52 protein-coding genes and 1 pseudogene (1 of these 53 cut by a window edge) are annotated in these 56,566 nt (G+C 74.0%); 24 read left to right on the top strand and 29 right to left on the bottom strand.

The window, feature by feature from the left end; genetic code table 11:
- Nucleotides 1-132: 132 nt before the first annotated feature.
- Both OO47_RS19395 and OO47_RS19400 read right to left on the bottom strand, forming a co-directional pair.
- On the bottom strand, nt 133-936 hold the full coding sequence (locus OO47_RS19395; protein WP_030216993.1) for a purine-nucleoside phosphorylase: 804 nt from the start codon (nt 934-936) through the stop codon (nt 133-135).
- A gap of 169 nt (nt 937-1,105) precedes the next feature.
- A complete protein-coding gene (locus OO47_RS19400; RefSeq protein ID WP_030216997.1) occupies nt 1,106-1,543 on the bottom strand; it encodes a gamma-glutamylcyclotransferase in 438 nt (145 codons plus the stop codon).
- Nucleotides 1,544-1,756: 213 nt separating this feature from the next.
- Between OO47_RS19400 and OO47_RS19405 the strand changes: the two genes are divergently transcribed.
- Together OO47_RS19405 and OO47_RS19410 are read left to right on the top strand one after the other, a co-directional pair.
- Nucleotides 1,757-3,196 carry an NAD(P)H-quinone dehydrogenase gene (locus OO47_RS19405; protein ID WP_030217003.1) on the top strand — a complete coding sequence of 480 codons (1,440 nt, stop codon included), beginning with the start codon at nt 1,757-1,759 and terminating at the stop codon, nt 3,194-3,196.
- A gap of 225 nt (nt 3,197-3,421) precedes the next feature.
- Entirely contained in the window at nt 3,422-4,348 is a 927-nt protein-coding gene (locus OO47_RS19410) for a DeoR/GlpR family DNA-binding transcription regulator (protein WP_030217005.1), read from the top strand.
- Nucleotides 4,349-4,403: 55 nt separating this feature from the next.
- Here OO47_RS19410 and OO47_RS19415 read toward each other — a convergent pair whose 3' ends face one another.
- Together OO47_RS19415 and OO47_RS19420 are read right to left on the bottom strand one after the other, a co-directional pair.
- A complete protein-coding gene (locus OO47_RS19415; protein ID WP_030217007.1) occupies nt 4,404-4,949 on the bottom strand; it encodes a TetR/AcrR family transcriptional regulator in 546 nt (181 codons plus the stop codon).
- An 80-nt stretch (nt 4,950-5,029) separates the two neighbouring features.
- Nucleotides 5,030-6,784, bottom strand: coding sequence for an acetyl/propionyl/methylcrotonyl-CoA carboxylase subunit alpha (locus OO47_RS19420; protein ID WP_030217008.1), 1,755 nt, complete (start codon nt 6,782-6,784; stop codon nt 5,030-5,032).
- A gap of 373 nt (nt 6,785-7,157) precedes the next feature.
- On the opposite strand from OO47_RS19420, the gene OO47_RS19425 reads away from it, so the two are divergent.
- Nucleotides 7,158-7,589 (top strand): hypothetical protein, encoded by a 432-nt coding sequence (locus OO47_RS19425; protein WP_033209656.1) that lies wholly within the window; start codon nt 7,158-7,160, stop codon nt 7,587-7,589.
- Between the two features lie 21 nt (nt 7,590-7,610).
- On the opposite strand, the gene OO47_RS19430 is transcribed toward OO47_RS19425, so the two are convergent.
- The 4 genes from OO47_RS19430 to OO47_RS19440 all read right to left on the bottom strand — a co-directional run bounded on the left by OO47_RS19430 (nt 7,611) and on the right by OO47_RS19440 (nt 10,422).
- Entirely contained in the window at nt 7,611-8,216 is a 606-nt protein-coding gene (locus tag OO47_RS19430; protein ID WP_030217015.1) for a nucleoside triphosphate pyrophosphatase, read from the bottom strand.
- Nucleotides 8,217-8,323: 107 nt separating this feature from the next.
- Nucleotides 8,324-8,452 (bottom strand): morphogenic membrane protein MmpB, encoded by a 129-nt coding sequence (gene mmpB, locus OO47_RS38470; RefSeq protein ID WP_267883700.1) that lies wholly within the window; start codon nt 8,450-8,452, stop codon nt 8,324-8,326.
- Between the two features lie 135 nt (nt 8,453-8,587).
- Nucleotides 8,588-8,800 carry an acyl-CoA carboxylase epsilon subunit gene (locus tag OO47_RS19435; protein WP_030217016.1) on the bottom strand — a complete coding sequence of 71 codons (213 nt, stop codon included), beginning with the start codon at nt 8,798-8,800 and terminating at the stop codon, nt 8,588-8,590.
- 29 nt (nt 8,801-8,829) lie between these two features.
- A complete protein-coding gene (locus OO47_RS19440) occupies nt 8,830-10,422 on the bottom strand; it encodes an acyl-CoA carboxylase subunit beta (protein WP_030217017.1) in 1,593 nt (530 codons plus the stop codon).
- Nucleotides 10,423-10,556: 134 nt separating this feature from the next.
- Between OO47_RS19440 and OO47_RS19445 the strand changes: the two genes are divergently transcribed.
- From OO47_RS19445 to hutH, 5 genes and pseudogenes are all read left to right on the top strand, one after another.
- Nucleotides 10,557-11,411: a biotin--[acetyl-CoA-carboxylase] ligase gene (locus OO47_RS19445; protein WP_030217019.1), complete on the top strand. Its 855-nt coding sequence runs from the start codon at nt 10,557-10,559 to the stop codon at nt 11,409-11,411.
- 171 nt (nt 11,412-11,582) lie between these two features.
- On the top strand, nt 11,583-12,722 hold the full coding sequence (locus tag OO47_RS19450; protein WP_030217021.1) for an adenylate/guanylate cyclase domain-containing protein: 1,140 nt from the start codon (nt 11,583-11,585) through the stop codon (nt 12,720-12,722).
- Nucleotides 12,723-12,791: 69 nt separating this feature from the next.
- A complete protein-coding gene (locus OO47_RS19455; RefSeq protein WP_030217024.1) occupies nt 12,792-13,580 on the top strand; it encodes an enoyl-CoA hydratase/isomerase family protein in 789 nt (262 codons plus the stop codon).
- A gap of 105 nt (nt 13,581-13,685) precedes the next feature.
- Nucleotides 13,686-14,783: pseudogene (locus OO47_RS19460) on the top strand (diguanylate cyclase domain-containing protein); the annotation flags it as partial.
- A 530-nt stretch (nt 14,784-15,313) separates the two neighbouring features.
- Nucleotides 15,314-16,855, top strand: a complete 1,542-nt coding sequence (gene hutH / locus OO47_RS19470) for a histidine ammonia-lyase (protein ID WP_030217034.1) — start codon at nt 15,314-15,316, stop codon at nt 16,853-16,855.
- Between the two features lie 92 nt (nt 16,856-16,947).
- Here hutH and OO47_RS19475 read toward each other — a convergent pair whose 3' ends face one another.
- Nucleotides 16,948-17,220 (bottom strand): LPXTG cell wall anchor domain-containing protein, encoded by a 273-nt coding sequence (locus OO47_RS19475; protein WP_030217036.1) that lies wholly within the window; start codon nt 17,218-17,220, stop codon nt 16,948-16,950.
- 111 nt (nt 17,221-17,331) lie between these two features.
- Between OO47_RS19475 and OO47_RS19480 the strand changes: the two genes are divergently transcribed.
- Together OO47_RS19480 and OO47_RS19485 are read left to right on the top strand one after the other, a co-directional pair.
- Nucleotides 17,332-17,685 carry a hypothetical protein gene (locus tag OO47_RS19480; protein WP_051716160.1) on the top strand — a complete coding sequence of 118 codons (354 nt, stop codon included), beginning with the start codon at nt 17,332-17,334 and terminating at the stop codon, nt 17,683-17,685.
- Between the two features lie 193 nt (nt 17,686-17,878).
- Nucleotides 17,879-19,150, top strand: a complete 1,272-nt coding sequence (locus tag OO47_RS19485; RefSeq protein ID WP_030217042.1) for a L,D-transpeptidase — start codon at nt 17,879-17,881, stop codon at nt 19,148-19,150.
- Between the two features lie 120 nt (nt 19,151-19,270).
- Here the strand turns inward: OO47_RS19485 and OO47_RS19490 are convergent, their stop codons facing one another.
- Nucleotides 19,271-20,134: a helix-turn-helix domain-containing protein gene (locus OO47_RS19490; protein ID WP_030217047.1), complete on the bottom strand. Its 864-nt coding sequence runs from the start codon at nt 20,132-20,134 to the stop codon at nt 19,271-19,273.
- 127 nt (nt 20,135-20,261) lie between these two features.
- Here OO47_RS19490 and OO47_RS19495 point away from each other — a divergent pair, with 127 nt between their 5' ends.
- Both OO47_RS19495 and OO47_RS19500 read left to right on the top strand, forming a co-directional pair.
- Nucleotides 20,262-21,314, top strand: a complete 1,053-nt coding sequence (locus OO47_RS19495; RefSeq protein WP_030217049.1) for an NAD(P)-dependent alcohol dehydrogenase — start codon at nt 20,262-20,264, stop codon at nt 21,312-21,314.
- A gap of 90 nt (nt 21,315-21,404) precedes the next feature.
- Nucleotides 21,405-21,752 carry a DUF1330 domain-containing protein gene (locus tag OO47_RS19500; RefSeq protein WP_030217052.1) on the top strand — a complete coding sequence of 116 codons (348 nt, stop codon included), beginning with the start codon at nt 21,405-21,407 and terminating at the stop codon, nt 21,750-21,752.
- Between the two features lie 28 nt (nt 21,753-21,780).
- Here OO47_RS19500 and msrA read toward each other — a convergent pair whose 3' ends face one another.
- Together msrA and OO47_RS19510 are read right to left on the bottom strand one after the other, a co-directional pair.
- A complete protein-coding gene (gene msrA / locus OO47_RS19505) occupies nt 21,781-22,440 on the bottom strand; it encodes a peptide-methionine (S)-S-oxide reductase MsrA (protein WP_030217054.1) in 660 nt (219 codons plus the stop codon).
- 87 nt (nt 22,441-22,527) lie between these two features.
- On the bottom strand, nt 22,528-23,634 hold the full coding sequence (locus OO47_RS19510) for a hypothetical protein (protein ID WP_030217057.1): 1,107 nt from the start codon (nt 23,632-23,634) through the stop codon (nt 22,528-22,530).
- A gap of 71 nt (nt 23,635-23,705) precedes the next feature.
- Here OO47_RS19510 and OO47_RS19515 point away from each other — a divergent pair, with 71 nt between their 5' ends.
- Nucleotides 23,706-24,860, top strand: coding sequence for a cystathionine gamma-synthase (locus OO47_RS19515; protein ID WP_030217059.1), 1,155 nt, complete (start codon nt 23,706-23,708; stop codon nt 24,858-24,860).
- 59 nt (nt 24,861-24,919) lie between these two features.
- Here OO47_RS19515 and OO47_RS19520 read toward each other — a convergent pair whose 3' ends face one another.
- Entirely contained in the window at nt 24,920-25,111 is a 192-nt protein-coding gene (locus OO47_RS19520) for a DUF1059 domain-containing protein (protein WP_030217063.1), read from the bottom strand.
- A gap of 84 nt (nt 25,112-25,195) precedes the next feature.
- The gene (locus OO47_RS19525) at nt 25,196-25,762 is read right to left on the bottom strand and encodes a MarR family winged helix-turn-helix transcriptional regulator (RefSeq protein WP_051716161.1); all 567 of its coding nucleotides are present in this window, start codon (nt 25,760-25,762) and stop codon (nt 25,196-25,198) included.
- A 149-nt stretch (nt 25,763-25,911) separates the two neighbouring features.
- Here OO47_RS19525 and ilvA point away from each other — a divergent pair, with 149 nt between their 5' ends.
- The 3 genes from ilvA to OO47_RS19540 all read left to right on the top strand — a co-directional run bounded on the left by ilvA (nt 25,912) and on the right by OO47_RS19540 (nt 29,272).
- Nucleotides 25,912-27,141: a threonine ammonia-lyase gene (ilvA, locus tag OO47_RS19530; protein ID WP_030217068.1), complete on the top strand. Its 1,230-nt coding sequence runs from the start codon at nt 25,912-25,914 to the stop codon at nt 27,139-27,141.
- A gap of 170 nt (nt 27,142-27,311) precedes the next feature.
- On the top strand, nt 27,312-28,412 hold the full coding sequence (locus OO47_RS19535; RefSeq protein ID WP_030217072.1) for a daunorubicin resistance protein DrrA family ABC transporter ATP-binding protein: 1,101 nt from the start codon (nt 27,312-27,314) through the stop codon (nt 28,410-28,412).
- Nucleotides 28,413-28,417: 5 nt separating this feature from the next.
- Nucleotides 28,418-29,272 (top strand): ABC transporter permease, encoded by an 855-nt coding sequence (locus tag OO47_RS19540; RefSeq protein ID WP_051716171.1) that lies wholly within the window; start codon nt 28,418-28,420, stop codon nt 29,270-29,272.
- Nucleotides 29,273-29,306: 34 nt separating this feature from the next.
- On the opposite strand, the gene OO47_RS19545 is transcribed toward OO47_RS19540, so the two are convergent.
- The 4 genes from OO47_RS19545 to OO47_RS19560 form a co-directional block, all read right to left on the bottom strand.
- The gene (locus OO47_RS19545; RefSeq protein ID WP_030217078.1) at nt 29,307-31,634 is read right to left on the bottom strand and encodes a serine/threonine-protein kinase; all 2,328 of its coding nucleotides are present in this window, start codon (nt 31,632-31,634) and stop codon (nt 29,307-29,309) included.
- Between the two features lie 5 nt (nt 31,635-31,639).
- Nucleotides 31,640-34,270, bottom strand: a complete 2,631-nt coding sequence (locus OO47_RS19550; protein WP_063831917.1) for a protein kinase domain-containing protein — start codon at nt 34,268-34,270, stop codon at nt 31,640-31,642.
- Between the two features lie 111 nt (nt 34,271-34,381).
- Entirely contained in the window at nt 34,382-34,879 is a 498-nt protein-coding gene (gene greA, locus OO47_RS19555; RefSeq protein WP_030217090.1) for a transcription elongation factor GreA, read from the bottom strand.
- 189 nt (nt 34,880-35,068) lie between these two features.
- Nucleotides 35,069-35,470, bottom strand: a complete 402-nt coding sequence (locus OO47_RS19560) for a DUF4307 domain-containing protein (protein ID WP_030217093.1) — start codon at nt 35,468-35,470, stop codon at nt 35,069-35,071.
- 98 nt (nt 35,471-35,568) lie between these two features.
- Here OO47_RS19560 and mca point away from each other — a divergent pair, with 98 nt between their 5' ends.
- The 4 genes from mca to OO47_RS19580 all read left to right on the top strand — a co-directional run bounded on the left by mca (nt 35,569) and on the right by OO47_RS19580 (nt 41,816).
- Entirely contained in the window at nt 35,569-36,450 is an 882-nt protein-coding gene (gene mca, locus OO47_RS19565; RefSeq protein ID WP_030217096.1) for a mycothiol conjugate amidase Mca, read from the top strand.
- Complete coding sequence (locus tag OO47_RS19570) at nt 36,443-36,679, top strand: hypothetical protein (protein ID WP_033209644.1); 237 nt, start codon at nt 36,443-36,445, stop codon at nt 36,677-36,679. Before mca ends, OO47_RS19570 begins: the two co-directional genes overlap by 8 nt.
- A gap of 729 nt (nt 36,680-37,408) precedes the next feature.
- Entirely contained in the window at nt 37,409-39,652 is a 2,244-nt protein-coding gene (locus tag OO47_RS19575; RefSeq protein WP_030217099.1) for an FG-GAP-like repeat-containing protein, read from the top strand.
- 145 nt (nt 39,653-39,797) lie between these two features.
- Nucleotides 39,798-41,816, top strand: coding sequence for a thioredoxin domain-containing protein (locus OO47_RS19580; protein ID WP_030217101.1), 2,019 nt, complete (start codon nt 39,798-39,800; stop codon nt 41,814-41,816).
- Nucleotides 41,817-41,895: 79 nt separating this feature from the next.
- Here OO47_RS19580 and OO47_RS19585 read toward each other — a convergent pair whose 3' ends face one another.
- Entirely contained in the window at nt 41,896-42,303 is a 408-nt protein-coding gene (locus OO47_RS19585) for a rodlin (protein WP_030217104.1), read from the bottom strand.
- A 296-nt stretch (nt 42,304-42,599) separates the two neighbouring features.
- Here OO47_RS19585 and OO47_RS37310 point away from each other — a divergent pair, with 296 nt between their 5' ends.
- The gene (locus OO47_RS37310; protein WP_167345344.1) at nt 42,600-42,746 is read left to right on the top strand and encodes a hypothetical protein; all 147 of its coding nucleotides are present in this window, start codon (nt 42,600-42,602) and stop codon (nt 42,744-42,746) included.
- 67 nt (nt 42,747-42,813) lie between these two features.
- Here OO47_RS37310 and OO47_RS19595 read toward each other — a convergent pair whose 3' ends face one another.
- Nucleotides 42,814-43,212, bottom strand: coding sequence for a rodlin (locus tag OO47_RS19595; protein ID WP_030217107.1), 399 nt, complete (start codon nt 43,210-43,212; stop codon nt 42,814-42,816).
- Nucleotides 43,213-43,431: 219 nt separating this feature from the next.
- On the opposite strand from OO47_RS19595, the gene OO47_RS19600 reads away from it, so the two are divergent.
- Together OO47_RS19600 and OO47_RS19605 are read left to right on the top strand one after the other, a co-directional pair.
- Nucleotides 43,432-43,842: a rodlin gene (locus OO47_RS19600; protein ID WP_030217111.1), complete on the top strand. Its 411-nt coding sequence runs from the start codon at nt 43,432-43,434 to the stop codon at nt 43,840-43,842.
- Between the two features lie 261 nt (nt 43,843-44,103).
- Complete coding sequence (locus tag OO47_RS19605) at nt 44,104-44,337, top strand: chaplin (RefSeq protein ID WP_030217114.1); 234 nt, start codon at nt 44,104-44,106, stop codon at nt 44,335-44,337.
- A 92-nt stretch (nt 44,338-44,429) separates the two neighbouring features.
- Here OO47_RS19605 and OO47_RS34435 read toward each other — a convergent pair whose 3' ends face one another.
- Together OO47_RS34435 and OO47_RS19615 are read right to left on the bottom strand one after the other, a co-directional pair.
- On the bottom strand, nt 44,430-44,984 hold the full coding sequence (locus OO47_RS34435) for a hypothetical protein (RefSeq protein WP_078489747.1): 555 nt from the start codon (nt 44,982-44,984) through the stop codon (nt 44,430-44,432).
- Nucleotides 44,985-45,187: 203 nt separating this feature from the next.
- Nucleotides 45,188-46,531, bottom strand: a complete 1,344-nt coding sequence (locus OO47_RS19615; protein ID WP_051716162.1) for an ATP-grasp domain-containing protein — start codon at nt 46,529-46,531, stop codon at nt 45,188-45,190.
- 156 nt (nt 46,532-46,687) lie between these two features.
- Between OO47_RS19615 and OO47_RS19620 the strand changes: the two genes are divergently transcribed.
- The gene (locus OO47_RS19620) at nt 46,688-48,181 is read left to right on the top strand and encodes a glycoside hydrolase family 26 protein (protein ID WP_030217122.1); all 1,494 of its coding nucleotides are present in this window, start codon (nt 46,688-46,690) and stop codon (nt 48,179-48,181) included.
- A gap of 7 nt (nt 48,182-48,188) precedes the next feature.
- On the opposite strand, the gene OO47_RS19625 is transcribed toward OO47_RS19620, so the two are convergent.
- From OO47_RS19625 to OO47_RS19655, 7 genes are all read right to left on the bottom strand, one after another.
- Nucleotides 48,189-49,319 carry a GNAT family N-acetyltransferase gene (locus OO47_RS19625; RefSeq protein WP_030217124.1) on the bottom strand — a complete coding sequence of 377 codons (1,131 nt, stop codon included), beginning with the start codon at nt 49,317-49,319 and terminating at the stop codon, nt 48,189-48,191.
- Nucleotides 49,316-49,978 (bottom strand): YveK family protein, encoded by a 663-nt coding sequence (locus OO47_RS19630; RefSeq protein WP_030217126.1) that lies wholly within the window; start codon nt 49,976-49,978, stop codon nt 49,316-49,318. The genes OO47_RS19625 and OO47_RS19630 overlap by 4 nt, the downstream gene beginning before the upstream one ends.
- A gap of 14 nt (nt 49,979-49,992) precedes the next feature.
- Nucleotides 49,993-51,126 carry a glycosyltransferase gene (locus tag OO47_RS19635; RefSeq protein ID WP_030217129.1) on the bottom strand — a complete coding sequence of 378 codons (1,134 nt, stop codon included), beginning with the start codon at nt 51,124-51,126 and terminating at the stop codon, nt 49,993-49,995.
- Nucleotides 51,123-51,854, bottom strand: coding sequence for a polysaccharide deacetylase family protein (locus OO47_RS19640; protein ID WP_051716172.1), 732 nt, complete (start codon nt 51,852-51,854; stop codon nt 51,123-51,125). Before OO47_RS19640 ends, OO47_RS19635 begins: the two co-directional genes overlap by 4 nt.
- Nucleotides 51,823-53,997, bottom strand: a complete 2,175-nt coding sequence (gene murJ, locus OO47_RS19645) for a murein biosynthesis integral membrane protein MurJ (protein WP_234323232.1) — start codon at nt 53,995-53,997, stop codon at nt 51,823-51,825. Before murJ ends, OO47_RS19640 begins: the two co-directional genes overlap by 32 nt.
- Nucleotides 53,998-54,070: 73 nt before the next feature.
- Complete coding sequence (locus OO47_RS19650) at nt 54,071-55,402, bottom strand: O-antigen ligase family protein (protein WP_030217137.1); 1,332 nt, start codon at nt 55,400-55,402, stop codon at nt 54,071-54,073.
- Nucleotides 55,403-55,404: 2 nt separating this feature from the next.
- Nucleotides 55,405-56,566: the 3' portion of a sugar transferase gene (locus tag OO47_RS19655; RefSeq protein ID WP_030217140.1), read on the bottom strand. Its footprint extends 302 nt past the window's final position; the window shows 1,162 of its 1,464 coding nt (coding positions 303-1,464); its start codon lies off the right edge, out of view; it ends in the stop codon at nt 55,405-55,407.

A 56,566-nucleotide genomic window follows, 5' to 3' on the forward strand; every position in this document is an offset into this window, starting at 1 on the left:
CCGGCGGTGTCCGGTGCGTGCGATCGCAAGGCGGAGGGTCGCCCCGATACTGGATGTATCGGGGTGATCCCGACAACGCGGCGAGCGTGCGTGCCGGGCACCGCCGGGCAGGCGGGACTTTCGACACACGCCCTAGATCCGGTCCAGGACCCGCGTCAGCAGTTCGCCCATCCGGGCCGCCGAGTCGCGCCCCGCCTGGAGGACCTCCTCGTGGTTCAGCGGCTCGCCCGAGAGCCCCGCCGCCAGGTTGGTGACGAGCGAGATGCCCAGGACCTCGGCGCCGGCCTCGCGGGCCGCGATGGCCTCCAGGACGGTGGACATGCCGACGAGGTCGCCGCCCATGACGCGGACCATGTTGATCTCGGCCGGGGTCTCGTAGTGCGGGCCGGGGAACTGCACGTACACGCCCTCTTCGAGGGTCTCGTCGACCTCCTTGCACAGCGCGCGCAGCCGCGGCGAGTACAGGTCGGTGAGGTCCACGAAGTTCGCGCCGACGATCGGGGAGGCGGCCGTCAGGTTGATGTGGTCGCTGATCAGGACCGGCTGCCCGGGGCGCATGCCCTCGCGCAGACCGCCGCAGCCGTTGGTCAGGACGACGGTCTTGCAGCCGGCGGCGACGGCGGTGCGCACGCCGTGGGCGACGGAGGCGACGCCCCGGCCCTCGTAGAAGTGGGTGCGGCCCAGGAAGACCAGGGCGCGCTTCGCGCCGATCTTGTACGAGCGGACCTTGCCGCCGTGGCCCTCGACGACCGGCGGCGGGAAGCCGGGGAGTTCGGTCACCGGGAACTCGGCCTCGGGGGCGCCGAGGGCGTCGACGGCGGGCGCCCAGCCCGAGCCCATGACCAGGGCGACGTCGTGGCTCTCGACTCCGGTCAGCTCGCGAAGACGTGCGGCGGCGGCCTCGGCGGCCTCGTACGGGGTGGCAGTTGCGTTCACTGACTTCTCTCGCCTCGGGGAGGGGAGTCCGAGGCGGGCCCCGGACGATTTGCTACGCGAAGAAGCGTAGCCGGAGAATCCCTACGCGCGTAGATGACGGTGCTGACGGACATGCGATCGTTGTCTTGTCGTTTCCGACGAAAGCACGGCCGGGCGGGTCCGCGGCCGCTCAGCAGGGGCGCTTGCGCAGCTCCATCACGTAGTCGTGCGGCGCGCCCGCCGACTCGGCCGCGTCCGCGACCTCGCCCAGGTAGCGGGCCGACGGAAGGCCGCCCTCGTACCCGTTGAGGACGTACGCCCAGGCGGGTTCCTCGCCGTCCAGGGTGTGCACCCGCACCCGCATGCGCCGGTAGACGTCGAGGCCCACGCCCTCCCAGCGGTCCATGGAGTCCTCGTCCATCGGCGCGATGTCGTACAGCGCCACGAAGACCTGGGAGCGGGGGGCCTCCACGATGGTGGCGAGGGCTCCCTCCCACCCCATGTGCTCGCCGCCGAAGGTGAGCCGCCAGCCGTTCAGCCAGCCGGTGCCGCGCAGCGGCGAGTGCGGTGCGCGGCGGCTCATCAGCCGCGCGTCCAGGTTGCCGGCGAAAGCGGCGTAGAGGGACATGGGACCGAGGGTACGGGAGGGGGCGAGGGGGCGGGCGGGTTCCCCGGAGCGCCGCCGGACCGTCCCCGGACCCCTTCGGCGCCCCCGCCGCGTGACCGCGCCGGACGTGCGGGACAATGGGGTACGCACTTGAAGCGTGCGGGACAATGGCGTACGCACTGCAGCCCAGCGGGGGACCCCCCGGCAGAACGAGAGCGCGAGGCGTAGATCCCAGTGACCCGGATCGTGATCATCGGCGGCGGACCCGGCGGATACGAGGCGGCCCTGGTGGGCGCCCAACTCGGCGCGGAGGTGACCGTCGTCGACACCGACGGCCTCGGCGGCGCGTCCGTCCTGACCGACTGCGTCCCCTCCAAGACCCTGATCGCCACCGCCGAGGTGATGACCACCTTCGACTCCTCGTACGAGGAGCTGGGCATCATCGTCGCGGACGACACCCCGCACATCGACCAGGCCGCCCGGGTCGTGGGCGTCGACCTCGGCAAGGTCAACCGGCGGGTGAAGCGCCTCGCGCTCGCCCAGTCGCACGACATCACCGCCTCCGTCACCCGCGCGGGCGCCCGCGTGCTGCGCGGCCGCGGCCGGCTCTCCGGCCGGCAGGCCGTGGACGGCTCCCGCCAGGTGGTCGTGACCGCCGCCGACGGCACCGAGGAGACGCTGACCGCGGACGCCGTGCTGATCGCGACCGGCGGCCACCCGCGCGAGGTGCCCGACGCCAAGCCCGACGGCGAGCGCATCCTGAACTGGACGCAGGTCTACGACCTCAAGGAGCTCCCCGAGGAGCTCATCGTGGTCGGCTCCGGCGTCACCGGCGCCGAGTTCGCCGGCGCCTACCAGGCGCTCGGCTCCCGGGTCACCCTGGTCTCCAGCCGCGACCGGGTCCTGCCCGGCGAGGACCCGGACGCCGCCGCCGTCCTGGAGGACGTCTTCCGGCGCCGCGGCATGAACGTCATGGCCCGCTCCCGCGCCGAGTCCGCCAAGCGGGTCGGCGACCGGGTCGAGGTCACCCTCGCGGACGGCCGGGTCATCTCCGGCACCCACTGCCTGATGGCCGTCGGCGCGATCCCGAACTCGGCCGGCATGGGCCTGGAGGAGGCGGGCGTCCGCCTCAAGGACTCCGGGCACATCTGGACCGACCGGGTCTCGCGCACCTCCGCCCCCGGCGTCTACGCGGCCGGCGACGTCACGGGCGTCTTCGCGCTCGCCTCGGTCGCCGCCATGCAGGGCCGGATCGCGATGTACCACTTCCTGGGCGACGCGGTGACCCCGCTCAACCTGAAGACGGTCTCCTCGAACGTCTTCACCGACCCCGAGATCGCCACCGTCGGCTACACCCAGGCCGACGTGGACGCGGGCAAGATCGACGCCAAGGTCGTCAAGCTGCCGCTCCTTCGCAACCCGCGCGCGAAGATGCAGGGCATCCGGGACGGCTTCGTCAAGATCTTCTGCCGCCCGGGCACCGGCATCGTGGTCGGCGGCTGCGTCGTCGCCCCGCGGGCGAGCGAGCTGATCCATCCGATCTCGATCGCGGTCGACAACAATCTGACCGTCGAACAGATCGCAAATGCTTTCACCGTGTACCCCTCCCTGTCGGGCTCGATCGCGGAAGTGGCACGGCAGTTGCAGACCCGAAAGTCGGCGGGCGACGCCTAGCCGCCGGGCCCGGCCCGGCTCCCGCCTGCGGGAACGGTTCGCCGACTCGGACAACCCCCGGCAAGCCGGGGCATAGAACGATCAATGACGGGGCCTCCCATACCACTTGGGGGCCCCGTCCGTGCGCAACTTCTGCAATTCGCCGCATACTGCTGAAAAGCATCGCGCGGCCACGTTACTGTCAGTTTCGTGTTCGCTGCAGAACGTCGCCAGTTGATCCTCGAAATGGTGCGCGCCAACGGAGCCGTGTCGCTCCGTGAGCTCGCCCGCGTCGTCCAGACCTCGGAGGTGACCGTACGGAGGGACGTACGGGCCCTGGAGGCAGAAGGACTCCTCGACCGCCGGCACGGCGGTGCGGTGTTGCCGGGCGGATTCACGCGAGAATCCGGCTTCCCGCAGAAATCCCATCTCGCGACCGCGGAGAAGACGGCCATCGCCGACGTCGCGGCGAGCCTCGTCGAAGAGGGCGAGGCCATCGTCGTCGGCGCCGGGACGACCACGCAGGAGCTGGCCCGCCGGCTCGCCCGCGTGCCCGGCCTGACCGTGGTCACCAACTCCCTGCTCGTCGCCCAGGCCCTCGCCCACGCCAACCGGGTCGAGGTCGTCATGACCGGCGGCACCCTGCGCGGCTCCAACTACGCGCTCGTGGGCAGCGGGGCCGAGCAGTCGCTCCAGGGGCTCAGGGTCTCCCGGGCCTTCCTCTCCGGGAGCGGCCTGACCGCCGAGCGCGGCCTGTCCACCTCCAACATGCTCTCCGCGAGCGTGGACCGGGCCCTCGTCCAGGCGGCGGCCGAGGTCGTGGTCCTCGCCGACCACACCAAGCTGGGCTCCGACACCATGTTCCAGACGGTGCCCACGGACGTGATCACCCGTCTGGTCACCGACGAGCCCCCCGCGCACGACGAGCGGGCCGCCACCGAGCTCCAGGCCCTCGCGGACCAGGGCGTGCAGATCGCCGTCGCGGGCACGGGCGCCGGCTCGGGACCCGCCGGGGGCGACCAGCTCCCCCCGGGGGCCCGGCCCCGCCGTGACGTGCCCCTCCCGGGCCAGCGCGGCCGGATGGTGGCGGGGCAGTTCCGGGGCCCGGGCGGCGGCCTCGCCGCGGAGACGCTGGAGCGCACGGCCCGGGTCGCGGACCTGCGCCGCCGCTGAGGGACGGCGTCCGGCCCGTCTCCGAGGGGACCCTCCCCCAGGGGTCCCGTGCACCTCAGGCCTTGATCCCCCGCAGCGTCAGCGCGAGCAGACGGTCCGCCAGCTCCGTGTCCTGCGGGCACTGCTCCGCCGCGAGCGCGATCGCGTTGGTCAGCTGCATCAGGTCCCCGATCGACACGTCGGCCCGCACCTGGCCCACCTCCCGGGCCCGCCCGAGCAGCCGCTCGCCCGCCGCGCGCAGCGGGTCGCTGCACCGGGAGAGCGCCGAACTCCGGTCGTACGAGGCGGACATCAGCGCGTGCGCGAGGCCCCGGTATTCGCCCGCGTGGGCGACCAGGGCCCGCAGCCACTCCACGAGCGCCCGGCACGGCGCGTCGGAGCCGGCCAGTTCCCGCGAGCGGTCCAGGAGCTCCGCCAGGGCCTCCTGGAAGACGCCGTTCAACAGGTCGGCGCGGGTGGGGAAGTGGCGGTAGAGGGTGCCGATGCCCACGCCCGCGCGGCGCGCGATCTCCTCCAGGGGCGCGTCGGCGCCCTGGACGGCGAAGGCGGCGCGGGCCTCGGCGAGCAGGCGTGCGTGGTTGCGGCGTGCGTCGGCGCGCATGGCGGTCGGAGGCCCTCCCCTCGGCGAAGGGCCCGCAGGCTGCTGCCTGCGGGCCCTCCGTACCGTACTGGGTGCGGCCATCAGTCCTTGATCTCGCAGATGGCGGCGCCGGAGGTGACCGAGGCGCCGATCGCGGCGTTGAGGCCCTTGACCGTGCCGGAGCGGTGCGCGTTCAGCGGCTGCTCCATCTTCATGGCCTCCAGGACGACGATCAGGTCGCCCTCCTCGACCGCCTGGCCCTCCTCGACCGCGACCTTCACGATCGTGCCCTGCATCGGGGAGGCGAGGGTGTCGCCCGAGGCCGCCGGACCGGACTTCTTCGCCGCGCGGCGCTTCGGCTTGGCGCCGGCCGCCAGACCCGTACGGGCCAGGGACATGCCCAGCGACGAGGGCAGCGAGACCTCGAGGCGCTTGCCGCCGACCTCGACGACGATCGTCTCGCGGCCCGCCTCGTCCTCGTCGGCGTCCGCGCCGGCCGGGGCGAAGGGCTTGATCTCGTTGACGAACTCCGTCTCGATCCAGCGGGTGTGGACCCGGAACGGGTCCGCGGTGAACGCCGGGTCGACCACGACCGCCCGGTGGAACGGGATGGCCGTGGCCATGCCCTCCACCTTGAACTCCGCCAGGGCGCGCGCGGCGCGCTGGAGGGCTTGCTCGCGGGTGGCGCCGGTGATGACCAGCTTCGCGAGGAGCGAGTCCCAGGCCGGGCCGATGACCGAGCCGGACTCCACGCCCGCGTCCAGGCGGACGCCCGGGCCGGTCGGGGGCTGGAAGAGGGTGACGGTGCCGGGGGCCGGGAGGAAGTTGCGGCCCGGGTCCTCGCCGTTGATGCGGAACTCGAAGGAGTGGCCCCGGATCTCCGGGTCGCCGTAGCCCAGCTCCTCGCCGTCGGCGATCCGGAACATCTCGCGGACCAGGTCGATGCCCGTGACCTCCTCGGTCACCGGGTGCTCGACCTGGAGGCGGGTGTTGACCTCCAGGAAGGAGATCGTGCCGTCCAGGCCCACGAGGAACTCGACCGTGCCGGCGCCGACGTAGCCGGCCTCCTTCAGGATCGCCTTCGACGCGGCGTACAGCTGCTTGTTCTGCTCTTCCGTCAGGAAGGGGGCCGGGGCCTCCTCCACCAGCTTCTGGTGGCGGCGCTGGAGCGAGCAGTCGCGGGTGGAGACCACGACCACGTTGCCGTGGGTGTCGGCCAGGCACTGGGTCTCGACGTGGCGCGGCTTGTCCAGGTAGCGCTCCACGAAGCACTCGCCCCGGCCGAAGGCCGCGACGGCCTCGCGGACGGCGGAGTCGTACAGCTCCGGCACCTCTTCGAGGGTGCGGGCGACCTTCAGGCCGCGCCCGCCGCCGCCGAAGGCGGCCTTGATGGCGATCGGCAGGCCGTGCTCCTTCGCGAAGGCCACGACCTCCTCCGCGCCCGAGACCGGGTCGGGGGTGCCGGCCACGAGGGGGGCGCCGGCGCGCTGCGCGATGTGACGGGCCGCCACCTTGTCGCCCAGGTCCCGGATCGCCTGCGGCGGCGGGCCGATCCAGATCAGGCCCGCGTCCAGGACCGCCTGCGCGAACTCGGCGTTCTCCGAGAGGAAGCCGTACCCCGGGTGGACCGCGTCCGCGCCCGAGTCCTTCGCGGCCTGGAGGACCTTGGCGATGTCCAGGTAGCTGGTGGCCGGAGTGTCACCGCCCAGGGCGAACGCCTCGTCGGCCGCACGGACGTGCAGCGCGTCCCGGTCCGGCTCGGCGTACACGGCCACGCTGCCGATACCCGCGTCCCGGCACGCCCGGGCCACACGGACAGCGATTTCGCCACGGTTGGCGATGAGCACCTTGCGCACGATGGCTCCCTCCTTGAAACAAGCTGAGTTTAGGGACTGCCGACACGGCCTTTCGACCCGTCCCCAGTGGTGAGCTTTCCCACACGGAGGGTGACCCCGGGCCTGCTCGGATCGTGAATTCCCTTGTCGCACCACGGTACGCAGGGTTCCTTTACGGCACAGTAGCTCCGGGGTGTGGCGCAGGTCTCTGTTCATGGAGCCAGTCGCCGTTCGGGTTTCTTTGTCGGGTCCCTACGAACGGTTCGGCGTTTCTTTGCGCGGCCTTCCGGCGTGCCCCGGCGTGTGCGAACTCTTGTCCGGGTGTTTACCGGCCAGTAGCCTGCCCGCTGTCGATCGTACTGCTGGTAACAGGCGAATCCAGGGGGTGGCCGAGGTGGCCCGCAGACCGATAGCTCTCGTGACGGCCGCCGTGCTCCTCCTCGAAGCGCCCGGCGTCGTCGCCGTCAACGCCGTCATGGCGCGCTTCGTGGAGGTCCAGTCGATGTCCCTCGACGGCATGGACCCCGACGCGGTGGTCACCGGCACCTGGGCCCTCGGCATCGCCTCCGGGGCGGCCCTCGTCCTCTGCGCCCTCGTCGCCCTCCTCGCGGGCCTCCGCGACCGCCGCCCGGGCCGCCTCGGCCGGGGCCTGCTCATCGGCTGCGCGATCGTGCACGGCGTCCTCGGCGCGGTCGCCGTCGGCCTCCTCGGCTGGCAGGCCTTCGCCTTCCTGATGGCGGTCCTCGGCCTGATCGTCCTCACCCTGGTGGCGTACGGGGAGGAGGCCGGGAAGCCGGCCGCGGAGAAGGCGCCGGCGCCCGCGTAGGCCCTGCCCCTGCCCCGGGCCTCAGGCCCAGAGGTCCGTGATCTCGACGTCCAGCTTGCGCAGCAGCCGCCGCAGCAGCGGCAGGGACAGGCCGATCACATTGCCCGGGTCGCCGTCGATGCCGTCGATGAACGGTGCCGAGCGTCCGTCCAGGGTGAACGCGCCCGCCACGTACAGCGGTTCGCCGCTCGCCACGTACGCCGCCACCTCACGGTCCGTCGGCTCGCCGAAGCGGACCACGGTGGAGGCGGTCGCCGACTCGTAGCGCTTGGCGGCCGTGTCGTACACGCAGTGACCCGTCTGGAGGACACCGACCCTGCCCCGCATCGCCTTCCAGCGGGCCACGGCCTCCTCGGCGTCGGCCGGCTTGCCCAGCGCCTTCCCGTCCAGCTCCAGGACCGAGTCGCAGCCGATGACCAGCGCGCCGGACACCTCGGGCCGCGCGGCCACGTGGGCGGCCTTCGCCTCCGCGAGGGCGAGCGCGAGCTCGGCCGGGGTCGGGGCGTGGACCTTGTCCTCGTCGACGCCGCTCACGATCACCTCGGGGGCGAGTCCGGCCTGCCGGAGCAGACCGAGCCGGGCGGGGGAGGCGGAGGCGAGCACGACACGGCGCGGATCAGCAGTCATGGGGGCAGCGTAGCCAGTACGGAGGACCCGGACCCACCGGACGGCCGGGGCACGCGCGTGCGTGGCCGACCGGGACCCGGCCCGCCGCCGTACGCACGCGCGCGTGGTCAGCGCACGCCGACCACGAACATCAGCACCACCATCGCGACCGCGAGGAGCACGCCCGCGCGGCGGAGCATCGCCTGCATCTCGCGCATGAACTTCGGCGGCTGATTCTTCGGGTCGGACCACAGCATGCCTACGATCCTGCGGCCGGGAGGGCCGCGGCGCCTGAGTACGGGTACTCAACCGGTCCGGTATCCGGAACCGGGTGCACGCGCGCGAAGGGCCGGACCCCCCGCACAAGGGATCCGGCCCTCCGGCCCTGACGTCTACACGGGCCGGTACGACCTCGCCCAGGCCCGCGGACCCGGGCGCTGCCGTACGGCCCGCGCGATACGGGAGGGGTCCGACCACCCCTCCGGTACCGCCGGGCCGCCGCCCTCGGCGGACGCCGCCGCCGTGGCCGCGGCCCGGGCCTGAACCACCGCCAGTGCGGCGGCCAGCTCCTCCGGAGTCGGGTTTCCTCGTACGACCTTGATCATGTCGGCTCCTTGAAGGTCCGGAGGGGCTGCTAGAGCGGGATGTTGCCGTGCTTCTTCGGAGGCAGGGATTCCCGCTTCGTACGGAGCTGACGCAGGCCCTTGACGATCTGCGGGCGCGTGTCGGACGGCAGGACCACGCCGTCGATGTAGCCGCGCTCGGCCGCCGTGTACGGGTTGAGCAGGGTGTCCTCGTACTCCTGGATCAGCCGCGCCCGCGTGGCCTCGACGTCGTCGGCCTCCGCGATCGTGCGCCGGTGCAGGATGTTGACCGCGCCCTGCGCGCCCATGACCGCGATCTGCGCCGTCGGCCACGCCAGGTTCAGGTCCGCGCCCAGGTGCTTGGAGCCCATGACGTCGTACGCGCCGCCGAAGGCCTTCCGGGTGATGACCGTGATCAGCGGGACCGTGGCCTCCGCGTACGCGTAGATCAGCTTCGCGCCGCGCCGGATGATGCCGCCGTACTCCTGGTCCACGCCCGGCAGGAAGCCCGGCACGTCCACGAAGGTCAGGACCGGGATGTTGAAGGCGTCGCAGGTGCGCACGAAGCGCGCGGCCTTCTCGGAGGCGTCGATGTCCAGGCAGCCGGCGAACTGCATCGGCTGGTTGGCGACCACGCCGACCGGGAAGCCCTCGACGCGGCCGAAGCCGGTCAGGATGTTCGGCGCGAACAGCGCCTGCGTCTCCAGGAACTCGCCGTCGTCCAGGACGTGCTCGATGACCTTGTGCATGTCGTACGGCTGGTTCGCCGAGTCCGGGATCAGCACGTCCAGCTCGCGGTCCTCGTCCGACACCTCGGTGTCCGCGGTCTCCGGGAAGGCCGGCGGCTCCGACAGGTTGTTCGAAGGGAGGTAGGAGAGCAGGGACTTCACGTACTCGACGGCGTCCTTCTCGTCCCCCGCCATGTGGTGCGCCACGCCCGAGGTCGCGTTGTGCGTCCGGGCGCCGCCCAGCTCCTCGAAGCCCACGTCCTCACCGGTCACCGTCTTGATGACGTCGGGGCCCGTGATGAACATGTGCGAGGTCCGGTCCACCATCACCGTGAAGTCGGTGATCGCGGGGGAGTACACCGCGCCGCCCGCGCACGGGCCGACGACCAGCGAGATCTGCGGGATCACGCCGGAGGCGTGGGTGTTGCGGCGGAAGATCTCGCCGTACATGCCGAGCGCGCTCACGCCCTCCTGGATGCGGGCGCCGCCGGAGTCGTTGATGCCGACGACCGGGCAGCCGGTCTTCAGCGCGAAGTCCATCACCTTGATGATCTTCTGGCCGTACGTCTCGCCGAGCGCCCCGCCGAAGACCGTGAAGTCCTGCGAGAACACCGCCACCGGGCGCCCGTCGACCGTGCCGTAGCCGGTGACGACGCCGTCGCCGTACGGACGGTTCTTCTCCAGGCCGAAGTTGGTGGAGCGGTGCCGGGCGAACTCGTCCAGCTCGACGAAGGACCCCTCGTCGAGGAGGAGGTCGATCCGCTCGCGCGCGGTCAGCTTCCCCTTCGCGTGCTGCTTCTCCACCGCACGCTCCGAGCCGGCGTGGGTGGCCTCGTCGATACGGCGCTTGAGGTCCGCGATCTTGCCCGCGGTCGTGTGAATGTCGATCTCGTGCTGCTCTGCCGGCTCGGACATCGGGATGCGGCTCCCTGCCTGGTCACGGGGGGTTCGTTGACTGCGAATGGGCTACTGCTGCCCTACTGACCCGTAGCGTATCCACGCCGATACGGTTCGGCACTGCGGTCTTTGCCACACCTACTCTGGCTTGCATGACGTCCTCCCAAGGCTCCGGCGGACGCTGGTCCGACCTCGACCGGCCCCCGCTCAACGAGACGGCCCTGCGCCGCGCGCTCGTCCTCCCCGACGGACTGTGGACCTCGCTCGACGTGGTCCCCACCACGGGTTCCACCAACACCGACCTCGCCGCCCGGGCCGGCGACCTGCCCGAGGGCGCGGTCCTCGTCGCCGAGGAACAGACCTCGGGCCGGGGCCGCCTCGACCGCACCTGGACCGCCCCCGCCCGCTCCGGGATCTTCGTCTCCGTGCTGCTCAAGCCGGACGTGCCCGCCCACCGCTGGGGCTGGCTCCCGCTGCTCACGGGCGTGGCGGCGGCGACCGGCCTCGCGAAGGCCGCCGGCGTCGACATGTCACTCAAATGGCCCAACGACCTCCTCGTTTCCGTCGCCGGCGAGGAGCGCAAGGCCGGCGGCATCCTCGCCGAGCGGGCCGGGACGGACGGCGTCGTCGTCGGCCTCGGCCTCAACGTCACCCTCCGCGAGGACGAACTCCCCGTCCCCGGCGCCGGGTCCCTCCTCCTGGCCGGCGCGGTCTCCACCGACCGCGACACCCTCCTGCGGTCCGTCCTGCGCTCCCTCGCGCAGTGGTACGGGGAGTGGGTGCGGGCGGGCGGCGACCCCGCCGCCTCCGGGCTCCAGGAGGCCTATGCGGCCGGCTGCGCGACCCTGGGCCGCCGGATCAGGGCCGAGCTGCCCGGCGAGCGGACCCTGGAGGGCGAGGCGATCGCCCTGGACGGCGACGGGCGCCTGGTGGTGGCCACGGAGGGCGGCGGCACGGAGGCGGTGGGCGCGGGCGACATCGTCCACGTACGGACGCCGGACGTCTGACGGGCCCGGAGGGGGCGGGGGACCCGTTCCGGAACGGCTCCCTCACCCCTGCGGAGGACGGAGCGGCTCGCCTTCCGGGCGTGAGCCATTCCACACCTGTCGTATCGTGGAGCGCGATCCAGGCGACAGATCGGCAGGGCAAGTGGGCAGGGAACGGGCAGGAGGCGGCCGGTGACCGTCGACGACGAGGACTCGGGCGGAGCGCCCGAGCCTCCCGCGTACCCCACCCCCCATCACGAGGTCGACCACACGGCCGAACCGAGCGACGACCCCCTCGCCATCCGCCTCGAACAGCTCATCCTCGGCGCGGACCGCCGCTACACCCCCTTCCAGGCCGCCCGCACGGCCGGCGTCTCCATGGAGCTGGCCTCCCGCTTCTGGCGCGCCATGGGCTTCGCGGACATCGGGCAGGCCAAGGCGCTCACCGAGGCCGACGTGCTCGCCCTGCGGCGGCTCGCGGGCCTCGTCGAGGCCGGGCTGCTCAGCGAGCCGATGGCCGTGCAGGTCGCCCGCTCCACCGGGCAGACCACCGCCCGGCTCGCCGAGTGGCAGATCGACTCCTTCCTGGAGGGCCTGACCGAGCCGCCCGAGCCCGGCATGACCCGCACCGAGGTCACGTACCCCCTGGTCGAGCTGCTCCTGCCCGAGCTGGAGGAGTTCCTGATCTACGTCTGGCGCCGGCAGCTCGCCGCCGCCACCGGCCGGGTCGTGCAGGCCGCCGACGACGAGGAGATGGTCGACCGGCGGCTCGCCGTCGGCTTCGCGGACCTCGTCGGCTTCACCCGGCTCACCCGCCGCCTGGAGGAGGAGGAGCTGGGCGAGCTGGTCGAGGCCTTCGAGACCACCTGCGCCGACCTCGTCGCCGCGCACGGCGGCCGGCTCATCAAGACCCTCGGGGACGAGGTCCTCTACGCGGCGGACGACGCCGGCATCGCCGCCGAGATCGCGCTGCGCCTGATCGAGACCCTCGGCCACGACGAGACGATGCCCGCACTGCGCGTCGGCATCGCCTTCGGCACCGTGACGACCCGGATGGGCGACGTCTTCGGCACCACCGTGAACCTGGCCAGCCGGCTCACCTCGATAGCCCCGAAGGACGCCGTCCTGGTCGACAGCGCCTTCGCGAAGGAGCTGACCAGGACCGGCGAGGCGCCCGTCTCGGAGGCGGAGGCGGCCGAGGAGGCGGCCCGCGCCGAGAAGGAGGGCCGCACGCCCGCCGCGTACCGCTTCGCGCTCCAGCCGATGTGGCAGCGCCCGGTCCGCGGCCTCGGCGTCATCGAACCCTGGCTCCTGGGCCGCCGTCCGTCCTAGGATCTCCTCCGTGAACGCCGGTTAACAGCCGTTAACGGGCGGAGCCGGCTGGTGGGAGGGTGTGCGGTCATGTCCGAGCAGCGTTTCGGTGAGTTCGTGGTGGTCCGGCGGGAGGGGCACGTCGCCGAGCTGGTCCTCGACCGGCCCAGGGCGATGAACGCCGTCTCCTCCGAGATGGCCCGCTCCCTCGCGGCCGCCTGCGACGCGCTCGCCGCCGACGCCGCCGTCCGCGTCACCGTCCTCACCTCCTCGAACGACCGCGCCTTCTGCGTCGGCGCCGACCTCAAGGAGCGCAACTCCTTCACCGACGCCGAGCTGGTCCGCCAGCGCCCGACCGCCCGCGCCGCCTACACCGGCGTCCTGGAACTGCCCATGCCGACCGTCGCCGCCGTGCACGGCTTCGCCCTCGGCGGCGGCTTCGAGCTGGCGCTCGCCTGCGACGTGATCGTGGCCGACGCGACCGCCGTCGTCGGCCTGCCCGAGGTCTCCGTGGGCGTCATCCCCGGCGGCGGCGGTACGCAGCTCCTTCCGCGCCGGGTGGGCGCGGCCCGCGCCGCCGAGCTGGTCTTCACGGCCCGCCGGGTGGAGGCCGCCGAGGCCCGCGAGCTCGGTCTGGTGGACCTCCTGGCGGAGGACGCGCGCACGGAGGCCCTGGAGCTGGCCGGGCGGATCGCGGCGAACTCGCCGGTGGGCCTGCGCGCCGCGAAGAAGGCCATGCGGCTCGGCCAGGGACTGGACCTGCGGGCGGGCCTGGAGATCGAGGATGCGGCCTGGCGCTCGGTGGCCTTCTCGGGCGACCGGGCCGAGGGCGTGGCGGCCTTCAACGAGAAGCGGAAGCCGGAGTGGCCGGGGGAGTGAGCCGGCTCGCCCGGTACCGGTTCGCCCGGTACCGATCGGCCCGACGGGTCACTTTCCGTGACGTCCCGGAGGGGAAAACGGATCAAACCTCCCTAAGCTGGAGGAATGGGTGAGGACGGGCGGCTGCGGGCCGTAGTGGCGCTGGCGCAGGCGATGGCGGCGGCGCACACTCCACGGGAGTTCTGGCGGGCGGCTGCGCTCGGGGCCCGCGACGGGCTCGACGGGAGCTTCGCCGCGCTGTCCGTCTGGGAGCGGGACCACGGACGGCTCAAGGTCCTGGTGAACGCCGGCGAGCGGGCCGTGGGGGAGGAGGAGTTCCCGGACGCGGAGACGTACCCGGTCCACCAGTTCCCCGAGATCACCGAGTTCCTGCACGAGCGGTGGGCGGGCGGCGGCGAGCCCGACGCCTGGGTGGAGACCGCCGCCGACCCCGTGCCGACCGGCCGCGTGACCGGTCTGCGGCGGCGCGGCCGGGGCTGCTGCGTGGTCGCCCCGATCGTGCTCCACGGGCGGGCCTGGGGCGAGCTGTACGTGGCCAGGCCGCCCGAGGCGAAACCTTTCACCAGCGCGGACGCGAGCTTCGCGACCGTCCTCGCGGCGGTCGTCGCGGCGGGCATCGCCCAGGCCGAGCGCCTGGAGGAGGTCCGCAAGCTCGCCTTCACCGATCCCCTGACCGGCCTGGCCAACCGGCGGGCCGTCGACACCCGTCTGGACGAGGCCGTCGAGCGCTACCGCGCGGACGGCTCCGTGGTGAGCCTGGTGGTCTGCGACCTCAACGGCCTCAAGCGGGTCAACGACACCCACGGGCACGCGGTCGGCGACCGCCTCCTCGAACGCTTCGGCTCCGTCCTCTCCCGCTGCGGCGCCCGGCTCCCCGGCGCGCTCGCGGCCCGCCTCGGCGGCGACGAGTTCTGCCTCCTGACGGTCGGCCCGGCGGCGGACGAGGTGGTCGCGGTCGCCGAGGAGCTGTGCGTACGGGCGGCGGAGCTGGAACTGGGCGAGGGCGTGGCCTGCGGGGTGGCGTCCACGGGCGACCCCATCGGGCCCCTCAAGTCGGCCCGCCGCCTCTTCCGGCTCGCGGACGCCGCCCAGTACCAGGCCAAGGCGGGCCGCTCGGCGAAGCCGGTGGTGGCGGGGCGCGACGGCACGGTCGTGCGCCTCGCGGACGCGCCGCCGGGCGCCCGCGACCGCCGCCGCTTCCGCGACGCGCCGACGGTGGAACTGCCGGAGCCGGGGGCGACGGAGCCCGGACCACCGGACCCGGACCCGGGCCCCGACTCCGGCCCCGGTCCCGGCCCGGGGCGGGCCCCGGAGTCCCCCGGGCCCGTCGCGGCCTGGCCCGTGGAGCCCCCGGGCGAGGAGCCCACGGAAACGGCCCTCCGGCCCGAGGAGCCCCCGTCGGCGGACCGGTGAGCGGGCCGTACGGGGCCCGGCGGGTGACGGGCCCGGCCGTGGCGACCCGGCCCGGCGGGAACGGAAGCCGCACCGGCACCGGCACCGGCACCGGAGACGGGAGCGCCGGCACCGGCGGCGCCGAAAGCGAAGGTACCGGCGGCACCGGCACCGGAGACGGGAGCGGCGGCCCCGGCGGCACCGGAAGCGGAAGCGCCGGCGGCACCGGAAGCGGAAGCGCCGGCGGCACCGGCCCGGTAAGGGACGACCCCCGGCCGGGCCGGTGACGAGGTCCCCTAGTGACAGGTCGGTCTTCAATCCGTAGGGTGCTGAATATGGATATGCAGACAGTCGTCCTCGGCACGTCCGGCACGACCCCGCAGGACGTCGTCGACGTCGCCCGCCACGGCGCCCGCGTCGAGCTGTCGACCGAGGCCGTGCAGGCCCTCGCCGCCGCCCGGGAGGTCGTCGACGCCCTCGCCGCCAAGCCCGAGCCCGTCTACGGGGTCTCCACCGGCTTCGGGGCCCTCGCCACCCGGCACATCGGCCACGAGCTCCGCGCCCGGCTCCAGCGCAACATCGTGCGCTCGCACGCCGCCGGCATGGGCCCCCGCGTCGAGCGCGAGGTCGTGCGCGCCCTGATGTTCCTGCGCCTGAAGACCCTCGCCTCCGGCCGCACCGGCGTCCGCCCCGAGGTCGCCCGCACCATGGCCGACGTCCTCAACGCCGGCATCACCCCGGTCGTGCACGAGTACGGCTCCCTCGGCTGCTCCGGCGACCTCGCCCCGCTCTCCCACTGCGCCCTCGCGCTCATGGGCGAGGGCGACGCCGAGGGTCCCGACGGGCAGGTCCGCCCGGCCGGCGAGCTGCTCGCCGCGCACGGCATCGCGCCCGTCGAGCTCAAGGAGAAGGAGGGCCTCGCCCTCCTCAACGGCACCGACGGCATGCTGGGCATGCTGGTCATGGCCCTCGCCGACCTCGACACCCTCTACAAGTCGGCCGACGTCACCGCCGCGCTCTCCCTCGAAGCCCTCCTCGGCACCGAGAAGGTCCTCGAACCCGAGCTGCACGCCATCCGCCCCCACCCCGGCCAGGCCGCCTCCGCCGCCAACATGCTGGCCGTGCTCAAGGGCTCCGGACTCACCGGCCACTTCCAGGCCGGCGAGGCCCCCCGCGTCCAGGACGCCTACTCGATCCGCTGCGCCCCGCAGGTCGCCGGGGCCGGCCGCGACACCCTGGCCCACGCCCGGCTCGTCGCCGAGCGCGAGCTGGCCGCCGCCGTCGACAACCCGGTGGTCCTGCCGAACGGCGAGGTGCGCTCCAACGGCAACTTCCACGGCGCCCCCGTCGCGTACGTCCTCGACTTCCTCGCGATCGCCGCCGCCGACCTCGGCTCCATCGCCGAGCGCCGCACCGACCGGCTCCTCGACAAGAACCGCTCGCACGGCCTGCCGCCCTTCCTCGCCGAGGACGCCGGCGTCGACTCGGGCCTGATGATCGCCCAGTACACGCAGGCCGCCCTGGTCAGCGAGATGAAGCGGCTCGCCGTCCCGGCCTCCGCCGACTCCATCCCGTCCTCCGCGATGCAGGAGGACCACGTCTCCATGGGCTGGTCCGCCGCCCGCAAGCTGCGCACCGCGATCGGCAACCTCACCCGGATCATCGCCGTCGAGCTGTACGCCGCGACCCGGGGCGTCGAGCTCCGTGCGGGCCTCACCCCGGCCCCCGCCTCGCGGGCCGTCATCACCGCCCTGCGCGAGGCCGGCGTCCAGGGCCCCGGCCCGGACCGCTTCCTCGCCCCCGACCTGGCCGCCGCCGACGCCTTCGTGCGCGAGGGAAGGGTGGTCGCCGCCGTGGAGCCGGTCACCGGCCCGCTGGCGTAAGGGCGTTGGAGCGCGCGTGAGGGCCCCACCCCACCGGAGGTTTCCGGCGGGGGCGGGCCCTCACGCACAAGTACGCGACGGGGGAACGCGGTTCAGGAGGCCCGGCCCCGGCGGCGCATCGCCAGGACCACGAAGCTCGCGCCGACCGCCAGGAACGCCGTCCCGCCGAGCAGGTACGGCACCGTGTCCCGCTCCCCGGTCTCCGCGAGGCGCCCGTCGCGCGCGGCGGGACCGCTCCCGCCCACCCCGACCCGCACCCCACCGCCCCACTGGTCGGCGGCGTTCGCGGACGGTACGAACCACAGGGCGCACAGCAGCGTTCCGGCGACGGCGGCGGTCAGCAGGAGGCGACGGGCGGCGGACACGGAGATTTCGATCCTCCTTGCGGAAACCGTGAATCGGTCGGCGTGCCGATGCTAATGAACACAGCGGGTCGCGGGAAAGCCGAGGCCCTCCGGACCCCTACGCTCCGCACCATGAGCACTTCCGACACCACGCGTGACACCACGCGCTATGTACGCCTTCGCGTCGATGTGGTCCTGGAGATCGACGGACCGGCCGAACTGGCCGCGGCCGCCGAGGCCCGGATCGACGCCGACGAGTTCATGCCCGAGGAGGAGCGGACGCACGCCCGCGCCGCCGCGCGCGAGGACGGCGCCGAGGCCCTCGCGTACCTCGTCGAACCCTTCGACCTGATCCGCGACGTCCCCGGCATCGAGATGGTCCAGGCGTCCTGGAGCAGCGAGGAGATCGAGTACGACCCCGATGCGCTGGAATGGGACCTCGGGGAGGAAGATGGGGCGGAGGAAGACGAAGACGACCGCCCCTGAGGCCGGTGTCCTGCCCGCCCGCGGGCCCCGGGACACCGTCCCGGGGCCTTCCCGCGACACCGGGCGCCCGGTGGGGAACCGAACGCTCCGCCCGTGCGTGTCGATCAGTGGTGTTCCCCACAAACCGTACGGTTCCCGAACCGAACGGGTTGTCATGGGTAGGGAAGCAAGCGTGCACAGGGAATCGGCGACGATGGAGAAGCGTGTGATGACGGACGGCAAGCGCCGCAGGAGCCTGGCGGCCGCGGCTGCCCTGCTCAGCGGTGTGTTGGTGCTCTCGGCGTGCGACGACGGCGACAAGGGCGGCAGCGGCGCCTCCGGAACCGCGACCCCGCAGTCGCAGGAGCAGGTCGACGAGGCGGCGGCGCAGAAGACCTCCAAGGCCCGGATCACGATCTCGCCGGAGAACGGCGCGCAGAACGCCTCCATCAACAACGACGCCAAGGTCACCGTCGCCGACGGCAAGCTCACCGAGGTCGTCATGACCTCCGCCGAGGGCACGGCCGTCAAGGGCGAGATAGCGGCCGACGGCCTCAGCTGGAAGCCGACCGGCCCGCTCAAGCGCGCCACGGTCTACAGGATCACCGCCACCGCGGCGGACGCGGCCGGCCTGGAGGCCCACGAGAACTCCTCCTTCACCACCGTCTCGCAGGCCAACAGCTTCATCGGCAACTTCACGCCCGAGGACGGCTCGACCGTCGGCGTCGGCATGCCGGTCTCGATCAACTTCAACAAGGCGATCACCGACAAGAAGGCCGTCCAGAGCGGCATCACCGTCACCTCCAGCTCCGGCCAGGAGGTCGTCGGCCACTGGTTCAGCCCCCAGCGGATCGACTTCCGCCCCGACGCGTACTGGACCGAGGGCTCGACCGTCACGCTGAAGCTGGACCTCGACGGGGTCGAGGGCGCCGAGGGCGTCTACGGCGTCCAGCAGAAGACCGTCACCTTCAAGATCGGCCGCAACCAGGTCTCCACCGTCGACGTCGCCACCAAGACCATGACGGTCAAGCAGGACGGCAAGACGGTCAAGACCATCCCGATCTCCGCCGGCTCCCCGGAGAACCCGACCTACAACGGTCAGATGGTGATCTCTGAGAAGTTCAAGGAGACCCGGATGAACGGCGCCACCGTCGGCTTCACCGACGACGACGGCAAGGGCGAGTACGACATCAAGGACGTGCCGCACGCCATGCGCCTGTCCAGCTCGGGCACCTTCATCCACGGCAACTACTGGGGTCCGGACTCGATCTTCGGCTCCTCGAACACCAGCCACGGCTGCGTGGGCCTCAACGACGTCAAGGGCGCCGGCGACCCCAACCAGACGGCCGCCTGGTTCTACGACCACTCGCTCATCGGCGACGTCGTGATCGTCAAGAACTCCAAGGACAAGACGATCGCCCCCAGCAACGGCCTCAACGGCTGGAACATGAGCTGGTCGGAGTGGAAGGCCGGCTCGGCCCTCTAGCCCCTCCCGCACGCACCCGAAAGGGCCCCTCCACGAGGAGGGGCCCTTTTCGCGCGCGTGCGGCCCACGGCTGCGCGTGCTGCCGACCGCCGTACCGGGGCCCTTTTCGCGCGTCCGGACCTACCGCGCGTCCACGGGCTCGTCCACGCCCCACTGCGCGAGCAGCCGCAGCGCCTCCGCCGAGGGCGTGCCCGGCTCCGCGTGGTACGTCACGAGCACCAGGTCCGGATCGGCTCCGGACACCTTCAGCGTCTCGTACGACAGCTCCATCTCGCCCACCAGCGGATGCCGCATCCGCTTCGTGCCGTGTCCCTTGTCCGCCACGGTGTGCGCCGCCCACAGCGAGCGGAACTCCTCGCTCCGGACCGACAGCTCGCCCACGAGCGCCAGCAGCTGCGGATCGTCCGGGTAGCACCCCGCGTACAGCCGCAGCACGCTCACCACCTCGGTCGCCTTGCACTCCCAGTCGAGGTACAGGGACCGCGCGTTCGGGTCGAGGAAGACCATCCGGGCCATGTTCCGCTCGTGCGGCTCCCAGGCGGTGAAGTCGCCGAGCAGCGCCCGCGCCGTCCGGTTCCAGGCGAGCAGGTCGAGCCGGCGCCCCAGGACGACGGCGGGCACCCCGTCCATCGAGTCCAGCAGGTACGAGAGCCCCGGCCGCACCTGCTGGGGACGGGAGATCGCCGCCCGCTGCCGCTTCTTCACCGTCGGCTTCGCCAGGTGCGTCAGATGCGCCCGTTCGGTGTCGCTCAGGCGCAGCGCCCGCGCGATCGCGTCCAGGACCTCCATGGACACGTTGCGGCCGTTGCCCTGTTCGAGCCGGGTGTAGTACGCCACCGAGACCCCGGCCAGCTGCGCCAGCTCCTCGCGGCGCAGCCCCGGCACCCGCCGGTGCCGCCCGAACTCGGGCAGCCCCACGTCCTGCGGCTTCAGCCGGGCTCTGCGGGAGCGCAGGAATTCACTGAGTTCGGCACTGGGGTCCATCCGTCCCATTATCGCCGCCGGACCGGGTCGCCGGACGTACGTTCCTGACCCTGCCAGTGGTAGGCACGGCGGTCGTACGAAGAACAGGTGCCTGGGTGGCACCGGCGTTCCCGAGCAGGCTGGGGGCATGACCACGAACGTGACCACCGTCCCCGCCTACGCCGCCCCCGCCGCCCACGCCCCCCTCGAACGCACCACCGTGCCGCGCCGCCCGGTCGGCGAACACGACGTCCTCATCGAGATCAAGTACGCCGGGATCTGCCACTCCGACATCCACCAGGCGCGCGACGGCTGGGGCGAGGGCATCTACCCGATGGTCCCCGGCCACGAGATCGCCGGCGTCGTCGCCGCCACCGGCCCCGGCGTGACGAAGTTCCGGGTGGGCGACCGCGTCGGCGTCGGCTGCTTCGTCGACTCCTGCCGGGAGTGCGAGCACTGCCTGCGCGGCCTGGAGCAGTACTGCGTCACGGGCGGCACCGGCACGTACAACGCCCTCGACAAGAACGGCGAGCCGACCTACGGCGGCTACTCCACCCACATCGTCGTCGACGAGAACTACACCCTGCGCATCCCCGAGGGCATCGGCCTGGACGAGGCCGCCCCGCTGCTCTGCGCCGGCATCACCCTCTACTCGCCGCTCGCCCACTGGCAGGCCGGCCCCGGCAAGAAGGTCGCGATCGTCGGACTCGGCGGCCTCGGCCACATGGGCGTCAAGATCGCCCACGCGCTCGGCGCGGAGGTGACCGTCCTCAGCCAGTCCGAGAAGAAGCGGGAGGACGCCCTGAGGCTGGGCGCCGACCACTACCGCGCGACGAGCGACCCGGAGACCTTCACCGCCCTCGCCGGCACCTTCGACCTGGTGCTCTCCACCGTCTCGGCGCCGCTGGACTTCGACGCCTACCTGGGCCTGGTGCGCACGGACGGCGCCCTGGTGAACGTGGGCGCGCCCGAGGAGCCGGTCAAGATCGGCCTGTTCTCCCTGATCGGCGGCCGCAAGACCCTCGCCGGCTCGATGATCGGCTCCATCGCGGAGACGCAGGAGATGCTCGACTTCTGCGCCGCGCACGGCCTGGGCGCGGAGATCGAGGTGATCGCCGCGGACCGGATCAACGAGGCGTACGAGCGGGTGATCGCGAGCGACGTCCGCTACCGCTTCGTGATCGACGCGTCGACCATCTGACGCGCCCGCGTACGGCCGCCGGAACCTGACGGCCGGGGTATGACGTCCGGAGTAATCGACCCGTACGGCACGCCCCGGCACGCTGTCCCCATGACCGCATACGCCCTCGGAAACCTGCACCCGAAGCCCGTCCTCGACGAGGAGGTCTTCACGTACATGGAGCGCGTCCAGGCCACCCTGGACCCCTACGGCGGCCGCTTCCTCGTCCACGGCGCCCCCACCCGCGAGGTCCCGGAGGGCACCTGGCCCGGCGCCCTCGTGGTCATCGCCTTCCCGACCTACGAGAACGCCCGCGCCTGGTACGCCTCCGCCCCCTACCAGGCCCTGATCCCCCTCCGCACCCGCCACATGGCGGGCGACGTCCTCCTGATCGACGGGGTCCCGGAGGACTACGACCCGGCGACGACGGCGGCCGCGCTGAGGGCGGCGGTGGGGTGACGGGGGCGGCGGGGGCACCGCGCGGGCGTCACTCCGCCTTCGCCACCCCGATCGGGCACGAGACGCCCGTGCCGCCGATGCCGCAGTAGCCCGCCGGGTTCTTGTCCAGGTACTGCTGGTGGTACGCCTCCGCCGGGTAGAACGGGCGGTCGGCGGCCGGCAGGACGTGGGTGGTGATCTCGCCGTGGCCGGAGGCCGTCAGGACCTTCTGGTAGGTCTCGCGGGAGGCCTCGGCGGCCGCCGCCTGGGCGGGGGAGTGGGTGTAGAGCGCCGAGCGGTACTGGGTGCCCACGTCGTTGCCCTGGCGGAAGCCCTGCGTCGGGTCGTGGGACTCCCAGAACAGCTTCAGGAGCGTCTCGTACGAGACCTTCGACGGGTCGAAGACCACCCGGACGACCTCCGTGTGGCCGGTCAGGCCCGAGCACACCTCCTCGTAGGAGGGGTTCCGCGTGTAGCCGCCCTGGTAGCCGACGAGGGTCGTCCAGACGCCCTCGGTCTGCCAGAACTTGCGCTCGGCGCCCCAGAAGCAGCCCAGGGCGAAGTCGGCGACCTCCAGGCCCTCCGGGTACGGGCCGACGAGCGGGTTGCCGAGGACCGTGTGGCGCGCGGGCACGGAGAACTCCGGCTCGGCGCGGCCGGGCAGGGCCTGCTCGGGGGTGGGGAGGACGGGGGTGCGGGACAGGAACATGCTGCATCTCTCCTCGACGGTCGTCGGCAGTCCGCACAACAAGGGAGGGGACGCCGGGATTCCCCCGCCCGTCCGCCCGTCGGGCCGTCAGCGCGGCAGCGTCAGCGGGCTGCCGCCGTTCGCCTCGTATCCCGCCACCGCCAGGTTCCGGAAGACCGTGTACTCCGCCGCCGGGTCCGCGCTCAGCGTCCACGGCACCGCGCCCACGTGCCCGTCCACCTTCACCAGCTGGTGCATGGCCTCCGCCCAGCGCTCGCCCCGCACCAGGAACCAGACCAGCAGATGGCGCACGTGCGCCAGCATCGGGTCGTCCGGGCGGGCCGAGTGCACCGCGTACAGCGCGCCCTCCACCGCCTTCGACACCACCTGCGTACGGAAGAAGTCCTGCACCAGGACCACGTCCGGCACGTGCTCGTACACCGCGAACAGCGGCAGCGCGGCGAGCAGCGAGCCGCGCGGGGCGCGCGCCGCGGCCGTCGTCGCGAAGTGGTCGGCCTCCTCGCGCGAACCGTGCCACTTCTCGCACCAGTAGTGCAGCGCCGCCAGGTGCGCCCCCATGTGCGCGGGCGCCCGGTCGATCACCTTCGCCCACACCTGGTCGAACTGTTCGGGCCCGTAGCCCAGGCCGCGCGCCACCGCCAGCTGCGTGATGTACGGGACGGGGTCGCCCGGGGCGAGCAGCGCCGCCTCCTCGGTGACCTTCAGCGCCTCCTCCAGGATGATCCGGAAGTCGTCGCTCCCGGCCGCCGAGGACCGCCACGCCTGCTGCACCAGGAACTCGGCGTGCACCGCCGCCCCGCCCGGGTCCTTCGGCGCGTCCGCCCGCCAGGCCCGCAGCCACGCCCCGCCGACGCCCGGCCTCTCCCGGAGCTCCAGGGAGGCCGCGCCCGCGAACGCCTGCACGCGCTGCCAGCGCACCTCGCCGTCCTTGCCGGTCCCGGCGAGCAGCTGCGAGGCCGCCTTCCAGTCCTGGGTGGCCTGCACGACGTTCAGCACGTCGAGCAGGTCCTCGTCGGCCCCCGGCAGCCGCACGTCCTGGTCCTCCTGCGGCACGAATCCGTACGCCGCCGGGTCCGCCGCGTCGGGCGATCCCGGCGCGGCCAGCCGGATGCCGCCGCCCCGGCGGCGCAGCAGGTAGGGGCCGAGGACGCCGAACAGCAGCCCGAGCGCGATGAGGAACCAGAGAATCTCCATGCGTCCATTGTCCAGGACACCCCATGAGACGAACGCGGCGCCGGAGGTCCCGCGGCACTACGCTCCTGGACATGAGCGACCAGCACATCCACCAGAGCTTCGAGACCCGCGCGATCCACGCGGGCAACACCGCCGACCCGCTGACCGGCGCGGTCGTCCCGCCCATCTACCAGGTGTCCACGTACAAGCAGGACGGCGTGGGCGGGCTGCGCGGCGGTTACGAGTACAGCCGCAGCGCCAACCCGACCCGTACCGCCCTGGAGGAGAACCTGGCGGCCCTGGAGGGCGGCCGGCGCGGCCTCGCCTTCGCCTCCGGCCTCGCCGCCGAGGACTGCCTGCTGCGCGCGCTGCTGGTCCCCGGCGACCACGTCGTCATCCCGAACGACGCCTACGGCGGCACCTTCCGGCTCTTCGCCAAGGTCGTGGAGCGCTGGGGCGTGGACTTCTCGGTCGCGGACACCTCCGACGTCGCCGCCGTGCGGGACGCGATCAACGACCGCACGAAGCTGGTCTGGGTCGAGACCCCCTCGAACCCGCTCCTCGGCATCACCGACATCGAGGCCGTCGCGGGCGTGGCCCGCCAGGCCGGCGTGAAGCTCGTCGTGGACAACACCTTCGCCTCGCCCTACCTCCAGCAGCCGCTGGCGCTCGGCGCGGACGTCGTGGTGCACTCGCTCACCAAGTACATGGGCGGCCACTCGGACGTCGTCGGCGGCGCCCTGGTGACGGCCGACGCGGCCCTCGGCGAGGAGCTGGCGTACCACCAGAACGCGATGGGCGCGGTCGCCGGACCGTTCGACTCGTGGATCGTGCTGCGCGGCATCAAGACCCTCGCCGTGCGCATGGACCGGCACAGCGAGAACGCCGAGAAGGTCACCGAGATGCTGACCCAGCACCCGAAGGTGACCCAGGTCCTCTACCCGGGCCTCCCGGAGCACCCGGGCCACGAGATCGCCGCCAAGCAGATGCGGTCCTTCGGCGGCATGATCTCCTTCCGCGTGCAGGGCGGCGAGGAGGCGGCCGTCGAGGTCTGCAACCGCGCGAAGCTCTTCACCCTCGGCGAGTCCCTGGGCGGCGTCGAGTCCCTCATCGAGCACCCGGGCCGCATGACCCACGCGAGCGTCGCGGGCTCCGCCCTGGAGGTCCCGGCCGACCTCGTCCGCCTCTCGGTGGGCATCGAGAACGCCGACGACCTGCTCGCGGACCTGCGGCAGGCGCTGGGCTAGAGGGGGGTCCGGAACGGCCGGGCGGGACCTCGAACGGTCCCGCCCGGCCGTTCCCCGGCTCAGGCCGGGACCTTCTCGTCCTCCAGCTCCGCGCGGACCATGGCCCGCAGTTCGGGAGTGTCCTCGTGGCCGTGGACGGAGACCGCGTGCTCGGCGGCGGCCCGCACCACTTCCTCCTCCTCACCGGTGATGGTGAGGGTGCAGTTCATGACGCTCGGCGTCCTGCGGCAGTCGGCGACTTTCCTGGTCATGACAGCCTCCTCGGCACCTCGTACGAGTGCCGTCCCCCTCCAGCCTAGGACCGCACCCGCCGGGCTTCGAGCGGCGGCGGGCGGTCAGGAGGAGGCCGGGGACGGCTCGCCCTCGGGAGCCGTACCGGGAACGGTCCCGCCCGTGCCCCCCGACTCCGCCGGCGCGTGCCCCGTGTGGGCCGACTGGCGTGCGGACAGGGCGGTGTTGAAGCGGGTGAGCAGGGTGCAGAAGGCCTCCCGCTCCTCCGGCGTCCAGCCCTCCGTGACCTCCACCATCAACTGGCGGCGCGAGGCGCGGACCTCCTCCAGGCGCGCGAGTCCGCGCTGCGAGAGCTGGAGGACGACCGCCCGCCCGTCCTCCGGGTGCGAGGTGCGCTTCACCAGGCCGGTGTCCACGAGTGGGGCGACCTGGCGGGTGACCGTCGACGAGTCGATGCCCATGCCCGCCGCGAGCGCCTTGACGCCCATCGGGCCTTCCTGGTCGAGCCGGTTGAGGAGCAGGTAAGCGGCCCGGTCCATGGAGTTGCGGAGCTGGCCGGTCCCGCCGAGGCGGGTCTGCTCGGCCCGGCGGGCGAAGACGGCCACCTGGTGCTGGAGGGCGTCGAGGAGACCGGGGTCGAGAGCGGTCGTCATGTCCTGGGACGGGGGCATGGCTGTGGGTCTCTCTCGTGCGGGAGCGGTCGGACGGTGGGGGACAGAGTACGCGGACCCGGCGGGGTCCGTACCGGGCCCGTCCAAACCCGTTCGGACACCCGCCCGCCGGGCGGTCGGCAGGGCTGTGAGCTGCGAGACTTGCTGTCATGAGCTTCCGTACATCACGCCCCTTGCACCGGCTGATGCTCGACGACGTGCGCGGTGCGCAGAAGATGCTGTCCGGGGTGGCCCGCGTGACGGCGGTGGAGGGCAGCCGGCACCTGTCCTCCCTGGTGGGGGCGCCGGTGCACCTCAAGTGCGAGAACCTCCAGCGGACCGGCTCCTTCAAACTGCGCGGGGCGTACGTGCGGATCGCCGGGCTGCGGCCCGAGGAGAAGGCCGCCGGGGTCGTCGCCGCCTCCGCCGGCAACCACGCGCAGGGCGTCGCGCTCGCCTCCAAGCTGCTCGGCGTGCGCGCCACCGTCTTCATGCCGGCCGGCGCCCCGCTGCCGAAGGTCGCGGCGACCCGGGAGTACGGTGCCGAGGTCCGCCTCCAGGGGCAGGTCGTGGACGAGACCCTCGCGGCGGCGGAGCAGTACGCGCGGGAGACCGGCGCCGTCCTCATCCACCCCTTCGACCACCCCGACGTCATCGTCGGACAGGGCACGGTCGGCCTGGAGATCCTGGAGCAGTGCCCCGAGGTCCGCACGATCGTGGTCGGCGTCGGCGGCGGCGGTCTCGTGGCCGGCATCGGTCTCGCGGTGAAGTCGCTGCGCCCGGACGTGAGGGTGATCGGCGTGCAGGCCGAGGGCGCCGCCGCCTATCCGCCCTCGCTGGCCGCCGGGCACCCGGTGGTCGTCGAGTCGCCGGTCACGATGGCCGACGGCATCAGGGTGGGCCGCCCCGGCGACGTGCCGTTCGACCTGGTCAGGGAGTACGTGGACGAGGTCCGCACGGTCTCCGAGGACGCGCTCTCCTCCGCCCTGCTGCTCTGCCTGGAGCGCGCCAAACTGGTCGTGGAACCGGCCGGCGCCAGCCCGGTCGCGGCCCTGCTCTCCGACCCGGGGTCCTTCCGGGGCCCGGTGGTCGCGGTCCTCTCCGGCGGCAATGTCGACCCGCTCCTCCTCCAGCGCGTGCTGCGGCACGGCATGGCCGCCGGGGGCCGCTACCTGAGCCTGCGGCTGCGCGTGACGGACCGGCCGGGGGTGCTCGCCTCGCTCCTCGCGGCCCTGACGGTGGTCGACGCCAACGTCCTGGACGTCAGCCACGTACGGACCGACCCGAGGCTCGGTCTGACCGAGGCGGAGGTCGAGCTCCACCTGGAGACGAAGGGCCCGGAGCACTGCCGGGAGGTGACGGAGGCGCTGCGGGACGCGGGCTACACGGTCCTCGGCTGACCCTCGTACGCCCGTGGCTCCGTACGCCCCGGACCCCGCCCCGGCCCCGGCCACCGCCGCACCCCCTCTGACCTCGGCTTGTGGCGCGAGTCACAAATTCACTGGGCGCGGGCCGTCCCCGAAACCTAGGATCGGTGGGAAAAAGTCCCGATCCATGGGGAGTAACCCACATGCCAGGCGCGATCTACGCCGAAGGTCTGGTGAAGACCTTCGGTGACGTACGAGCTCTGGACGGGGTGGACCTCGACGTGCCCGAGGGCACCGTCCTGGGTCTGCTCGGCCCGAACGGCGCGGGGAAGACCACCACCGTGCGCGTGCTGACGACCCTCCTGCGGCCCGACAGCGGACGGGCCGTCGTCGCCGGGATCGACGTCCTCGCGCACCCCAACGAGGTGCGCCGCTCGATCGGCCTCTCCGGCCAGTTCGCGGCCGTCGACGAGTACCTGACCGGCCGCGAGAACCTCCAGATGGTCGGGCAGCTCTACCAGATGAAGGCGAAGGCGGCGAAGGAGCGGGCGGGCGAGCTGCTCGACCGGTTCCACCTCGCCGAGGCCGCCGACCGCCCCGCCAAGACGTACTCGGGCGGCATGCGCCGCCGCCTGGACCTCGCGGCCGCCCTCGTGGTCTCCCCGCCGGTCATGTTCATGGACGAGCCGACCACCGGCCTCGACCCGCGCAACCGGCAGGAGCTCTGGGAGGTCATCAAGGAGCTGGTCGCCGGCGGTACGACCCTGCTGCTCACCACCCAGTACCTGGAGGAGGCCGACCACCTCGCCCACGACATCTGCGTGGTCGACCACGGCCGGGTCATCGCGCGCGGCACCTCCGACCAGCTCAAGGCCCGGACGGGCGGCGAGCGCGTCGAGGTCGTGGTCCGCGAGCGGGAGATGCTCACCGGCGCCCGGGAGGTCCTCGGCCGCTACGGCGCCGAGCGGGCCGGGGGCGCCGGCCGCGGCGAGGTCTCCGTCGAGGAGCACACCCGCATGCTGACCGTCCCCGTCACCGGCGGCGCCAAGCTGCTCGCCGAGGTCATCCGCGACCTGGACGCCGTCGGCGTCGAGATCGACGACATCGGCCTGCGCCGCCCCACCCTCGACGACGTCTTCATCTCCCTCACCGGCCACGCGGCCGAGCAGGAGGAGACGGAGGAGGACGGCGCCGGGGGCCGGCAGGGCGGCCGGGGCCGCAAGCACCGCACGAAGGCGGCCAAGAGTACGGAGGACGCCGGGGCCTCCGGGTCCGCCGAGGACGCGAAGGAGGAGGCGAAGTGAGCACCGTGACCACCGGGGCCCCGACCCGGGCCCCACGGCCGCGCGGAGGCGTCGCCCAGTCCCTCGGCGACTCCCTCGTCGTCGCCAAGCGCAATCTGATCCGGATGACCCGGATCCCCGAGATGATCCTCTTCGGGGTCATCCAGCCGGTGATGTTCGTGGTGCTCTTCACGTACGTCTTCGGCGGCTCCATGGCGATCGGCGGCACCCTCGACCCCGACGTCTACCGGGACTTCCTGATGGCGGGCATCTTCGCGCAGACCGTCACCTTCGCCACGGCGGGCTCGGCGGCCGGCATCGCCGACGACATGCAGAAGGGGATCATCGACCGCTTCCGCTCCCTGCCGATGGCGCGGGGCGCCGTCCTCACCGGCCGCACCGTCGCCGACCTCGTGCAGACCTCCGTCACGCTGGTCGTCCTCGCGGTCGTCGCGCTCCTCGTGGGCTGGCGCACCGGCTCCGCCGAGCCGACCAACGCCGGCAAGGTCCTGGGCGGCTTCGCCCTGCTGCTCCTCCTCGGGTACGCCTTCACCTGGATCGGGGCCCTGATCGGCCTCTCGGTCCGCACCCCGGAGGCCGCCACCTCGGGCGGCATCATCTGGCTCTTCCCGGTCACGTTCATCTCGAACGCGTTCGTGGACTCGGACCAGATGACGCCCTGGCTGCGGCACATCGCCGAGTGGAACCCGTTCAGCGCCACCGTGCAGGCCTGCCGGGAGCTGTTCGGCAACCCCGGCGTCTCGACCTCGGACGCCTGGCCGATGCAGCACCCGGTCTGGGCCTCGGTCATCTGGTCGGTCCTGATCATCGCCCTCTTCCGGACCCTCGCGGTCCGCAAGTACCGCTCGGCGGCGTCCTGACCCCCCGGGCCCGTAGGGGCCCGGGGACACCGGATCAGGGCAGGTAGCCCGAGACGACGAGGCCGCCGGGGAGCGCCAGGAAGGCGGCGCCCCCGGCGACCAGCGGCTCCCCGGCTACCTCGGCGGTGAAGCCGGGGGGCAGGCTGAGCCGGTAGGACGCGTACTCCCGCTCGCCGGTGGACAGGAAGGGGCCGGCGGCCGGATAGGTCCGGATCTCGTCCTCGCTCGTGGTCACGACCCGGTCGCCCGCCAGGTGGACGCGGTCGGCGGAGGTGTCCGCCACTCGCCACCGCTCCCGGCCGCTCGCCAGGTCGTACGCGAAGAGCGTGCCCTGCGCGTCGACGACGGCGACGAGCCCGGCGGCGTTCACCGCGGGGCCGGCCGCGACCTCGGAGCCCAGGGTCCGCACCGTCCGGAGCGTCCGCGGGTCGAGGACTCCGACGGCGCCGTCCTGCCGGGTGGAGCAGAGCACGGTGCCGCTCTTCTCGTGGACGACGAAGCCGCCGCAGTACTCCGTCCCGCGCGCCGTCTCCTTCCCGGTGGCGGCGTCCAGGGACACCGGCGTCGCGCCCACCGGGACGAGCACCCGCCCGGCTCCCGCGACCGGCTGCTCCGGCAGGCCGTCGAGCGGGGAGCGCCACAGCTCCTTCCCGTCGCGCAGGCGCACGGCCGTGACCAGGCCGGTGCGCTCGTCGCGCACGTTGACGTACGTGGAGTAGAGGACCCCCTCCCGCAGGTCGGTGCCCTTCACGGCCCAGTCGTCCCCGGGCCGGGGGACGCGCCGCCGCTCCTTCCCGTCCGCGAGCCCGTACGCGACGATCCCGTCGGGCCCCGTCACGTACGCCGTGTCGCCGACGACCGCCGGGTACTGCGGCGCGCTGCGCAGCCCTTCGCCCCGGCCCGGCACCTTCCACAGCTCCTTGCCGTCCGCCGCGCCCAGGGCGGTGACCGCGCCGCCGTTCCCCGGGCAGACCAGGACCTCCGGGGAGAGCGCGCAGGCGCCGCCGTCCGGCTCCCCCTCGGCCCGCCAGGGCGACCAGCCGGCCGGGCGGGAGGCCCGGTCCGTACCGGCCGCGCCGAAGTCGCCGGTCCGGCCCGTGCCGCCGTACGGCAGGACGACCCGGCTCAGCGAGGCGGGGGCCGGGGCCGGGGTCGAGCCCGGGGACGCCGACGCGGCCGACGCGCCGGCGGAGGGCCCGCCGGACGCCCCCGGGCCGCCCTCCTGCCCGCCCGTCCGGTTCAGGAGCACCGCGCCCGCCGTCGCCAGGACGGCCACCGCCACCGCGCCCGCCACCAGGGCGCCCCGGCGGCGCGGCCGGCCCGCCGGAGCGGCGGCCGGGACCGCCGGCCGGCCGGTCACTGCCGTGGGGGAGTACGGCACCACGGGACCGAGCGTCGGCAGGTCCGCCACGCCCGCGCCCGAGGCCGCCGCCTCCCCGGCCGCCCGGGCCGCCTCCCGGCACTCCGCGACCAGCGAGAGGACCCCGCCCGGCCACGGGAAGGCCTCCGGAGCGCCCCCGCCGCCCCCTTCGCCGCCGGGGCCGCCGAGGAGCGCCGCCAGCTCCGCCGCCGGGGGCCGCTCCGCCGGGTCGAGCCGCAGACAGCGTTCCAGTACGGGCCGCAACTCCCCCGGAACACCGTCCAGTTCGGCCTCCGCCCGGCTGATCCGGTAGATCACGGCGGCCATCTCGTCGTCGTGGAACGGCCCCCGGCCGCTCGCCGCGAACGCGAGCACCGCCCCCAGGCAGAACACGTCCGACGCGGGCACCACCGCCCGGCTCCCCACCAGGTGCTCCGGCGACATGAACCCCGGCGAGCCCACCACCAGACCGGTCGACGTCAGCGCCGTCGCCTCGAAGGCCTGGGCGATCCCGAAGTCGATCAGCTTCGGCCCGGCCGCGCCGAGCAGCACGTTCGCCGGCTTCAGGTCCCGGTGCAGCACCTTCACGCCGTGCACGGCCGCCAGGGACCGGGCGAGCGCCGCCCCCAGGGCCCGCACGGCCCCGACGGGCAGCGGACCGGTCCGTACGACGGCCTCCGCGAGCGAGGGGCCCGGCACGTACTCGGTCGCCAGCCACGGCGAGGGCGCGTCCGGGCCGGCGTCCACCAGCCGCGCCACCCCCGGCCCGTCCACGGTCCGCGCCGCCGCGATCTCCCGCCGGAACCGGGTCCGGAAGTCCTCGTCGACCTCCAGGTCCTCCCGCACGGTCTTCACCGCCACCATCCGGTGCGGATCGGCCGTCGGGGCGTCCGCGCGGCAGGCGAGGTGCACCTCGCCCATGCCGCCCGCGCCGAGCCGGGCGAGCAGCCGGTACGGGCCGACGAACCGGGGCGGCCGCCCCTGGGGCAGGACTTCCAGCAAGGGACTCACTCCTTCTCTTCGGCGGCCGAGCCGGCGGCCCGGCCGGCCGCCCCGTCGGGGGCCGTGCCGAGGGCCTCGCGGGGAAGCCCGACGGAGACGACGACCCCGGTGTCGTACACGACGTGGGCCACCCCGCCCAGCGGCAGCACCAGCGGCGGCCGGATCTCCCGGCCCAGATGGGTCCCGCCCGAGCGGTCGTACTCCTCCTCCGCACGCGGGCCGGGCGCCCCCGGCACCGGCACGACCCGCTCCTTCCCGGGCCTGCCGTCCTCGCCGATCGGCACCACCCGCAGGGCCGAGTAGTCCGCGTACACCAGCGCGCTCCCCGTGATCAGCGGAGGGGAGACGAGCTGCCGCCGCCCGTCCGCCGCGAGCGGAGGGATCGGGTAGTGGCCGAGGCGCCCGCCGGTGGCCGGGTCCAGGACGTACACCCCGTCGTGCGCGCCCGTGTCCCTCCTGTCCACCCAGCGCGCGGGGCCCGCGTCGAGGACGACGGCGGCGCGGTCGGAGACGGCGGTCGGCCAGGCGCCCGACTCCGCGACCGCGGCGGGCACCGCGAGCCGCCCCGTCCCGGCGGCCGCGAGCGTCACGGCGTCCAGGCGGTGGAGCACGAGCGGGGCGTCGTTCGCCGCGTCGAGCGGCGCGCAGTACGCGTACCGGCCCCGGACGAGCAGGGCGTCGCACTCCTTCGCCTCCGGCGGCACCTGGCCGCGCTGGTCGCCGGTCTTCGCGTCGTACGCCACGAAACCGGCGTCGCTCATCGCGTACACCAGCCCGTTCGCGGCGGCGACCGGCTCGAAGTCGCGGAAGTCCACCCGCGCGAGGTCGGCGTTGGTGAGCGCCTTGGACCACAGCTCGCGCCCGTCGGCCAGGGCGAAGGCCGCCATCCGGCCGCCGGCGTCGTCGCCGGTCGGCACGAAGACCGTGCCGTCGGCCACGACGGGCCGGGTCGCGAGCCCGCCCCCGGACGGGCCCTGCTTCTCCCAGCGCACCGCGCCGCTGCGGGCGTCCCGGACCTGGAGGCGTCCGCCGGAGAGCAGGACGGCGTACGGGCCGTGGACGGCGGGCACGGCGGTGCCGCCCGCGACGAAGACGCCGCCGGTGGGGCCGATGAAGCTCTGGTCGTCGCGCGGGTCCTCGACCAGGTCGGCGGCCCACAGCCGCTTCCCGCCCGCCGGGTCCAGCGCCTCGTACCGGCCGTCCGTCGTCCGGCAGACGAGCGCCGCCTCGCCGGCCGAGCAGCCGAACGCCGGCGCGCCCAGCTCCGCCCGCCAGGGCTTCCACCCGGCCGGGCGCTGGGCCGCGTTCTGCGCGACGAACCCGGACCCGTCGGCCGGGCCCCGGTCGTCGACGCCCGGCACCCGGGGCCCGGCGGCCTTCACGGGCGCCTCGCCCTTCCCGCCGCCCCCCCCGCCGTCGCCGCCCTCCGGCCACAACAGGTACGCGCCGGTGCCGCCGGCCGCGACCACCAGGGCCAGGGCGGCGGCGAGCAGCCGCCCCCGGCGCGGCCGGTCGCGGCCGGCGGGCACGGTGGGCGGGGACGGGGAGTGCGGGGCCCCGGGGAAGGCGCCGGGGGCGAGCGTCGGTACGGAGTGGAGGCCCGGGACGTCCGGCACGACGACGGGGCCGAACCCGGCCGGCGCCTCCAGGAGCGGCCCGCCCGACGCCACGAGCTGCGCCAGCTCCCTGCCGTACTCCCCGATGTGCTCCCGCACGCCCTCCGGCCACGGGAAGGCCTTCGCGGGGGCCGGCCCGAGCAGCTCCGCGAGCCGCTCCGGGGACGGCCGGGCCGCCGGGTCCGCGGCCAGGCAGGCGGCGAGCGTCCCGCGCAGCTCCTCCGGCACCCGGGACAGGTCGGCCTCGGCCTGCGAGACCCGGTAGAGGACGGCCGCGAGGGGGCCGTCGCCGAAGGGGTCCTCGCCGGTCGCCGCGTAGCAGAGCAGCGAGCCGAGGCAGAAGACGTCGGAGGCGGCCGTGACGCGCCGGGCCCCGGCCACGTGCTCGGGGGACATGAAGGAGGGCGTGCCGACCATCACGCCGGTGGCGGTCATGGTGGTGGCGGTGCTGCTGCGGGCGATCCCGAAGTCGATGAGGCGGGGGCCGTCGACGGAGAGCATGACGTTCCCCGGCTTGAGGTCCCGGTGCAGCACCCCGGTCCGGTGCAGGTCGGCCAGGGCGCGGGCGATCCCGGCGCCGAGCGCGCGCACGGTGGCGACGGGCAGCGCCCCGCCGCGCCGCACCGCCTGCGAGAGGCTGGGCCCGGGGACGTACTCGGTCGCCAGCCAGGGCGTCCCGGCGTCGGCGTCCCCGCCGACGGGCGCGGCGGCGTACGGACTGTCGACCAGCGAGGCGACCTTGATCTCCCGCCGGAACCGGTCCCGGAAGGCGGGCTCCCCGGCGACGTCGCGCCGCACGGTCTTGACGGCGACGAAGACGCCCTGGACGGGGGCGGCGGGCCCGCCACCGCCGCCCGGTCCCGGTCCCGATCCGGGGCCCGGTCCCGGTCCCGGGGAGGTCTCCCGGAGCCCCGCCCCCCGGGCGAGGAACACCTCACCCATGCCCCCGGCCCCGAGCCGTGCGAGGACCTCGTACGGTCCGATCCGGCGCGGCGCGTCCGCGCGCAGCGGTCCCAGCATCTCGTCGCCCCCCTGTGACGTGACGTCAGCGCGGCCTCATCGTACGTAGGCGCGCGCACGACGGAGGGCCGGACCCCGCGAGGTCCGGCCCTCCGTGGAGAAGCGGGGGTCTCAGCCGGTGTACGGCTTCGCGCTGAGGATCTTCACCGTGGCCTTCTTGCCGTTCGGCAGCTCGTACTCGGCGTCGTCACCGGCCTTCTTGCCGTTGACGCCGACGCCCAGCGGGGACTGCGGCGAGTAGGTCTCGATGTCACCGCTCGCGTACTCGCGGGAGGCCAGGAGGAAGGTCAGGGTGTCGTCCTCGTCGCCGTCGAAGGCGATCGTGACGACCATGCCGGGCTCGACGACGCCGTCGTCCGCCGGGGCCTCGCCCACCTTCGCGTGCTGGAGCAGCTGGGTGAGCTGACGGACCCGGAGCTCCTGCTTACCCTGCTCCTCCTTGGCCGCGTGGTACCCGCCGTTCTCGCGCAGATCGCCCTCTTCGCGTGCGGCGGCGATCTTGGCGGCGATCTCGGTACGCGCGGGACCAGACAGGTACTCAAGCTCGTCCTTGAGCTTGTTGTACGCCTCCTGGGTGAGCCAGGTGACGTTGTCGCTGGTCTGGGTCACAGGTGCTCCTCGTAGGTACTGGGAATACAAAGCATCGCCCTACACGGGAATGCTGTGCTGTCCCGGGTGGGCGAAACCACGAGCCTAACAATGAGTGGCGGAAAGCGGGAGGACATAAACCACGGAATGGCGTCACCCCAGGTCACCGCGGTGACCCGCCGGGACTCGTCACCGAGTCCCTACCCACCGCTACCGGGTCGTACACCCGATCAGTTCGGCGCTCGTCGCGCGGGCGGTGGTGCGCAGGGAGAAGACCTGGTCGACCCGGCCGGCGGGGTCGTCGACCCGCACGTCCTTGCGGGCCACCTCGGTCCCGTCCTCGGCGCGCGAGCGCAGCGTGCAGACGCCCGCGACGCCCTCGTCCTTGCGGATCTCCAGGTGCACCTGGACCTCGGTGGCGCTCACCACGTCGAACTTGATCATCTCGGCGCTGATCCTGCTGTCGACCACGTAGTACCAGCCGAACCAGCCGAGCAGGCCGAGGAAGAGGACCCCGAGGACCGACCCGACGATCTTGAGCTTGCGGTCGGCCCGCTCGTCCGCGGAGCGCCCGTAGCGCCCCTCGGGAAGCTGCTCTCGCACCGCGCTCATGATCGATCCTCTCGAAGCCGGGGGCGGCGGAATTTTCGACCCCCCGATTCCGTCACTATAGAGACCCCCCTCCACGACCAATCACTGAGGATCGAGTCTTGACTGACCAGCTGCGACTGATGGCCGTGCACGCCCACCCCGACGACGAGTCGAGCAAGGGCGCGGCCACGATGGCCAAGTACGTGTCCGAGGGGGTGGACGTCCTGGTGGTGACGTGCACGGGCGGCGAGCGCGGCTCGGTCCTCAACCCCAAGCTCCAGGGCGACCCCGAGATCGAGGCGAACATCCACGAGGTGCGCCGCAAGGAGATGGACCGGGCCCGCGAGATCCTCGGCGTCTCCCAGGAGTGGCTGGGCTTCGTCGACTCGGGCCTGCCCGAGGGCGACCCGCTGCCCCCGCTCCCCGAGGGCTGCTTCGCCCTCCAGGACGTCGACGAGGCGGCCGGCCGACTGGTCCGCAGCATCCGCTCCTTCCGTCCGCAGGTCATCACGACCTACGACGAGAACGGCGGCTACCCGCACCCCGACCACATCATGACCCACAAGATCACGATGGTGGCCTTCGACGGCGCGGGCGACCCCGAGGCGTTCCCGGAGGACGAGTTCGGCCCGGTCTGGCAGCCCCTGAAGCTCTACTACAACCAGGGCTTCAACCGCCCCCGCACCGAGGCCCTGCACCAGGCGCTCCTCGACCAGGGCCTGGAGTCCCCGTACGGGGAGTGGCTGGAGCGCTGGAAGGAGTTCGAGCGCAAGGAGCGGACCCTGACCACCTTCGTGCCCTGCGCCGACTTCTTCGAGACCCGGGACCGGGCGCTGATCGCCCACGCCACGCAGATCGACCCCGACGGCGGCTGGTTCCGCGTCCCCATGGAGATCCAGAAGAAGGTCTGGCCGACGGAGGAGTACGAGCTCAGCAAGGCGCTGGTGCCGACCTCCCTCCCCGAGGAAGATCTCTTCGCGGGCATCCGCGACAATGCCTGACATGAGCGCACACCTGGCACTGACCCAGCTTGTCCCCTTCGCCGCCGAAGAGCTGGACAAGAACAAGGTGACCCCCGGCGTCCTCGGCTTCGTCGTCTTCGCGGTCATGGCCCTGGCGGTCTGGATGCTGATGAAGTCGATGAACCGCCACATGGGCCGGGTCTCCTTCGAGGAGGCCCCGGACCCGGCGGCGCCGGCGGCTGTACCGGCGGAGAACTCGAAGAAGTAGCCCCCGCGGGCCGGGCCGCAGAGAACCGGCTCCCGGCCGGGCCCGCCGGGAGACGGCGCTCCCGGACCACGGGCCCCCGCCCTCCGGGCCGTACCCCAGGGGTACGGCCCGGAGGGCGCCCGCGCGTCCGGACGCGCGCGGGGAGTGACCGCCGGTGTCTCTTCCCGTACGGGGCCGGTCTCCGTCCGTACGAGCGGTCCGCGTGCGCGTACGGGTGGTTCGCCCGCCCGGTACCTTCGCGCCGGCGACCGGCAGGCGGTACGGATCGGGGCGAGGCCCCGACGGGGGCCGGGCCCGCGCCTCCTCGACGCTCCCCGGGCCCGCCGCCCGGGTGCCGGAGGTCGCCTTCAGCACGGTCGCGGCCGCCCCGGCCACCACCGCGGCGCCCGCGCCGAGCGCCCGTCCCCGCCGACGTACCGAGGGCCGGATCGGCACCGACCGCGGCGACGTCCGCGACCCCGGCGACCAGCGCGGGCGCCCCCGACCGCCCCCACCCCACCCCACGACTCGTCCTCGAAGACGCGAGCCGGACCCACAGGGGTCCGTGACCCCGGAAGATCCCCGTACGGCGATGCCGGCACGAACCGGTCGGCCGGTGTCCCGCCAGTCGGCGGCACCTCCACCCCGTCCGACGACGAGGAAGCCGCGACCTCGCACAACCATTCCCCCCACCCGTGAGTCCGATCGGGCGCGGCACTCCCGTGCCCGCTCTTCTCGTGGGAGTTCACCTTGCAATTCCGCACCACCCGCACCCGTCTCGCCTCGGCTGTCACGGCAGTCCTCGCCGTCACGGCCCTCGGTGCCGGCAGCCTGGCGACGGCGCCGGCGGCCTTCGCGGCACCCGCCTCCGGAGAGACCGCCCAGACCGGCGCCCTGCCCACCTTCCCCACGGGTGCCGAGGTCGTGGCCACAGGGCCCTCGGGCTTCCTCACGCACGACCGGTTCGCGTCCGGTGCCGGCGCCCCGACGCTGCTCTGGACCCCGTACGACGGCGGGGCGCCGACCCCGGTCGCGGTGCCGACCGGTGGCGGATGGGCCTCGGCCGGCGGCGACGTGCTCGCCGTCGGCGACGCGCCGTCCGCCCGCGACATGCGCGTGGTCACCCTCCGGAACATGGCCGTTCCGGCCGCCCCGGGCGTGACGTTCGACCTCTCCTCCCTGAACGCCTCCTACGTGACCGTCCTCGGCCCGACGAGCGTCCTCGCACAGGTGCAGAAGGGCGACGGCGAGGCGGAGTTGCTCGTGGTGACCAGGAACGGAGCCGCGCTCGAAACCCGGCCGGTGACCGGTCTGCCCGCCCACGCCCAGCGCTTCTGGAGCGACGCGCCGATCGTGAACGGGCAGGTGTTCGTCGGCCACATGGCCAGCAAGAGCGACCCGACGGCCGGCGGCCGGTCCGTCATCGACATCGCCTCCGGGTCCGTCGTCCTCACGTACGGCGCCGACGAGGGCGGCATCGACTTCAGCCACCTGCTGTTCTCCGAGTCGTACGTGGGCTGGTACGAGCGCGAGGGCACCGCGATCACCCTCACGGCGGTCTCGCGCGGCGAGAACCCGGAGCGGACCGAGAAGACCCTCAGTTCCGCGCAGACCGACCTCACCACGCTTGCGGGCGACTGGCTAATCTACGGGAACCCGTGGGCGGGCCTCAGGGCCTACTCCCTGTCCTCCAACGACAGCCGCCCCGTCACCAACGCGTCCGGTACGACCGGCCTGGCGGCCGCGGGCGACGGCACCTCGGTGGTCAGCGGCGAGCGGCCCGACGGCACCCGCGGCCTGTTCCGGCTGGGGACCGCGGACGACGGCGACCTGACCGTCACCAAGATCGCGGACATGGACCTCGGCACCCCGCTGGCCGTCGTGCGGTCCGACGTCCCCGCGACGGTGAACCTCGACAAGAGCGGCGGCAGGGTGACGCTGGCGTGGACGCTGTCGCGCCCCGACGCCACCATGGACGTGACGCTCACCCACGTCGCGACGGGCAAGGTCTTCCGCCAGTACCTCGCACCCGTCACGGACGGCACCTCCCGCTTCTCCTTCGACTGGGCCGGGGAGGTCTTCGGATCGAACATGCCCCACGCGGACGACGCGCCGAACGGCGCGTACACGGTCGCGATGGAGGCCAGGCAGGTCGACGCCGTCGGCGGGGCCGTCCGGGACGTCCGGCGCATGGAACTCGGCCGGACGCCCAACCCGCACGACTTCACGGACAACGGCTCCACCGACCTCCTCGCCCGGGACGCCGCCGGGGTGCTGTGGCGCGACGACCTGCGGGACCGGCCGCTGAACGGACAGGTCAGGACGGTCCAGCGGAGCCGGGTCGGCGCCGGCTGGAACACGTACAAGCACATCGAGGCCGTCGGGAACATCGGCGGCGCCGCCCACGGCGACCTGGTCGGCCTCGACGGCTCCGGCGTCCTCTGGAGCTACCCCGGCAAGGGCGACGGCACCTTCGCCCCCCGCACCCGGGTCGGCCCCGGCTGGGGCGTCTACGACAAGATCACCGGTGGCAGCGATCTGAACGGCGACGGCCGGTCCGACCTCCTCGCCACCGACGCCGCCGGCGGCCTCTGGTTCTACAAGGGCACCGGCAGCTGGTCCGCGCCCTTCGCGCCCCGCGTCAGGGTGGCCACCGGCTGGGGCGTCTACAACCAGATCACCGCCACCGGCAACATCGCGGGCGGGCCCGCCGGCGACCTCGTCGCCCGCGACAAGGACGGCGTCCTCTGGCTCCACCTCGGCAAGGGCGACGGCACCTTCGCCCCCCGCGCCCGCGTCGGCGGCGGCTGGAACGCCTTCTCCCGGCTCGTCGGCGCGGGCGACCTCGACAACGACGGCCGCCCCGACCTGATCGCGTACGGAGCGGCCGGCACCTACGTCTACCGCTCGACGGGCTCGTGGAGTTCGCCGTTCACCCGCCAGACGACGCCCCTGTACGCCGGCGAGGGAACCAGGTTCACCGACGTCGCCTGACCCGCCCCGGCGCGGGAACCGCCCCGATACCTCCGTACCGACCCGGTATCGGGGCGACCCTCCGCCTCGGAACACCCGCACCGGACGCCGACGGGCCCGTAAGGACTTCGCCGGCCGCGCCGAGCGCTGTGAGAGGCTGGATCACATGAACCGGCTGGCTGGTGTGACCTCCCCGTATCTGCTGCAGCACGCTGACAACCCGGTCGACTGGTGGCCGTGGGGCCCGGAGGCCTTCGAGGAGGCCCGTCGGCGCGACGTGCCCGTGCTGCTGTCGGTCGGTTACTCGGCGTGCCACTGGTGCCACGTCATGGCCCACGAGTCCTTCGAGGACGAGGCCACCGCCGCGCTGGTCAACGACAACTTCGTGGCCGTCAAGGTCGACCGCGAGGAGCGGCCCGACGTCGACGCCGTCTACATGGAGGCCGTCCAGGCCGCCACCGGGCAGGGCGGCTGGCCGATGACCGTCTTCCTCACGCCGGACGCCGCCCCCTTCTACTTCGGCACGTACTTCCCGCCCGAGCCCCGCCACGGCATGCCCTCCTTCACCGAGGTCCTGGCCGGCGTCCGGGACGCCTGGGCCGGGCGGCGCGGGGAGGTCGACGAGGTCGCGGACCGGATCGTCAAGGAGCTCGCCGGCCGCTCCCTCGCGTACGGCGGCGACGGCGTTCCCGGCGAGGAGGACCTCGCCCAGGCCCTCCTCGGCCTCACCCGCGAGTACGACGCCACCCGCGGCGGCTTCGGCGGCGCCCCCAAGTTCCCGCCGTCGATGGTCCTGGAGTTCCTGCTCCGCCACCACGCCCGCACGGGCTCCGAGGGCGCCCTCCAGATGGCCTCCGACACCTGCGAGGCCATGGCCCGCGGCGGCATCTACGACCAGCTCGGCGGCGGCTTCGCCCGCTACGCCGTCGACCGCACCTGGACGGTCCCGCACTTCGAGAAGATGCTGTACGACAACGCCCTGCTCTGCCGGGTGTACGCGCACCTCTGGAAGGCCACCGGCAGCGACCTCGCCCGCCGGATCGCCCTGGAGACCGCCGACTTCCTGGTACGGGAACTGCGCACCCCCGAGGGCGGTTTCGCCTCCGCGCTCGACGCCGACTCCGACGACGGCACCGGCAGGCACGTCGAGGGCGCCTACTACGTCTGGACCCCCGAGCAGCTCGCCGGAGTCCTCGGTCCCGAGGACGCGGCCGTCGCCGCCGCCCACTACGGCGTCACCGAGGACGGCACCTTCGAGGAGGGCAGCTCCGTCCTCCAGCTCCCGCAGGACGCGGGCGTGGCCGACGCCGAGCGGATCGCGTCGATCGCGGACCGGCTCCGCGCCGCCCGCGACGAGCGCCCCCGCCCGGGCCGGGACGACAAGGTCGTCGCCGCCTGGAACGGCCTCGCGATCGCCGCGCTCGCCGAGACCGGCGCCCTCTTCGACCGCCCCGACCTGGTCGAGCGCGCCACCGAGGCCGCCGACCTGCTCGTCCGGGTCCACATGGACGAGGGCGCCCGCCTCACCCGTACGTCCAAGGACGGCCGGCCCGGCACCAACGCGGGCGTCCTGGAGGACTACGCCGACGTCGCCGAGGGCTTCCTCGCCCTCGCCGCCGTCACCGGCGAGGGCGCCTGGCTCGAGTTCGCCGGCTTCCTCCTGGACCTCGTCCTCGACCGCTTCACCGCCGAGGGCGGCGCGCTGTACGACACGGCCCACGACGCCGAGACCCTCATTCGGCGCCCCCAGGACCCCACCGACAACGCCACCCCGTCCGGCTGGACCGCCGCCGCCGGAGCCCTGCTCTCGTACGCGGCCCACACCGGCTCCGAGGCCCACCGGGCCGCCGCCGAAGGCGCCCTCGGCGTCGTCAAGGCCCTCGGCCCCCGCGCGCCCCGCTTCATCGGCTGGGGCCTGGCCGTCGCCGAAGCGCTCCTCGACGGCCCCAAGGAGGTCGCCGTCGTGGGCGACCCCGGCGACGGGGCCTTCCGGGAGCTGCGCCGCACCGCCCTCCTCGCCACCGCCCCCGGCGCGGTCCTCGCCACCGGCGCCCCCGGCGACGAGGAGTTCCCGCTCCTGGAGGGCCGGCCGCTGGTGGCCGGGTCATCCGCCGCGTACGTCTGCCGCCGCTTCACCTGCGACGCCCCGGTCACCGACCCGGAGGCGCTGCGCCGGAAGCTCTGAGCAGGGCCCGGAACGGGGACGGCCCCGCCACCCCTCCGAAGAGGGGCGGCGGGGCCGCGCCGTGGTCGGAGCCGGTCGCTCAGCCGTTGCCGGCGCCGTTGCCCGACAGGACCGGGATGTCGCTGAGCAGGTGCGACAGCGCCTCGTCGCCCTTGGCCTGGGTGGAGTTCTCGACGCACTGCTGGTTCTGCGGGGAGGACAGCACGTTGATGTCCTGGACGGTGATCGGGACGAGACCGATCAGCGAACCGGCGTTGACCTTGGCCGGCAGACCCACGCACGGCTTGTTCAGGGAGCCCTGGACCAGCGCCAGCTGCGGGCTCATGTCGCCGTGGGTGGCGGAGTTGCCGTACACCTGGCTGGCACCGTTGCCGCTGAGCGAGGTGGTGCCGGTGTCGTCGGCGATCGCGAGCGCCTGCCCGGCACCCGTCGCCGTCGCGCCGAGGACCGTCGCGGCCACGGCAGCCGTAGCGAACAGCTTCTTCATCAGTTCAGGCCTTTCGGATACTGGCTCGCCGATTGCCGAGCCGTACTGACCAACCGGCGGGAATGCCGAAGGTTCCGGGAAGTCCACCGGACGGACTACGGGCAGATGAGCGAAATGCTCTGTCCCGCACCGCGTTTCGAACCGTTCGCACAGGGGTGCGCGACGCGACGCGGAGAGGATGGACAGCTCTCCCGGGGGTCTTGTGCAATGATGCGGAAATCCCAGCGGAAGGAGCGAAGATGGCGCCGGATCCCGGGAAATGGGAAAGAATGGCCTTCATTCCGAAGAGCCGGTACGTGAGCGACCCGATCCCCGCCGACCGCACCCCGTTCCCGCTCTACTCCGCCCTCGTGACGCAGTGGACGCAGGCGGGCCGCACGGTGCCGGGGATGCCGGACAGGGAGTGGGAGCGCCTGATGGTGGCCCCGGTCTGGCCGCGCTGAACGGCGGGGGACAAGACGAAAGGGGCTGCTCCCGAGGGAGCGGCCCCTGACGCGCGGACCGGGAACGTCAGTTGTTGCCGACGCCGTTGCCCGACAGGACCGGGATGTCCTCCAGGATGTGCGACAGCGGCTCGTCGCCCTTGGCCTGGGTGGAGTTCTCGACGCACTGCTGGTTCTGCGGGGAGGACAGCACGTTGATGTCCTGGACGGTGATCGGGACGAGGCCGATCAGCGAACCGGCGTTGAGCTTGGCCGGCAGGCCGATGCAGGGCTTGTTCAGGGAGCCCTGGATCAGAGCCATCTGGGGGCTCATGTTGCCGTAGGTGGCGGAGTTGCCGAACGCCTGGGTGGCACCGTTGCCGCTGAACGAGGTGGTACCGGTGTCGTTGCTGATGGCCAGCGCCGGGGAGGCGACGGCGGCCATGGAGACGGCCGCGGCCGCGGTGGCCATAACCTTCTTGATCACGGGAGTTCCCTTCTAGAACCGGCTCCGTGCAGGGAGCGACCTGATCAACAGGGACCCGGCGGCGGGGGTTCCGCCGTGTCACCCTCATGGCGGAGCGCGCGCGGCAGCGCGAAGGACGGCTCCCTACGAACGGGTGAAGCACCGGAACCTAACCCTCCGAAGCCAGTTGAGCCGGTCGCATCAATCAGGTCGATTGGTGGGAACAGGAACGGAAACACCGTGATCAAGAAGATTGTGGCGGCTGCGGCTGTTGCGGCCTCCGTCGTCGGCGCTTCTGCCGCGGCGGCCTCCCCGGCGCTGGCCATCAGCAACGACACCGGCACCACCTCGCTCAGCGGCAACGGCGCCACCTCGGCGTTCGGCAACTCGGAGACCGCGGGCGACCAGAGCCCCCAGCTGACCCTGGTCCAGGGCTCCCTGAACAAGCTCTGCCTCGGCGTTCCGGTCAAGGGCAACCTCGGCTCCCTCGTCGGTGTCGTCCCGATCACCGTCCAGGACGTCAACGTGCTGTCCTCCCCGCAGAACCAGCAGTGCGCGGAGAACTCCACCCAGGCCAAGGGCGACGAGGCGCTCTCGCACCTGGTGGACGACATCCCGGTCCTCTCCGGGAACGGCATCGGCAACGGCTGATCGTCGGCGTGTGCGGCAGGGCCGGCGGAGAACGTCACCGTTCTCCGCCGGCCCTGTTCCGTGCGGGCGATTCCGTGCGGGCGATTCCGTGCGGGCGATTCCGTGCGGGCAATGGAGTGAAACGAACGCCTCCCGCGTTATTCCGGTTTCCTTTGCGCGGGATGTTCGTTGTGTTGTGTACAGCGGAGGCCGGGGAACTCCCCTCCCCGGACATCACGAGATCCGTGAGAATTCCTCCGCCGAGGAAAGGATCCAGACGAAATGAACTGTAAGAAGGCTGCGGCCGTCGTCGCCGGAATCATCATGGCCATGGGTGCGGCGTCGCCCGCCTTCGCGGACGCCGACGCGGAGGGTGCGGCCGTCGGCTCGCCCGGCGTCCTGTCCGGCAACGTCATCCAGGTCCCGATCCACATCCCCGTCAACGTCTGTGGCAACAGCGTGAACGTCATCGCGCTGCTGAACCCGGCCTTCGGCAACGTCTGCGTCAACGACTGACCCGACGCGGTACGCGGACAGGCACGGGGCCGGCCCCGGGGAGCACCCGCTCCCCGGGGCCGGCCCTTCTTCCGGGCGGACCCCGCCGCGGTCTACTGCACGCTCCAGCGGGTCGGACGCCCCGGGTCGGCGGGGCACCCGAAGACGTCGAGCTCGCCGTGGTTCCCCACCACGACCCCGGTGGGCGCGGCGTGCGGGGCGGGGCGCAGGCCCCGGTCCTCGACCGGCGTCCAACTCGGGCTTCCGGCGTTCCACTCGGAGGTGTCGACGGTCAGCAGCAGGCGCAGGGGGGTCGCGCGGACCGCGCAGTCCATCGGGTACGGGTCGGTCACGTTCCAGGACGCGTACCCGCCCACGCGCCGGCCCGGCGGGATCGACAGGTCGTACGGGGAGGAGACGGGCCCGGAGTCCTCCCCGTACTCCCCGTCCCCCCGTTCCCCGTCTCCTTCGTCCTCCTCGTCCTCCTCGTCCTCCCGCAGTTCGGCCTCCTCCTCCAGGGCCTCCTCCCAGGCGTCGATCCGGTCCCTCAGGCCCTCGTACGGTTCCCGCGCCCGTGCCGCGGCGAGGACCTCCCGCTCCCGGTGGACGTCCCCGGGGCGCCGTCCGCGCCCGTGCGGGTGGGCCTCGGTGCACACCGGCCACGGCATCGGTCCGCCGACGGAACTCGCCGTCGCGTCCGGGCGTCCGGGGCGCGGATGCAGACGGGTGGTCGTGCCCCGGTGGGCGGCCGGCCCGGGGGAGAGCGCCTCGACGTCGGGCGGGCGCGGCGGGGCGGTCCGTGTCGTGGAGGGAGACCAGGGCCTGTCCGGCGGATCGGTGGCCGAGCAGCCCCTGGGGCCCGTCCGGTGGATCAGGGCCGGGGCCGGGTGTCCTTCCGCGCCGCCGTCGGAGGCGTCGCGGTGGAGGTCGTGTCCGGAGCGGTGCGGGGTGCCGGCGGGGCGGTGGCCGCCGGGCGCCGCGTTCCGGCGGGCGTCCACCGCCGGCGCAGTGCCGTCAGGGCCTTGCGCAGCAGGTGGACGAGCCAGGCGCGGCCCATCGCGAGCGCGGGCAGCGGGTCGTCGGCCGCGCACCACGCCCACTCGGTCCGCCGCCGCACCCCGCCGGTCTCGGCCGCGTACCGCCGGCGCGGGGCGGCGAGCAGCGAGAGCAGCGCGTAGTTCTCGGCCACGAACCGGCGCCCGTACGCGGGGGAGGGCGGGGGCACGGGACGCCCGGTGAGGTCCAGATGGAGCGCCCGGACCGCGTCCAGGCCGTCCTGGTCGGTGAAGAGCCGGAACTGCGCGCCCGGCCGGGGGTTGAAGTCGAGCAGGTGGTACGCGCCCGTCGTCCGGTCGAGCCGGAAGTCCAGGTCGCACACGCCCCGGTAGCCGAGCGCGTCCAGCAGGGTCCGGGCGGCGCGGTCCACGGCCGGGTTCACGGTCCAGCGGCCCGCGGCGGTGAGCCCGGCCCCGGTGGGCCAGGAGCGCTCCTTGCGCCCGGTCGCCCCGGTCGGGCAGCGGCCCGCCGAGTCCACGTACCCCTGGAAGAACCAGTCCAGGTCCCGGCCCCCGGGAAGGAGTTCCTGGAGCAGCAGCCGGCTGCCGGCCTCCGGGGAGCGGGCGTACAGCTCCCGGACCTCGGCGAGCGAGCGCACGATCGACGTGCTGCGCAGCCCGGCACCGGCCGGCAGCAGCCACGGCCGGCTCCACTTGGCGACCACCGGGAGGCCCAGCGCCCAGGCCATGGCGGCGGCCTCGTCGGCGCCGGTGGGGAGCGCGGTACGGGGGTGGGGCAGGCCCAGGGCCGCGCAGGTCTCGGCGAGCGCCGCCTTGTCGGCGACCCGCAGCAGCTGTGCCTCGGTCTGCTCGGGCAGCAGGAAGCGCGGGGCGAGTTCGGCGCGGCGGCGGGCCAGGGCGAGCGCGGTGACGTCGTCCAGCGGAACGGCGAGCAGCGGGGACGACGGCCCTTCGGAGACCTCGTCCCCGACCCGCAGGAGGAAGTCGGCCAGTTCGGCGGAGGTGGCGGCCGCGGGGCCGGGGCGGGCCGATTCGAGGTGGCGGGAGCGGGCCACCGGACTGGTCCGCGATTCGACGACGGCGTGCACCGGGATTCCCGCCCGGCCCAGGGAGCGGACCGCTCCCAGGGTGCCGTGGTGGAAGGGGTTCCGGTCGAGCCGTACGAGGACGGCCGGGACACGGGTGTCAAAACTCGGCACGGCATGCCCTTCGTCTCGGTGCACCAACCGGGCGATCAAATCCTCTAATGGGCCAACGAGCGAGGGAAAGCCGAGTTCACGGACGGTGTATTAGGAATACTTTCGGAACATCCGATTGACGAACTGTCACCTACTGCGCAACGCGGAGGAGCGGCCATGAAAGCTGCAAGCCGGAGAAGTTCGAGAGCATGGCTGGGGGTGTTCACCGCCGGTCTCCTCGCCTCGGGCTCCCTCGCGCTGTCGCCCCCCGCCCACGCCGAAGAACCCGTGACGACAGGGGACGCGAGGGAGACGCGGGACTCCGCTCCCTCGGTCGCCGGCGCCATGGGGGCCTTCCTGTCCTCGGGCGCGTACGGGGTCGCCCGCATCGGCGAGCTCGAACGCTGGCTCGGCGGCCGCGAACTCCGCGTCGGCCACACCTACCTGCCCGGCGACCTCTGGAAGAACATCGAGGGGCCTCCCGGCTTCCTCGACGCCTGGGCGCGCTGGCGCAACGAGAAGGCCGACCGCCTCTTCGTCCTCAACGTCCCCATGATGGAGCGCAACGAGGCCCGCGTCCCCGACGCCGAGGTCCGCCGGCTGCTCCGGCTCGGCGCGGCCGGGCACTACGACCACCACTTCAGGACCCTCGCCCGGCGCCTCGTCGAGCTGCGGGCGAACGACACCGTCGTCGTCCTCGGCTGGGAGATGAACGGCATCACCTACACCCACCGGTGCGCGCCCGACCCGGAGGCCTGGAAGGCGTACTGGAACCGCATCGTCGCCGCGATGCGCTCCGTTCCCGGCCAGAAGTTCCGCTTCGACTTCAACCCGAGCCGCGGGCGCGACGCCGTTCCGTGGACCGAGTGCTACCCGGGCGACGACGTCGTGGACATCATCGGCATGGACTCGTACGACCAGCCGCCGGGGAGCAGTTTCGAGGAACACGTCAACGAACCGTACGGCCTGCGGAAGCAGATCGATTTCGCGGCCGAGCACGGAAAACTGATCTCCTATCCCGAATGGGGCCTCTTCCGGAACGGCGACAATCCGGAATACATGCGGCGCATGCTCGAATGGATGGAGCTGCACAAGCCGCTCTACCACACGATCACCGATTACTGCCCGCACGGCGTCTGGCAGTGCGACGACAACCCGCGGTCGTCGCTGGTCTTCCGCCAGATGCTGTACGGGAAGGAGCCGGAGCCCTCGACGCCGGTGCCCACGCCCACACCTACGCCGGTACCCACGCCTACGTCCGTGCCGACGCCGGTGCCCACCCCTGTACCGACGCCGACGCCCACACCTACGCAGTCGGTGCCGACGCCTACGCCGACTCCCACGCAGCCCGAGCCGAAGCCCGCGCCGACGACGCCGACGCCGACGCCCACGCCCACGCCCACGCCGACTCCGACGCCCACGCCGACTCCGACTCCGACGCCGACGGCACCCGAGCCGAAGCCCGCGCCGACGACACCCACGCCGACACCCACTCCCACTCCGACCCCGACCCCCACGCAGCCCGTGCCCCAGTCGGACTGCTGGACCGTCGACCTCGGCTCCTGGATCGAGAGCTGGATCGGTGGGCCCGTCTGCGTGTCGCAGGGCTCCTCGAAGGACGAGGCGGACCTCGACTGGAAGGAGGCGCTCAAGGGCGTCTGGCCCTTCTGACCAGCCCTTACCGGGGCGGGCGACCCTTGACCCGGTCGAGCGCCCGCCCCGCCCAGGCCCGTTCCCGCGCCTGGCGGGCCGCCCAGCTCCGCGCGCCGGCCGCGCCCGCGCGGAGCCAGAGCAGCGGGGCCGTACCGGGCCCGGCGAGGAGCAGCCGGGAGTTGCGCACGGGCTCCGGGCGCCAGTGCTGCTTGTACGGTTCGCTGCCCCGCAGCATGCTCAGCGTGGCCCGCCCGCCCGCGCTGGTCTCGCGGGCCCCGTGCCGCAGCAGCATCGTCGCCACGTCGACCTTGCGGGCCCGCAGCGCCGGATCGGCCCCGTACAGGTAACCGCCGGCCAGCCGCGGCGACATCAGGGTCAGGTCGGCGGCGACCACGTCCCCGGCCAGCCGGAACTCGGTGACCATCGCGTCCCCCCGCTCCACCATGGGCCGCACGGCCCGGTTCAGGTGCTGGGCGAACCGCTCGCTGGTGTGCTCGGCGGTGACGCCCCGGCCCTGCCACTGGAGCCGGTGCAGCGCCAGGAGCCGGTCCAGGGCGGCCGGGACCTCCTCGCCGGTCACCACGCGCGCGTCGATGCCGAGCGCGTCCAGTTTCCGCAGCTTGGCGCGTACCCGCTGGGCCTTCCCGGAGGGGATCCGTTCGAGCAGGCCCTCCATCGGGACGGCCGGCAGCTCCAGGCACAGAGAGTCGGGCAGCCGCCTGCGCGGCCCCCGCCAGTGGGCGAAGACCCGTTCGCCGGCCGCGCCCGGCCGGACCTCCCGCAGGTCGACCACCGCGCCCCGGGCGGTCCGCGCGAGGGCCCGGGCCAGGGCGGGGACCGCCTCCGGGCAGCCGTCGTCGAGGAGCACGTCCGTGAAGTCGGTGATCGAGCCGCCGAGCAGGGTGAGGACGGGCAGCGGGCCCCGGGCCCGCATCAGGGGCGCGGCGGCGACCAGCGCGCCGTCCCCGCGCCGTACGAGCACCACCCGCAGCGCACCGGGCCGCCCGTACGAGAGCCACCAGGAGTGCAGCCAGGAGTGGGACTGGAAGGGGGTGGCGGCGGAGCAGCGGCCGTACAACGCCGTCCACTCGGCCGCGAGCCGCCCGAACCCCTCCTCGTCACGGCAGACCTCCGTCCGCAGGGCGCCCGCGGTCACACCGTCTCCGGCTGGTGCGCGCCGGCCGGGGCGGGGACCGGGGCCCCGGCCCGGCGGGAGTGGCGGGACTCGCCGCGCGCGGCGGCGCGCTTCGGGCGGACGAGGAGGGCCAGGCCGCCGAGGAGGCCGCCCGCGCAGCCGCCGACGAGCGCGGCGAGCGGCGCGGACGGGGAGACCGGGTCGAGGGGCTTCGTCGCCCGGGAGAACTGCACGACCTTCACGCCCGTGCTGGCCGCCACGTGCGAGCTGTCGAGGACGAGCGCCCTGGCCACCCCGTCGGCCATGGACACGGCCTTCGCGGGCCGCTCGGCCCGTGCGGTGATCGAGATCATCGGGGCGTCCGGTGAGGTCTCCGCCGTCACCTGCCTCCGCAGCGTCGCGGCGGTCACCCCGGCCCACACCTGGGCGTCGCCGGTCACCGCGATGTCGGTGGCGACCCGCCCGTACGCCTGGGCGAAGCCGAGCGCTCCCGCCGGGTCGGACTTCCCGGCCGGTACGACGATGACGTAGCTGGTCGCCGCGTACTCCGGCGTCTTCAGGGCCCCGTAGCCGCCGCCGAGCACGGCTCCGGCGAGGACGGCGGCGGGCAGCACCGCCCAGCGGCCGGGGAGGCGGAGCCCGGCGGGCGGGAAGGCGCGGGACGGTGTGGTGGTCTTCATGGGTCGGACTTCTCTCAGTTCAAGCGGGTCGACGGAGTGGGGACGGCCTGGTCGTAGAGGGACGCCAACTGCCGGGCGCTGCGCGCGATGTCGTAGTGGCGGGCGGCCTCCGGCACCGGGAGCCGGGCGGGCCGGGCCGCCGCCAGGTCACGGAGGGCGGCGGCCAGTTCGGGCGCGGACCCGCCGGTCCGGCGCGCGCCCGGGGCCGCGTCCGCCGGCAGGTCCTCGATCGCCGGGCAGGCCGCGTACAGGACGGGCAGGCCCGCCGCGAGCGCCTCGACGACCGCGAGCCCGAAGGCCTCGTCGGGGGAGGCGGACACGAAGACGTCCATGGCGGCGAGCAGTCCGGGCAGCGAGGGCCCGGTCGAGCCGGCGGGCGGCGGGTCCTCGCAGGCCCCGGTGAGCAGTACCCGGTCGGCCGCCCCCAGTCGCCGGGCGAGCCGCAGCAGCCCCTCCCGCTCGCTGCCCTCCCCGACGAGCAGCAGCCGGGCCTCCGGGACCGCCGCCACCGCCCGTACGAGCAGGTCGAACCGCTTCCCCGGGGCCAGCCGCCCCACCCCGCCGACGACGTGCGCGTCCTCGGGGAGGCCGAGCGCCGCCCGGGTCCGGCGGCGGGCGTCCGGGTCGAAGGCGAACCGGCCGGTCTCGATGCCGTTCGGCACCACCCGGATGCGCTCCTCGGGCACCCCCCAGTCCGCGAGCCGCCGGGCCACGCTGGGCGAGACGGCGACCGTGGAGGTGCCCAGCCGCTCGGAGGCCAGGTACAGGGCGCGGGTGCCCGCCGACAGCGGCCGGCCCTCGATCTGGTGCGCGCCGAGCGAGTGTTCGGTGGCGACGATCCGGCGCACCCCGGCGATCCGGGCCGCCGCCCTGCCGTACACGCACGCCCGGTACAGGTGCGTGTGCACCAGGTCGTAGCGGCCCTGCCGGACGACCCGGGCGAGCCGGGGGAGGGCGCCGAGGTCGCGGTTGCCGGTCATGCCCAGGTGGGTGACGGGGGTGCCGTCCGCCTCGATGCCCGCGGCGACCGCGCCCGGGTTGGTGAGCGTCACCACCCGGCCCTGGACGGGCAGGTGGCGCAGCAACAGCCGGAGCTGCTGCTCGGCGCCGCCGATGCCGAGCCCCGTGATGACGTGCAGGACCCTCATCGCGCACCGACCACGGCCGGGGCGTGCGCGGCGGGGACCGCCAGGTCGGCGGGCCGGCGGCGGCGCAGCGGGTGCAGCACGCGCTTGGCGGCGAGCCGCCAGGCGGTGTCGTTCTCGCCGATGTGGACGCGGGGCAGGGCGTACGCGCCGGTGTACGGGCCCGGGTCGATCGCGCAGGCGTAGCGGTAGCCGGCCCGGCGCACGGCCCGCATCGCACGCGGGTCGACCCGCCCGTACGGGTAGCAGAAGCCCCCCACCGGACGGCCCGTCATCTCCTCCAGGAGCTCGCGGCTGCGCAGGGTCTCGGCGGCGAGCGTCCGGTCGTCGGCCTCGGGCAGCGCCACGTGCGTCAGGCCGTGCGAGCCGATCTCCATCCCGGCGTCGGAGATCCGCCGGATCTCCTCCCCCGACAGCAGCCGCTTGCGCGGACCGGCCGTGTCCCAGCCGTTCTCGCCGCCGAGCCGGCCCGGCAGGACGTACACCGTGGCCGTGAAGCCGTGGCGGCGCAGCAGCGGGAGCGCCGAGTCGACGAAGTCGGCGTAGCCGTCGTCGAAGGTCAGGCCCACCAGGCCCTTGGCGCGCCCCTGGGCGGTGGCGGCCAGCAGCTCGCCCACCGACACCCCGCGCAGCCCCCGGTCGCCCAGCCAGCGCAGCTGCCGGTCGAAGCGCGCCGGGGAGACGGTCACCCGGTACGGGTCATCGGCGGTGTCCGTGATCGAGTGGTACATCGCCACCCACAGGGGAGGCCTTCCCCGCGGGGGCAGGGCGCTTCGCGGGGGAAGGCTCCCTCGTGGGGAAAGGGTTCCCCGCCGGGGCAGGCTCCTTCCCAGGGGCGGTTTCGGCAGCAGACGGCTCAGCGCGGTGACGGCGGGCATGGGGGGTCCTCCGATAGGCGGAGCGGGGAAGGGAGGGAAGGCCGGACGCCTCGGGGGCGCAGGCCAGGAAGAGCACGAGGACGCCGGTGGCGGCGAGGGCGGCGACGGCGACGGCGGGGACGGCGGGGCCGATCGAGGCCGAGCAGAGCCAGCCGGCCCCGGTGGCGCCCGCACCGGCGGCGGCGAGCCGGAGCAGGTGGGTGCCGAGCCGGCCGGCCCGGACCGGGACGGACTGGCGGTGCGCGCCCCGCAGGAGCAGGACGGCGGTCAGGGTGATGCCGAGCGCGTTGGCGGCGGCGATGCCGACCGCGCCCCAGTACTGGGCGCCGGGCATGCCCGCGGCACCGGTCGCGACGAGCCCCGCGCCCATGGCGGCGGCCGGGTACCAGAGCGGGCGGGCGGCGGAGAAGTAGCAGCGGACCAGGGCGCCGACCATCGTCTGGCCCAGCAGTCCGAGGGCGTACACCCGCATGACGGCGGCGGTCGCGGTGGTGTCGGCGACCCCGAACTCGCCCCGCTCGAAGAGCAGTTCGACGATCCTGGGGGCGGCGGCGATCACCGTCGCGGCCCCGGCGAGCACCACGACGGCGGCGAGCAGCAGGTCCCGCTCGACCCGGTGGCGGGCCGTCTCCTCGTCGCCCGCCGCGAGGGCGCGCGCGACCACGGGGAAGCTGACCGTGCACAGCATCAGGGAGAGGATCATCGGCAGCTGCGCGACCTTCTGCGCGTAGTTCAGGTGCGAGATGGCCCCGGCGGGCAGCGGAGAGGCGAGGAACCGCTCGATCAGCGTCTGCGACTGGCGGCACAGCGAGAACGCGACGACCGGTGCGATCAGGCCGAGCACCAGGATCCGCCCGTCCTGCCCGCCCCGGGACGCGGACGCCCGCGGCGGCGCGGGTACGGGGCCGGAGCGCAGCTCCCGTACGAGGGAGGGCACCTGGACCAGGACCATCAGGACCCCGCCGACCGCGACCCCGGCGGCGGCCGACCGCACCCCCCAGGGCTCGCGGAGCACCAGGATCGTGCCGATGATCCCCACGTTGTACGCCGTGTAGATCAGGGCCGGCGGCAGGAAGCGGCCGTGCGCGCGCAGCGCGGCCGAGCAGTAGCCGACCAGGGCGAACGAGAGCACGCAGGTCGCGGTGAGGCGCGTGCAGTCGACCGCGAGCGCCGGGTCGGGGAGGCCGGGGGCGAGGACCGCGACGAGCAGCGGGGCGGCGGCGACGAGGACGGCGGCGGCGAGCCCGACGGTGAGGGTGAGCCGGGGGAGCGTCCCGCGCACGAGCGCGCGTACCGGGTCGCCGAGCGCGCCGTCGCCGCGCCGGGCCAGGGCGCGGGAGAACGCGGGCACCAGGATCAGGGCCATCGCGTCCTCGATGAGCAGCGTCGAGGCGAACTCGGGGACCGTCCACGCCACCAGGAACGCGTCGGTGGCGGCCCCGGCCCCGAAGTACCCGGCCAGGATCTGGTCCCGTACGAGCCCGAGCACCGCCCCGACGGCGGTGAGCCCCGCCGTCACGGCCGCCGCCTTCGCCAGGAACCCGCGCCCCTGGGGCCTGTCGGCCCGCGCCCCGCGCGCGCGTGCGTGGGCGCGGCGGCCGGTGCGGGGCCGTGCCGTCGTCGGCTGCGGGGCGGTGGTCGGCTTGGCGGTCGCGGTCGCGGTCGTGGTCGTGCCCTCGGACCGATGGCGTACGGCGATACGGCGGGCCCCGGCGAGGCCGCCCGCGGGCGGGGCGCTGTCGAACGGGCCGCCGCCGGGGTGGCGCTCGGCTTCGGGAGCCCACGCCGCCGCCCCGCCCGTCGGGGACGCCCCGCCGGGCCACGGCGCCGCGTCCCCCGCCCCCGGCAGCACGACGGCCCCCGGCGTCCACGGGGAGTCCGTGGGGCTCAGGGGCGGGGTCGACCAGGGGTCGGTCAGCGGGGCGCCGCAGGGCTGCCGGGGCGAACGGCCCGGCCACGGCGCGGGGCGCGGCCCGTCGGACCGCGCCGGGTCCACGGGTCTCACGTCCCCCGGCCCCGCCGGCCCCGTCCACCCCGCGTCCGTGGGCTCCGGTTCCGCGGCCCACGGGTCACGCACGCCTCGCCTCCACCAGCGACCACCAGGCCGCCAGGCCGAGCACGACCGACATCAGGACCGTCGAGGGGCCGCCGATGTCCGCGTAGAAGAAGTCGGTGAACTGCCAGACGAGCAGGCCGGTCGCGACGAGCGCGCAGTCCGCGCCGGCGCCGGACCCGGGGCCGAAGCCGCCCCGCCGCCGCAGCGCCCCCACGAGCAGCGCCGTCCAGCTCCCGACCAGGGCCAGCAGCCCCACCAGACCCTGCTCGCTCAGGACCAGCAGGTACATGTTGTGCGGGGAGAGCAACGGCTGCCGCTGGAAGGCCGCGCCCGCGCCCGCCGTGTCGCTGCCCGAGGAGAGCGCGACCGAGGCGTGCGCGTCGCGGTACTGCGGGAAGCCCTTCAGACCGACGCCGGTGAGCGGTTCCGCGCGCCACATCTCCCCGGCCGCCGCCCACATCGTGTACCGGTCCGTCACCGACTGGTCCGGCGCCGCCGTCACCCGCGTGATGCTGGCGACCCGCTCCTCCACCAGGTCCGAGCCGATCCCGAGGCCGCCGACGAGGACCACCCCGAGCGCCCCCGCCGCGAGCCCGACCCGCACCGCCCGCCGCGCCCCCGCCAGGAGCAGCTGGAGCGCGCAGGCGACGGCGGTCGCGATCCACGCGCCCCGGCTGAAGGAGAGGACCAGCGGGAGGAACAGCAGCCCCGCGCAGACCAGGGCCGCCGTCCGGGCCCGCCCGGGACCGCTGCCGAGCGCGATCCCGGTGACGACGACGAGCCCGTACGAGACGACGGTCGCCATGCCCATCACGTCGGTCGCCCCGAACGTGCCGACCGCCCGGACGTCCTCGCCCTGGTACGAGGCGCCCGTGCCGGTCAGGTACTGGGCGACGCCCACCGCGCCCTGGAGCAGCGCGAGCCCGACCAGGGCCCAGGCGACCACGGCGAAGTCCCGCCGGTCGCGGACCGTCAGGACCACGGCCGCCGGGACCAGGACGAAGACCTGCACGTAGCGGGCGACGCCCGGCAGGCTCGACGCCGGGTCGTTCGAGGTGATCGCGGCCAGGCAGATCCCGAGGACCGGGAGGCCGAGGACGAAGGCCGCCGTACGGGTCAGGGGCCGGGCCCCGCCGCGCACCACCCGTACCAGGCAGACCAGCACGAGGAGCCCGGAGGCCGCGTCGGCGACCGTGCCCGTGCCGCCGGTGCCGCCCTGCGCGCCCCCGCCGCCGGGGACGAGCAGCAGCGCGACCACGGCGAGGACCGGGGAGAGCGCCCCGGCCCTGCGGAGCAGGTCCCGCGCGCCCGGGCCGACCACGGGCAGCGTCGCGGCCGTGGCCATCCTCAGCTCCCCGTGGGTCGGACGAGCTCGGCGGCGGTGCGAAGCAGGATGCAGACGTCCTGCCAGAGCGACCAGTGGTCGATGTAGTGGTTGTCGAAGCGGCAGCGGTCCTCGATCGAGGTGTCGCCGCGCAGCCCGTGCACCTGCGCCAGCCCGGTGAGCCCCACCGGCATCCGGTGGCGGGCCGCGTACCCGGCGTGGATCTTGCTGAACTGGGCGACGAAGTACGGGCGTTCCGGCCGGGGCCCGACCAGGCTCATGTCCCCGCGCAGCACGTTCCACAGCTGCGGCAGCTCGTCGAGCGAGGTCTTCCGCAGGAAGCTCCCGGCCGCGCTCATCCGCCGGTCGCCCGCCACGTTCCAGCGGGTCGCCGACTCGGTGTCGTCCGAGGGGCGGAGCGTACGGAACTTGAGCAGCGTGAAGTGGCGCCCGTGCTGGCCGACCCGCTCCTGCCGGAACAGGACGCCGGGGCCGTCCGAGAGGCGCACGGCGAGCGCGCAGAGCAGCAGTACGGGCAGCGCGAGGACGAGCGCGGGGGCGGCGAGGGCGATGTCCAGGGCCCGCTTGGCGGTGAGGCCGCGCCGCTCGTCCAGCGGGACGATCCGGTGCCAGGCGTACCCCCACATGTGCTCGCCCATCGGCCCGTCCCGGTGCCGGCCGCCGACCCGCCAGGTCGTGCAGCCGTACTGCTGGAAGAGGGTCACCAGGCCCGGGTCGTCGTCCAGGAAGACCGCGTCGCGCACGGTGTTCTGGATGACGGCCCGGTGGATCTCCTCGGTCGTGGTGAGCACCGGGAGCCCGGCCTCCCCGGACGTCCGGACGCCGCCGCCCTGCTCGGGCACGCCGACGATCCCGACCGGCCGCACCCCGTACTCCGGGTGCTGGACGGCCGCCGCCGCGAACCGGCGCGCGTCCCCCGTCCCGCCGACGACCAGCGCCGACCGGGGGTGGGCCCGCGCCACCCGGCGCCGCCGGCCGATGACGAGGGCGCGGACCGCGCAGACGAGGAGGACGTGGACGGCGTACGCGGCGCAGAGCCGCAGCGGTCCGATCGCCAGGTGCGGGGAGTACGCGGCGACGCCCGCCGCCGCCAGGCACCAGGCGACCCCGGCGCGGGAGGCGAGCGCGGGCAGCTCGTCCAGGGCCCGGACGTGCGCGGCGGGC

It is taken from the genome of Streptomyces bikiniensis, from assembly GCF_000716625.1.
In the GTDB taxonomy this organism is placed as follows: domain Bacteria; phylum Actinomycetota; class Actinomycetes; order Streptomycetales; family Streptomycetaceae; genus Streptomyces; species Streptomyces bikiniensis.

Coding starts and splice junctions, on each gene's coding strand:
- OO47_RS19400 (WP_030216997.1), bottom strand. CDS start 1,543: ATGTCCCTCTACGCCGCTTTCGCCGGCAACCTGGACGCGCGGCTGATG.
- OO47_RS19410 (WP_030217005.1), top strand. CDS start 3,422: ATGGTGCGCGCCAACGGAGCCGTGTCGCTCCGTGAGCTCGCCCGCGTC.
- OO47_RS19415 (WP_030217007.1), bottom strand. CDS start 4,949: ATGCGCGCCGACGCACGCCGCAACCACGCACGCCTGCTCGCCGAGGCC.
- OO47_RS19430 (WP_030217015.1), bottom strand. CDS start 8,216: ATGACTGCTGATCCGCGCCGTGTCGTGCTCGCCTCCGCCTCCCCCGCC.
- mmpB (WP_267883700.1), bottom strand. CDS start 8,452: ATGCTGTGGTCCGACCCGAAGAATCAGCCGCCGAAGTTCATGCGCGAG.
- OO47_RS19435 (WP_030217016.1), bottom strand. CDS start 8,800: ATGATCAAGGTCGTACGAGGAAACCCGACTCCGGAGGAGCTGGCCGCC.
- OO47_RS19440 (WP_030217017.1), bottom strand. CDS start 10,422: ATGTCCGAGCCGGCAGAGCAGCACGAGATCGACATTCACACGACCGCG.
- OO47_RS19445 (WP_030217019.1), top strand. CDS start 10,557: ATGACGTCCTCCCAAGGCTCCGGCGGACGCTGGTCCGACCTCGACCGG.
- OO47_RS19455 (WP_030217024.1), top strand. CDS start 12,792: ATGTCCGAGCAGCGTTTCGGTGAGTTCGTGGTGGTCCGGCGGGAGGGG.
- hutH (WP_030217034.1), top strand. CDS start 15,314: ATGCAGACAGTCGTCCTCGGCACGTCCGGCACGACCCCGCAGGACGTC.
- OO47_RS19480 (WP_051716160.1), top strand. CDS start 17,332: ATGAGCACTTCCGACACCACGCGTGACACCACGCGCTATGTACGCCTT.
- OO47_RS19485 (WP_030217042.1), top strand. CDS start 17,879: ATGGAGAAGCGTGTGATGACGGACGGCAAGCGCCGCAGGAGCCTGGCG.
- OO47_RS19490 (WP_030217047.1), bottom strand. CDS start 20,134: ATGGACCCCAGTGCCGAACTCAGTGAATTCCTGCGCTCCCGCAGAGCC.
- OO47_RS19495 (WP_030217049.1), top strand. CDS start 20,262: ATGACCACGAACGTGACCACCGTCCCCGCCTACGCCGCCCCCGCCGCC.
- OO47_RS19500 (WP_030217052.1), top strand. CDS start 21,405: ATGACCGCATACGCCCTCGGAAACCTGCACCCGAAGCCCGTCCTCGAC.
- msrA (WP_030217054.1), bottom strand. CDS start 22,440: ATGTTCCTGTCCCGCACCCCCGTCCTCCCCACCCCCGAGCAGGCCCTG.
- OO47_RS19510 (WP_030217057.1), bottom strand. CDS start 23,634: ATGGAGATTCTCTGGTTCCTCATCGCGCTCGGGCTGCTGTTCGGCGTC.
- OO47_RS19515 (WP_030217059.1), top strand. CDS start 23,706: ATGAGCGACCAGCACATCCACCAGAGCTTCGAGACCCGCGCGATCCAC.
- OO47_RS19520 (WP_030217063.1), bottom strand. CDS start 25,111: ATGACCAGGAAAGTCGCCGACTGCCGCAGGACGCCGAGCGTCATGAAC.
- OO47_RS19525 (WP_051716161.1), bottom strand. CDS start 25,762: ATGCCCCCGTCCCAGGACATGACGACCGCTCTCGACCCCGGTCTCCTC.
- ilvA (WP_030217068.1), top strand. CDS start 25,912: ATGAGCTTCCGTACATCACGCCCCTTGCACCGGCTGATGCTCGACGAC.
- OO47_RS19535 (WP_030217072.1), top strand. CDS start 27,312: ATGCCAGGCGCGATCTACGCCGAAGGTCTGGTGAAGACCTTCGGTGAC.
- OO47_RS19550 (WP_063831917.1), bottom strand. CDS start 34,270: ATGCTGGGACCGCTGCGCGCGGACGCGCCGCGCCGGATCGGACCGTAC.
- OO47_RS19560 (WP_030217093.1), bottom strand. CDS start 35,470: ATGAGCGCGGTGCGAGAGCAGCTTCCCGAGGGGCGCTACGGGCGCTCC.
- OO47_RS19570 (WP_033209644.1), top strand. CDS start 36,443: ATGCCTGACATGAGCGCACACCTGGCACTGACCCAGCTTGTCCCCTTC.
- OO47_RS19580 (WP_030217101.1), top strand. CDS start 39,798: ATGAACCGGCTGGCTGGTGTGACCTCCCCGTATCTGCTGCAGCACGCT.
- OO47_RS19585 (WP_030217104.1), bottom strand. CDS start 42,303: ATGAAGAAGCTGTTCGCTACGGCTGCCGTGGCCGCGACGGTCCTCGGC.
- OO47_RS19605 (WP_030217114.1), top strand. CDS start 44,104: ATGAACTGTAAGAAGGCTGCGGCCGTCGTCGCCGGAATCATCATGGCC.
- OO47_RS34435 (WP_078489747.1), bottom strand. CDS start 44,984: ATGCCGTGGCCGGTGTGCACCGAGGCCCACCCGCACGGGCGCGGACGG.
- OO47_RS19620 (WP_030217122.1), top strand. CDS start 46,688: ATGAAAGCTGCAAGCCGGAGAAGTTCGAGAGCATGGCTGGGGGTGTTC.
- OO47_RS19630 (WP_030217126.1), bottom strand. CDS start 49,978: ATGAAGACCACCACACCGTCCCGCGCCTTCCCGCCCGCCGGGCTCCGC.
- OO47_RS19635 (WP_030217129.1), bottom strand. CDS start 51,126: ATGAGGGTCCTGCACGTCATCACGGGGCTCGGCATCGGCGGCGCCGAG.
- OO47_RS19640 (WP_051716172.1), bottom strand. CDS start 51,854: ATGTACCACTCGATCACGGACACCGCCGATGACCCGTACCGGGTGACC.
- OO47_RS19650 (WP_030217137.1), bottom strand. CDS start 55,402: ATGGCCACGGCCGCGACGCTGCCCGTGGTCGGCCCGGGCGCGCGGGAC.